The 55,201-nt window shown below is 73.4% G+C and carries 42 protein-coding genes and 1 pseudogene; 21 read left to right on the plus strand and 22 right to left on the minus strand.

The window, feature by feature from the left end; all coding sequences use genetic code 11:
- Positions 1–496: pseudogene (locus tag ACFVVA_RS38565) on the plus strand (hypothetical protein); the annotation flags it as partial.
- 102 nt (positions 497–598) lie between these two features.
- On the opposite strand, the gene obgE reads toward ACFVVA_RS38565, so the two are convergent.
- From obgE to ACFVVA_RS38595, 6 genes are all read right to left on the minus strand, one after another.
- The gene (gene obgE / locus ACFVVA_RS38570; RefSeq protein ID WP_387695370.1) at positions 599–2,080 is read right to left on the minus strand and encodes a GTPase ObgE; all 1,482 of its coding nucleotides are present in this window, start codon (positions 2,078–2,080) and stop codon (positions 599–601) included.
- Positions 2,081–2,219: 139 nt separating this feature from the next.
- Complete coding sequence (gene rpmA / locus ACFVVA_RS38575; protein ID WP_030309712.1) at positions 2,220–2,477, minus strand: 50S ribosomal protein L27; 258 nt, start codon at positions 2,475–2,477, stop codon at positions 2,220–2,222.
- 14 nt (positions 2,478–2,491) lie between these two features.
- Positions 2,492–2,809: a 50S ribosomal protein L21 gene (rplU, locus tag ACFVVA_RS38580; RefSeq protein ID WP_045696828.1), complete on the minus strand. Its 318-nt coding sequence runs from the start codon at positions 2,807–2,809 to the stop codon at positions 2,492–2,494.
- 227 nt (positions 2,810–3,036) lie between these two features.
- Complete coding sequence (locus ACFVVA_RS38585) at positions 3,037–6,690, minus strand: ribonuclease E/G (RefSeq protein WP_387695371.1); 3,654 nt, start codon at positions 6,688–6,690, stop codon at positions 3,037–3,039.
- A 399-nt stretch (positions 6,691–7,089) separates the two neighbouring features.
- Positions 7,090–7,890, minus strand: a complete 801-nt coding sequence (locus ACFVVA_RS38590) for a TIGR03936 family radical SAM-associated protein (protein ID WP_387695373.1) — start codon at positions 7,888–7,890, stop codon at positions 7,090–7,092.
- A 230-nt stretch (positions 7,891–8,120) separates the two neighbouring features.
- Entirely contained in the window at positions 8,121–10,049 is a 1,929-nt protein-coding gene (locus ACFVVA_RS38595; RefSeq protein ID WP_359908081.1) for a TIGR03960 family B12-binding radical SAM protein, read from the minus strand.
- Between the two features lie 548 nt (positions 10,050–10,597).
- Here ACFVVA_RS38595 and ACFVVA_RS38600 point away from each other — a divergent pair.
- From ACFVVA_RS38600 to ACFVVA_RS38625, 6 genes are all read left to right on the plus strand, one after another.
- A complete protein-coding gene (locus tag ACFVVA_RS38600) occupies positions 10,598–11,902 on the plus strand; it encodes a M14 family zinc carboxypeptidase (RefSeq protein WP_387695374.1) in 1,305 nt (434 codons plus the stop codon).
- Between the two features lie 316 nt (positions 11,903–12,218).
- On the plus strand, positions 12,219–13,022 hold the full coding sequence (locus tag ACFVVA_RS38605) for an IclR family transcriptional regulator (RefSeq protein ID WP_387695375.1): 804 nt from the start codon (positions 12,219–12,221) through the stop codon (positions 13,020–13,022).
- A 466-nt stretch (positions 13,023–13,488) separates the two neighbouring features.
- Positions 13,489–15,174, plus strand: coding sequence for an ABC transporter substrate-binding protein (locus tag ACFVVA_RS38610; RefSeq protein WP_387695376.1), 1,686 nt, complete (start codon positions 13,489–13,491; stop codon positions 15,172–15,174).
- Complete coding sequence (locus ACFVVA_RS38615) at positions 15,171–16,130, plus strand: ABC transporter permease (RefSeq protein ID WP_387695377.1); 960 nt, start codon at positions 15,171–15,173, stop codon at positions 16,128–16,130. Before ACFVVA_RS38610 ends, ACFVVA_RS38615 begins: the two co-directional genes overlap by 4 nt.
- On the plus strand, positions 16,127–17,038 hold the full coding sequence (locus ACFVVA_RS38620; RefSeq protein ID WP_387695378.1) for an ABC transporter permease: 912 nt from the start codon (positions 16,127–16,129) through the stop codon (positions 17,036–17,038). Before ACFVVA_RS38615 ends, ACFVVA_RS38620 begins: the two co-directional genes overlap by 4 nt.
- Complete coding sequence (locus ACFVVA_RS38625) at positions 17,035–18,714, plus strand: dipeptide ABC transporter ATP-binding protein (RefSeq protein WP_387695379.1); 1,680 nt, start codon at positions 17,035–17,037, stop codon at positions 18,712–18,714. The genes ACFVVA_RS38620 and ACFVVA_RS38625 overlap by 4 nt, the downstream gene beginning before the upstream one ends.
- A 157-nt stretch (positions 18,715–18,871) precedes the next feature.
- Here ACFVVA_RS38625 and ACFVVA_RS38630 read toward each other — a convergent pair whose 3' ends face one another.
- Both ACFVVA_RS38630 and ACFVVA_RS38635 read right to left on the minus strand, forming a co-directional pair.
- Positions 18,872–19,915, minus strand: a complete 1,044-nt coding sequence (locus ACFVVA_RS38630; RefSeq protein ID WP_387695380.1) for an SGNH/GDSL hydrolase family protein — start codon at positions 19,913–19,915, stop codon at positions 18,872–18,874.
- On the minus strand, positions 19,912–21,384 hold the full coding sequence (locus ACFVVA_RS38635) for an MFS transporter (RefSeq protein ID WP_387695381.1): 1,473 nt from the start codon (positions 21,382–21,384) through the stop codon (positions 19,912–19,914). Before ACFVVA_RS38635 ends, ACFVVA_RS38630 begins: the two co-directional genes overlap by 4 nt.
- 206 nt (positions 21,385–21,590) lie before the next feature.
- Between ACFVVA_RS38635 and ACFVVA_RS38640 the strand changes: the two genes are divergently transcribed.
- The 5 genes from ACFVVA_RS38640 (at position 21,591) to asnB (ending at position 29,262) form a co-directional block, all read left to right on the plus strand.
- Positions 21,591–22,790, plus strand: a complete 1,200-nt coding sequence (locus ACFVVA_RS38640) for an acyltransferase family protein (RefSeq protein ID WP_387695382.1) — start codon at positions 21,591–21,593, stop codon at positions 22,788–22,790.
- An 83-nt stretch (positions 22,791–22,873) separates the two neighbouring features.
- Positions 22,874–24,076 (plus strand): cytochrome P450, encoded by a 1,203-nt coding sequence (locus ACFVVA_RS38645; RefSeq protein ID WP_359908108.1) that lies wholly within the window; start codon positions 22,874–22,876, stop codon positions 24,074–24,076.
- Positions 24,077–24,279: 203 nt separating this feature from the next.
- A complete protein-coding gene (locus ACFVVA_RS38650) occupies positions 24,280–25,899 on the plus strand; it encodes an aromatic amino acid lyase (protein WP_387695383.1) in 1,620 nt (539 codons plus the stop codon).
- A gap of 97 nt (positions 25,900–25,996) precedes the next feature.
- On the plus strand, positions 25,997–27,448 hold the full coding sequence (locus ACFVVA_RS38655) for a phenylacetate--CoA ligase family protein (RefSeq protein ID WP_387695384.1): 1,452 nt from the start codon (positions 25,997–25,999) through the stop codon (positions 27,446–27,448).
- Complete coding sequence (gene asnB, locus ACFVVA_RS38660; RefSeq protein ID WP_387695385.1) at positions 27,445–29,262, plus strand: asparagine synthase (glutamine-hydrolyzing); 1,818 nt, start codon at positions 27,445–27,447, stop codon at positions 29,260–29,262. The genes ACFVVA_RS38655 and asnB overlap by 4 nt, the downstream gene beginning before the upstream one ends.
- 210 nt (positions 29,263–29,472) lie before the next feature.
- On the opposite strand, the gene ACFVVA_RS38665 is transcribed toward asnB, so the two are convergent.
- Positions 29,473–30,312, minus strand: a complete 840-nt coding sequence (locus tag ACFVVA_RS38665) for a class I SAM-dependent methyltransferase (RefSeq protein ID WP_387695386.1) — start codon at positions 30,310–30,312, stop codon at positions 29,473–29,475.
- A gap of 88 nt (positions 30,313–30,400) precedes the next feature.
- Entirely contained in the window at positions 30,401–31,213 is an 813-nt protein-coding gene (locus tag ACFVVA_RS38670; protein ID WP_387695387.1) for a cyclase family protein, read from the minus strand.
- Positions 31,214–31,299: 86 nt separating this feature from the next.
- Here ACFVVA_RS38670 and ACFVVA_RS38675 point away from each other — a divergent pair, with 86 nt between their 5' ends.
- Positions 31,300–31,806, plus strand: coding sequence for a MarR family winged helix-turn-helix transcriptional regulator (locus tag ACFVVA_RS38675; protein WP_387695388.1), 507 nt, complete (start codon positions 31,300–31,302; stop codon positions 31,804–31,806).
- Between the two features lie 26 nt (positions 31,807–31,832).
- On the opposite strand, the gene ACFVVA_RS38680 is transcribed toward ACFVVA_RS38675, so the two are convergent.
- On the minus strand, positions 31,833–33,068 hold the full coding sequence (locus tag ACFVVA_RS38680; RefSeq protein ID WP_387695389.1) for a serine hydrolase domain-containing protein: 1,236 nt from the start codon (positions 33,066–33,068) through the stop codon (positions 31,833–31,835).
- Positions 33,069–33,281: 213 nt separating this feature from the next.
- On the opposite strand from ACFVVA_RS38680, the gene ACFVVA_RS38685 reads away from it, so the two are divergent.
- Both ACFVVA_RS38685 and ACFVVA_RS38690 read left to right on the plus strand, forming a co-directional pair.
- Complete coding sequence (locus ACFVVA_RS38685; RefSeq protein WP_387695390.1) at positions 33,282–33,935, plus strand: nitroreductase family protein; 654 nt, start codon at positions 33,282–33,284, stop codon at positions 33,933–33,935.
- A 315-nt stretch (positions 33,936–34,250) separates the two neighbouring features.
- Positions 34,251–34,973, plus strand: a complete 723-nt coding sequence (locus ACFVVA_RS38690; RefSeq protein ID WP_359908131.1) for a response regulator transcription factor — start codon at positions 34,251–34,253, stop codon at positions 34,971–34,973.
- A 13-nt stretch (positions 34,974–34,986) separates the two neighbouring features.
- Here ACFVVA_RS38690 and ACFVVA_RS38695 read toward each other — a convergent pair whose 3' ends face one another.
- Entirely contained in the window at positions 34,987–35,967 is a 981-nt protein-coding gene (locus ACFVVA_RS38695) for an LLM class F420-dependent oxidoreductase (RefSeq protein ID WP_387695391.1), read from the minus strand.
- A 150-nt stretch (positions 35,968–36,117) separates the two neighbouring features.
- Here ACFVVA_RS38695 and ACFVVA_RS38700 point away from each other — a divergent pair, with 150 nt between their 5' ends.
- Positions 36,118–36,441 (plus strand): ArsR/SmtB family transcription factor, encoded by a 324-nt coding sequence (locus tag ACFVVA_RS38700; protein ID WP_380348070.1) that lies wholly within the window; start codon positions 36,118–36,120, stop codon positions 36,439–36,441.
- Between the two features lie 154 nt (positions 36,442–36,595).
- Positions 36,596–37,033, plus strand: coding sequence for a hypothetical protein (locus tag ACFVVA_RS38705; RefSeq protein ID WP_387695392.1), 438 nt, complete (start codon positions 36,596–36,598; stop codon positions 37,031–37,033).
- Between the two features lie 88 nt (positions 37,034–37,121).
- On the opposite strand, the gene rodA is transcribed toward ACFVVA_RS38705, so the two are convergent.
- The 8 genes from rodA to ACFVVA_RS38745 all read right to left on the minus strand — a co-directional run bounded on the left by rodA (position 37,122) and on the right by ACFVVA_RS38745 (position 46,054).
- Positions 37,122–38,321 carry a rod shape-determining protein RodA gene (gene rodA, locus ACFVVA_RS38710; RefSeq protein ID WP_387695393.1) on the minus strand — a complete coding sequence of 400 codons (1,200 nt, stop codon included), beginning with the start codon at positions 38,319–38,321 and terminating at the stop codon, positions 37,122–37,124.
- Positions 38,318–40,618, minus strand: a complete 2,301-nt coding sequence (gene mrdA / locus ACFVVA_RS38715; RefSeq protein WP_387695394.1) for a penicillin-binding protein 2 — start codon at positions 40,616–40,618, stop codon at positions 38,318–38,320. The genes rodA and mrdA overlap by 4 nt, the downstream gene beginning before the upstream one ends.
- A gap of 51 nt (positions 40,619–40,669) precedes the next feature.
- Positions 40,670–41,308: a rod shape-determining protein MreD gene (mreD, locus tag ACFVVA_RS38720; RefSeq protein ID WP_359908147.1), complete on the minus strand. Its 639-nt coding sequence runs from the start codon at positions 41,306–41,308 to the stop codon at positions 40,670–40,672.
- Between the two features lie 3 nt (positions 41,309–41,311).
- A complete protein-coding gene (gene mreC / locus ACFVVA_RS38725; RefSeq protein WP_359908150.1) occupies positions 41,312–42,283 on the minus strand; it encodes a rod shape-determining protein MreC in 972 nt (323 codons plus the stop codon).
- A gap of 115 nt (positions 42,284–42,398) precedes the next feature.
- Positions 42,399–43,424: a rod shape-determining protein gene (locus tag ACFVVA_RS38730; RefSeq protein ID WP_049648984.1), complete on the minus strand. Its 1,026-nt coding sequence runs from the start codon at positions 43,422–43,424 to the stop codon at positions 42,399–42,401.
- A gap of 364 nt (positions 43,425–43,788) precedes the next feature.
- On the minus strand, positions 43,789–44,202 hold the full coding sequence (ndk, locus tag ACFVVA_RS38735) for a nucleoside-diphosphate kinase (RefSeq protein WP_359908153.1): 414 nt from the start codon (positions 44,200–44,202) through the stop codon (positions 43,789–43,791).
- Between the two features lie 108 nt (positions 44,203–44,310).
- Positions 44,311–44,661, minus strand: a complete 351-nt coding sequence (locus tag ACFVVA_RS38740) for a DUF4233 domain-containing protein (RefSeq protein ID WP_387695396.1) — start codon at positions 44,659–44,661, stop codon at positions 44,311–44,313.
- A 1-nt stretch (position 44,662) separates the two neighbouring features.
- Positions 44,663–46,054, minus strand: coding sequence for a bifunctional folylpolyglutamate synthase/dihydrofolate synthase (locus ACFVVA_RS38745; protein WP_387695397.1), 1,392 nt, complete (start codon positions 46,052–46,054; stop codon positions 44,663–44,665).
- A gap of 184 nt (positions 46,055–46,238) precedes the next feature.
- Between ACFVVA_RS38745 and ACFVVA_RS38750 the strand changes: the two genes are divergently transcribed.
- From ACFVVA_RS38750 to ACFVVA_RS38760, 3 genes are all read left to right on the plus strand, one after another.
- On the plus strand, positions 46,239–47,672 hold the full coding sequence (locus tag ACFVVA_RS38750) for a glycosyltransferase family 2 protein (protein WP_387695398.1): 1,434 nt from the start codon (positions 46,239–46,241) through the stop codon (positions 47,670–47,672).
- A gap of 70 nt (positions 47,673–47,742) precedes the next feature.
- Positions 47,743–48,882, plus strand: a complete 1,140-nt coding sequence (gene wecB / locus ACFVVA_RS38755) for a non-hydrolyzing UDP-N-acetylglucosamine 2-epimerase (protein ID WP_387695402.1) — start codon at positions 47,743–47,745, stop codon at positions 48,880–48,882.
- A gap of 165 nt (positions 48,883–49,047) precedes the next feature.
- The gene (locus tag ACFVVA_RS38760) at positions 49,048–50,586 is read left to right on the plus strand and encodes a chitinase (RefSeq protein WP_387695399.1); all 1,539 of its coding nucleotides are present in this window, start codon (positions 49,048–49,050) and stop codon (positions 50,584–50,586) included.
- A gap of 31 nt (positions 50,587–50,617) precedes the next feature.
- Here ACFVVA_RS38760 and ACFVVA_RS38765 read toward each other — a convergent pair whose 3' ends face one another.
- On the minus strand, positions 50,618–51,142 hold the full coding sequence (locus tag ACFVVA_RS38765; protein WP_387695400.1) for a hypothetical protein: 525 nt from the start codon (positions 51,140–51,142) through the stop codon (positions 50,618–50,620).
- A 312-nt stretch (positions 51,143–51,454) separates the two neighbouring features.
- Entirely contained in the window at positions 51,455–54,094 is a 2,640-nt protein-coding gene (locus ACFVVA_RS38770; RefSeq protein WP_359908171.1) for a valine--tRNA ligase, read from the minus strand.
- Between the two features lie 190 nt (positions 54,095–54,284).
- Between ACFVVA_RS38770 and ACFVVA_RS38775 the strand changes: the two genes are divergently transcribed.
- Complete coding sequence (locus ACFVVA_RS38775; protein WP_387695401.1) at positions 54,285–55,154, plus strand: hypothetical protein; 870 nt, start codon at positions 54,285–54,287, stop codon at positions 55,152–55,154.
- The last annotated feature ends 47 nt before the right edge of the window (positions 55,155–55,201 follow it).

The raw sequence follows: 55,201 nt of genomic DNA on the forward strand, positions 1-55,201 counted from the left end.
CGGTGCGGCGGGCGGCGGGGCCGCCGGCGGAGCCGTCCCGGCGGCCGCCAGCAGCGTGAAGGTCGGCCAGAGCGCCACCGTGGACTTCGCCGACAAGACCTCCAAGGTCGCCACCAAGCTGGAGATCACCGTCACCGGCGTCGAGGTCGGCTCGGTGCAGGACTTCACGGCCGCCAAGATCAGCATCGTCGGCCTGGAAGGCCGCACCCCGGTGTACGTGAGCTACACCATCAAGAACGTCGGGGACGCCAGCCTCTCCTTCACCGCCCCGGACTCGAAGTTCGTCGTCTTCGACACCGCCGGCAAGAAGGGGCTCAACGTCATGACCGCCGCCACCCCGCTGCCCAAGTGCACCGGGGCGAAGTTCCAGGGCGTGACCAAGGGCGCCGAGGCCAAGGGCTGCACCATCATCTCCATCCCCGGGAACACCCCGGCCGCGGTCGGCTACACCGACCTGGCCGACCCGCTGAAGCTCCAGGCCTCCTGGGCCAAGTGACGCCCGGTCACCGCTGAACACGCGGACGGCCCCCGCCACCTTCGACAGGTGACGGGGGCCGTCCGACAGGGGCCCTGGAGACAGGCCTCACGGCTCCAAGGCTCAGTTGTCCTCGTCGTCGTCGCCCTCGATGGCGGCCTGGCGGCCGCTGGAGAGCGCCTCGAAGGCGAGGAACTCGGACTCGGCCGCGTCCCGGCCCTTCTGCTTCTCGCGGCGGCGGTCGACCGCCGGGCGCGGGTTCTCGAAGCGGTGGTCCTCACCGCGGCGGCCGAGCATCTCGGCACCGGCGGCCATGGTCGGCTCCCAGTCGAAGACGACGGCGTTCTCCTCGGGGCCGATGACGACGGTGTCGCCCTCGTGCGCCCCGATCTTCCACAGCTCCTGCTCGATCCCGAGGCGGGCCAGCCGGTCGGCGAGGTAGCCGACGGCCTCGTCGTTGCTGAAGTCGGTCTGGCGGACCCAGCGCTCCGGCTTGACGCCGCGGATGTGGTACGCGCCGTCCTCCTCGGTGATGGTGAAGCCGGCGTCGTCGACGGCCTTGGGCCGCAGCACGATCCGGGTGGACTCCTCGGCCGGCTTGGCGGCGCGCGCCTCGGCGACGATCCCGGCCACGGCGAAGCTCAGCTCGCGCAGGCCCTTGCGGGAGGCGGCGGAGACCTCGAACACCCGGTAGCCGCGCTCCTCCAGGGAGGCGCGGGTCAGGTCGGCGATGTCCTGGCCGTCCGGGACGTCCACCTTGTTGAGCGCGACCAGGCGCGGGCGGTCGTCCAGGCCGCCGTACTCGGCGAGCTCGGCCTCGATGGTCTCCAGGTCGGTCAGCGGGTCGCGGCCGGGCTCCAGGGTGGCGCAGTCCAGCACGTGCACCAGCACCGAACAGCGCTCCACGTGGCGCAGGAACTCCAGGCCCAGGCCGCGGCCCTGGCTGGCGCCCGGGATCAGGCCGGGCACGTCGGCGATGGTGTAGACGGTGTCGCCCGCGGTGACCACCCCGAGGTTGGGGATCAGGGTGGTGAACGGGTAGTCCGCGATCTTCGGCTTGGCGGCGGAGAGCACCGAGATCAGCGAGGACTTGCCCGCGCTCGGGTAGCCCACCAGGGCCACGTCGGCGACGGACTTGAGCTCCATGACGATGTCACGGGCCTCACCGGGCTCGCCGAGCAGCGCGAAGCCGGGCGCCTTGCGGCGGGCCGAGGCCAGCGCGGCGTTGCCGAGGCCGCCGCGGCCGCCCTGGGCGGCGACGAAGCTGGTGCCGTGCCCGACCAGGTCGGCCAGCACGTTGCCCGCGCGGTCCAGCACCACGGTGCCGTCCGGCACCAGCAGGACGAGGTCCTCACCGAGCGCGCCGGTGCGGTTGCCGCCCGCGCCCGGCTTGCCGTTGGTGGCCTTGCGCTTGGGCGAGTGGTGGTACTCCAGCAGGGTGGTGACCTGCGAGTCCACGGTGAGGATGACGCTGCCGCCCTCACCACCGTTGCCGCCGTCCGGGCCGCCGAGCGGCTTGAACTTCTCGCGGTGCACGGAGGCGCAGCCGTGGCCCCCGTTACCCGCGGCGACATGAAGTTCGACGCGGTCCACGAAGGTGGTCATGGGTGTGCCTCCAGTGCGCGAGAGTCTGCTTGCTACCTGCGTAAAGCGTGAAGGGTGGACCGGAGAATTCCGGCCCACCCTTCACTGTGAGTCTTGTCCGACCCGGTGGGTCTTCTCAGACTCGGGAGTCCGCGGGGACTCAGGCCTCGACGGCCACGATGTTGACGACCTTGCGGCCACGACGGGTGCCGAACTGCACCGCACCGGCGGTCAGCGCGAACAGGGTGTCGTCGCCACCGCGACCGACACCGGCACCCGGGTGGAAGTGGGTGCCGCGCTGGCGGACGAGGATCTCGCCGGCGGAGACGACCTGGCCACCGAAGCGCTTCACGCCGAGGCGCTGGGCGTTCGAGTCACGGCCGTTACGAGTAGAGCTTGCGCCCTTCTTGTGTGCCATTTTTCGCTATCCCCTTACTTGCTGACCGAGTCGATGCTCGTGATGCGCACCGCGGTGTGCTGCTGACGGTGACCCTGGCGACGGCGGTAGCCGGTCTTGTTCTTGTAACGCAGGATGACGATCTTGTCACCCTTGGTCTGGTCGACCACCTCGGCGTGAGCCTTCACGCCGGCCAGGACCCACGGGTCGGAGGTGACAGCGTCACCGTCGACGACGAGGATGGTCGAGAGCTCGACCGAGTCACCCGGCTTGGCCTCGATACGGTCGATCTCCAGCACGTCGCCCACGGCGACCTTGTGCTGGCGGCCGCCTGCGCGAACGATCGCGTACATGCGGTACCTGCTTTCCTTGCTCGGTCGGAACCCCCGACGCCAGCCACCTGGGTACGGACACAGGAGCCTCTCCCCGGCCCTCCGCGCGAACGCGGCGACCCGGGAAGGTGATGTGCTCGGGAGCATGGCGTAGACACGCCGATGGTCAAGAATACGGACCGGCCGCCCGGGGGGCAAACCGGCCCGTACGACCCGGGGCGGGATCACTCCCGCCCCGGGCGTGGGCACTACTCGGACGCCGTATCACCGTCGGCGGCCGCGGCCTTCTTGGCCGCCGCGCTCGTCCGCTTGGTGGCGGTCTTGCGGGCGGTGGTCTTCTTGGCCGCCGTGGTGGTCTTCTTGGCGGCGGTCTTCTTCGCGGCGGTCTTGCGGGCGGCCCGCTTCTTCGGCGCCGGCGCCTCCTCGGCCGGAGCCTCGGCGGCCTCCGCGGCCTCGGGAGCCTCCGTGGCCTCGGGGGCCTCGGCGACGACCGCGGCCTCCGCGACCACGACCGGCTCACCCGGCGCCTCGGCGACGGCCTCGGCGGCGGCTTCCGCGACCGCCGGGGCGGCGGCCTCCAGGGCCGCCTCCAGCGCCGCCTCGGCCTTGGCCTGGAGCACCACGATCTCGGCGGTGTCCGGGGAACCCGCCGGAGCGGTCGCCTTGCGCACCGCGCGGCGACGCGGACGGCCCGCCGGAGCGGCGGCCGGGGCCTCGGCCACGGGGGCCTCGACGACCGGCGCGGCCACCTCGGCCGGAGCCTCGACGCCCGGGACCTCCAGGGCCAGCTGGCCCTCGATCTCCTCGCGCACCGGCTCGGCGAGCTCCTCCGCCGACTCGGACAGGATGGTCACCACGGGCTCGACGGCCTGCGGCTCCTCGTGGCCCGCGCCGCCCTTGCCGCGGCGACGGCGCTTGCCGCCGCCCGCACCGGCCTCGCCCGCCGCCACGGGGGCGTGGACGTGGGCGCTCGGCTGCTCCATGTGGACGATCACGCCGCGGCCGTTGCAGTGCACGCACGGCTCGGAGAAGGACTCCAGCAGGCCCTGGCCGACCCGCTTGCGGGTCATCTGGACCAGGCCCAGCGAGGTGACCTCGGCCACCTGGTGCTTGGTCCGGTCCCGGCCCAGGCACTCCAGCAGGCGGCGCAGCACCAGGTCGCGGTTGGACTCCAGCACCATGTCGATGAAGTCGATCACGATGATGCCGCCGAGGTCGCGCAGCCGCAGCTGGCGCACGATCTCCTCGGCCGCCTCGATGTTGTTCCGGGTGACCGTCTCCTCCAGGTTGCCGCCCTGGCCGACGAACTTCCCGGTGTTGACGTCGATGACGACCATCGCCTCGGTGCGGTCGATCACCAGCGAACCGCCGCTGGGCAGCCAGACCTTGCGGTCCAGCGCCTTCATCAGCTGCTCGTCGATCCGGTAGGTGGCGAACACGTCCACCTCGGAGGTCCAGCGCTGGAGCCGCTCGGCGAGGTCCGGGGCCACGTTGGAGACGTACTCGTGGATGGTCTTCCACGCCTCGTCGCCGGAGACGATGACCTTGCTGAAGTCCTCGTTGAAGATGTCGCGGACGACCCGGACGGTCATGTCCGGCTCGCCGTACAGCAGCGCCGGGGCGTTGCCGGTCGCGGCCTTCTTCTGGATGTCCTCCCACTGCTGCTGGAGGCGCTGGACGTCGCGGGTCAGCTCCTCCTCGGAGGCGCCCTCGGCGGCGGTGCGCACGATGACGCCCGCGTCGTCCGGGACGATCTTCTTGAGGATCTGCTTCAGCCGGGCGCGCTCGTTCTCCGGGAGCTTGCGCGAGATGCCCGTCATCGAGCCCTCGGGCACGTACACCAGGTAGCGGCCGGGCAGCGAGATCTGGCTGGTCAGGCGGGCGCCCTTGTGGCCGATCGGGTCCTTGGAGACCTGCACCAGCACGGACTGGCCGGACTTCAGCACCGACTCGATCCGGCGCGGGCCGCCGTGGCCGCCCAACGCGCCGAAGTTGACCTCACCGGCGTACAGCACCGCGTTGCGGCCCTTGCCGATGTCGACGAAGGCGGCCTCCATCGACGGCAGCACGTTCTGGACCTTGCCCAGGTAGACGTTGCCGACGTACGAGGTGGCCTGCTCCTTGTTGACGTAGTGCTCGACCAGCACGCCGTCCTCGAGGACGCCGATCTGCGTGCGCTGGCCGCTCTGGCGCACCACCATGACGCGCTCGACCGACTCACGGCGGGCCAGGAACTCGGCCTCGGTGATGATCGGCACCCGGCGGCGGCCCAGCTCGCGGCCCTCGCGGCGGCGCTGCTTCTTGGCCTCCAGACGGGTCGAGCCCTTGATGGACTGCACCTCGTCCGGGTCGAACGACGGCTCGGTGGAGCGGCGGCGCGGCTCGCGCACCTTCACCACCGTGCGGACGCCGTCCTCGGTGGTCTCGGCGGCCTCGACGGCGCCGGCCTCACCGCTGCGGCGACGGCGGCGACGGCGGCGGCGCGACGAGGACAGGCCGGCGGCCAGGTCGTCGTCCTCGTCGCCCTCGTCCTCGGCGACGGCCTCGGCCGACTCCTCGGCGGCGGGCTGCTCGGTCTCGACGGCCTCGGCGGCCTCGAACTCCTCGGCCTCGCCACGACGGCGGCGGCGGCCACCCCGGCGGCGACGGCGCGACGGACGGCCGTCGTCCTCCCACTCGCCCTCGGTCTCCGGACCGGCGACGGGGGCCTCCACGGCGGGCGCCTCGGCGACCGGGGCCTCGACGACCGGCGCGGCCTCGACCGGGGCCTTCACAGGGGCCTTCGCCGGCGCCGGAGCCTTCGCCTGGGCCTTCGCCTGGGCGGCCGGCTTGCGACGGGTCGGCTCGACCCGGGTACGGACCCGGCGGCGACGGCCGACACCGCTGTACTCGAACTCGTCCTCCTCCTCCGTGCGCTCGGCCACGGCCGGGGCCTCGGCCTGCACCGGGGCGGCGACGGGCTGCTGCGGCGCGGCCGCGGTGGCCGGCGCGGACGGCGTGGACGGCGCGACGAAGGGGGCCGGCTCCTGGAACACGGGCGCCTGGAACACCGCGGTGGCCGGGCGCACGGCGCGGCGGCGCACCCGGTGGTGCGGCTCGGCGGGGGCCTCGGCGACGGGGGCCTCGGGGGCGGCGGCCTCGACGGCCTCCTCCTCGGGCTCCTCCGCGGCGGCGGGCTCCTCGGCCTGCGGCGCCTCGGCGACGGGCTCCGCCACCGGGGCCTCGACGACCGGTGCGGCCTCGACCACGCGACGGCGGCGGGGGCGGCGGGCCGGAGCGGCCGGGGCCTCCTCGGCCACCGGCTCGGCGGCGGCGGGGGCCTCGGGAGCGGCGGCCTCCACGACCGGCGTCTCGACAACCGGCGCCTCGGTCGTGGGAGCACCGGCGGGCGCCTCGGCGCGCTTGCGGGTGCGCCGGGCCCGGGCGGGCTTCTCGGCGACGGGCTCGGCGACCTCGGCGACCTCGGCCTTGTCGGCCTTCTCGGTCTTGCCCGCCTTGGTGGCCCTGGTGGCCCTGGGGGCCTTCGCGGGCTTCTCGGCGACGGGCTCGGCCGCCGGGGCCTGCGCCGTCTCCGGTGCGGTCACCACGATCGGGGTGGCCTCCGGCGCCCCGGCCGGGGCCTCGGCGCGCTTGCGGGTCCGGCGGGCCCGGACCGGCTTCTCGGCGGCGGGCTCGGCCGCCGGCTCCACGGCCGGAGCCGGGGTGGCCGCGGCGGTCGGCGTCTCGGCCGGCAGCACCGTCTCGGCCGCCTCGGCGGCCGCGCCCTGCGGGGTGCCCGCCGGGCGGGACACCGCGCGGCGACGACGGCGCGGCGGCGCGGCGGACGCGCCCTCGCCACCGGTCGCGGCGGTTTCGTTCTGGTCCGTGGCCGCAGTCTGCTGCGGATCGGTGTTATCGAGCATGCGGGTGGATCTCCCGTCAGGCCCCCGGGCTCCACATCCGGGCACGGCACGGCACCGCTGGGCGGCCGGCATCGCGACGATGCCCGGACCGGACCCATTTGACGGTGCCGCCGCGCGGACGCGACGCCGCACAGGGGCTCGTAGTCTCGCTCGGCGCCCCGCGCTCGGCGGGGTGTCGAAAGTCTTCTGGTTCTGACCAGTCTTCTGAGGTTTTCCCAAGCTGCGCCGTCCCCCAACCCCGGGTGGCTCCCGGACGGGGTCCCGGACCGGCCGACCTTCCTGGTCGGCAGGCCCCGGGTGGCAGGCCTGTGCGTGCGACGACGCTCGCTCCCCTGGGGAGCCGCGGGAACCCTGGAGGACCGTCGGGTCCAGTGAGGCACTGGACCCGGCCTCCCCCCGCTAGGCGGACGCGGTAGCGTGCGGCCCCACGGCCGGCTCCGAGCCGACCGGGGCCGCCGCGCGGTCGAGCGCCAGCGGGTCGGTCACCGTGCCGGTCTCCTCGTCGAGCGGCCCCTGCGCCAGCCTGGTCACCTCTGCGGGGACCGGCGGCGCCAGGTCGGCCGTCGCACGGAGACCGGACAATACGTCGTCGGGTCGTACGGCGGGTGTGGCGTGTCGTACTACCAGGCGCAGTATCGCACAGGGTCGGCCGGTCCGAACATCGCGGTCGGTTCCGGGTCCGGCGTCCGCACCGGCCTCGACCTGGGCCGGGACGGCTTCCAGCGCCGCCACCGCGCCCCGCGCGTCGAAGACCCGCAGGCCGTTCTTGGTGCGGCGCTCGACCTCGACCCGCTCGGCGGCGAGGAAGCGCGCGACCGCCTCGGCGGCCACGTCGGGCTCCACGCCGTCCAGTCGGAGCAGCCACTCGGAGGCCTCCAGGCGCTCCACGAAGTTCGGCGTCCGGACCTCGACCGCGTCGATCACGTCCAGGCCGGCCGGCAGCGACTCGTCCAGCTGCGCCCGCAGCTGCTCGGGGTCGCGGACCGCGGCCAGGCCGATCTCCAGGTACTCCGCCTCGCTCGCCACCCCGGTCGGGGCCGCGTTGGCGTAGGAGACCTTCGGGTGCGGGGTGAAGCCGGCCGAGTAGGCCATCGGAACGGCGGACCGGCGCAGGGCGCGCTCGAAGGCGCGCTGGAAGTCGCGGTGGCTGGTGAAGCGGAGCCGGCCGCGCTTGGTGTAGCGGAGACGAATCCGCTGCACCGTCGGCGCGGGCGGCGGACCGTCGGGCGTACGGCGTGCCAGGGTCGCTCAGTCCTTAGTCAGTTGTCCCCGTCCGGTGCGGCGTCTTCCCGCCACTGTCCGGACTCTGTCACCTCAAAGGGTACGCGCCCCGCGCTCCCCCTCGCTCCGCCCCTGGTCAGCCTCCGCTCCACCGCACGCCGCGACCCCCGGCCGGAACGTTCCGGCCGGGGGTCGCGGGAGGGGACGCGCTACTTGTTGACCACCGTCAGGGGGAGCATCTTCTTGCCGGTGGGGCCGATCTGGATCTGCGTGTCCATCTGCGGGCACACGCCGCAGTCGAAGCACGGGGTCCAGCGGCAGTCGTCGACCTCGACCTCCTCGAGGGCGTCCTGCCAGTCCTCCCAGAGCCAGTCCTTGTCGAGGCCGCTGTCCAGGTGGTCCCAGGGCAGCACCTCCTCGTAGGTGCGCTCGCGGGTGGTGTACCAGTCGACGTCGACGCCGGTGCCGGACAGGCCCTTGTCGGCGCAGGCCATCCAGCGGTCGTACGAGAAGTACTCGCGCCAGCCGTCGAAGCGGCCGCCGTCCTCGTAGACCGCGCGGATGATCGCGCCGACCCGGCGGTCGCCGCGGGAGAGCAGGCCCTCGACGATGCCCGGCTTGCCGTCGTGGTAGCGGTAGCCGATGTTCTTGCCGTACTTGCGGTCGCCGCGGATCGAGTCGCGCAGCTTGGCCAGGCGGGCGTCGGTGTCCTCGGCGGACAGCTGCGGGGCCCACTGGAACGGGGTGTGCGGCTTGGGCACGAACCCGCCGATGGAGACGGTGCAGCGGATGTCGTTCTGGCCGGTGACCTCGCGGCCCTTCTGGATGACGTTCTTCGCCATCTCGCCGATCTGGAGCACGTCCTCGTCGGTCTCGGTCGGCAGGCCGCACATGAAGTACAGCTTCACCTGGCGCCAGCCGTTGCCGTACGCGGTGGCGACGGTGCGGATCAGGTCCTCCTCCGACACCATCTTGTTGATCACCTTGCGCATGCGCTCGCTGCCGCCCTCGGGGGCGAAGGTGAGGCCCGAGCGGCGCCCGTTGCGGGACAGCTCGTTGGCGAGGTCGATGTTGAAGGCGTCGACGCGGGTGGACGGCAGCGACAGGCCGATCTTGTCCTCGGTGTAGCGGTCCGCCAGGCCCTTGGCGATGTCGCCGATCTCGGTGTGGTCGGCGCTGGACAGCGACAGCAGGCCGACCTCCTCGAAGCCGGTCGCCTTCAGCCCGCGCTCGACCATCTCGCCGATGCCGGTGATGCTTCGCTCCCGCACGGGGCGCGTGATCATGCCGGCCTGGCAGAAGCGGCAGCCGCGGGTGCAGCCGCGGAAGATCTCCACGGACATCCGCTCGTGCACCGTCTCCGCGAGCGGGACGAGCGGCTGCTTCGGGTACGGCCACTCGTCGAGGTCCATCACGGTGTGCTTGGACACCCGCCACGGCACGCCCGGGGCGTTCGGCACGACGCGGCCGATCCGGCCGTCGGCCAGGTACTCCACGTCGTAGAACTTCGGGACGTACACCCCGCCGGTGCGGGCCAGGCGCAGCAGCAGCTCGTCCCGGCCGCCCGGGCGGCCCTCGGCCTTCCAGGCGCGGATGATCTCCGTGATGTCGAGGACGGCCTGCTCGCCGTCGCCGACCACGGCGCAGTCGATGAAGTCGGCGATCGGCTCCGGGTTGAAGGCCGCGTGGCCGCCGGCCAGGACGATCGGGTCCTCGTCGGTGCGGGCCGCGGCCTCCAGCGGGATGCCGGCCAGGTCGAGCGCCGTGAGCATGTTGGTGTAGCCGAGCTCGGTGGAGAACGACAGCCCGAACACGTCGAAGGCCTTCACCGGGCGGTGGGCGTCCACGGTGAACTGGGGGACGTCGTGCTCGCGCATCAGCGCCTCGAGGTCCGGCCAGACGCTGTAGGTGCGCTCGGCGAGCACGCCCTCGCGCTCGTTCAGCACCTCGTAGAGGATCATGACGCCCTGGTTGGGCAGGCCGACCTCGTAGGCGTCGGGGTACATCAGTGCCCAACGGACGTCGCAGGCGTCCCAGTCCTTGACGGTCGAGTTGAGCTCGCCGCCGACGTACTGGATCGGCTTCTGGACGTGCGGGAGGAGGGCCTCCAGGCGTGGGAAGACCGATTCGACAGTCATGTACTAGGAACCCTTACGACGTGATTCGGTGCCGCTGGCCGGCACGGGAGGGGTGACCCTCAAGGGTAGCCCAATCCGGGGAACGGGCCGTCTGCCCCGGATCACGGGCCCCGCGTGCTCCGGCGCCTCCCGGACGGCCGGTGTCCGCCCGTGCCCGCCGCCGTCCGCCGGCACCCGCCGGTGCCCGCCCCGGCACGCGCAGTGCGCGCCCGCCGGCCGGTGCCGTCCGCCGTTGACACGCCCGGAAGGACCGTGCGGTACTGACAGGGCTCCGCCAAAGAGATCTGCCCCCCTTCCGGACAAGGAAGTTGAGTCGTACGCTCGGCCCTCTCGGTTTTCCGGCCGGCGCGACCCTCCCTCACCACGGGCCGCTCCGGCACGGCCCTGTCCGCCCCCGCCAGGCCCCGCCCCGGCTCCGCTCGGCCCCCGTCCCGGCCCGCGCGGTGCCCCGCCCCGTTCCCGCCCCCGTCCCCCGCCCGCACGCCGTGCCCGGCGGCGCACCCGCACGCCCGCGCCCCGGCGGCCGTACGACCGGCGCTAGGAGAACCATGACCGACACCGGTCGGCGGATCCGCCCCCTCCGGCCCCTCGACAACCGGCCGGCCCGCTACCCCACGCCCGCCCAGGCCGAGTCCGCCGCGCGCCGGCTCGCCCTGCGGCACCCGGACCGCTGCCGGCTGCGCGAGGTGGGCCGCTCCCGGGCCGGACGCCCGCTGATGCTGCTCTCCGTGGACCGCGGGCCGCGCGCGGTACTGGTGGTCGGCGGCCCGCACCCCAACGAGCCGATCGGCACCGCCGGGACCGTCCGGCTCGCCGAGGTGCTGCTGGACCGTCCCGCCTGCCCCGGCGTCTCCTGGCACCTGCTGCTCTGCCTCGACCCGGACGGTGCCGCGCTCAACGCCGGCTGGCTGGACGGCCCGCTCACCATGCGGCGCCACTACGAGCACTTCTTCCGCCCCTCCTTCGAGGAGCAGCCCGAACTGCTGCCCGCCCCCGGCTCCGGCCGCCCGCCGATGCCGGAGAGCCTGGCACTGACCGGCCTGATCGACGAGCTGCGCCCCTTCCTCCAGTGCTCGCTGCACGGGGTGGACTTCGGCGGCGCGTTCGTCCAGCTCACCCGCCCGGTCCGGGGCCTGGCCGGGCGCTTCGCCCGCTCCGCGGAACGGGCCGGCGTCCCGCTCGACGTGGACTCCTACGACGCGATCGGCTGGGCCAGCCCGGACCCGGGCACCTATCTGATGCCGGCCCCGGGCACCGGGGGTTCCCGGGCCCTGCCGGACGAGCCGGAGCTGTCCACCTGGTCGTACGCGGCCCGGTACGGCGCGGTCAGCGCGGTGCTGGAGGTCCCGATGTGGGCCGTCGACGCGGTCGGCGACGCCCGTCCCCACCCGGCCGGGGCGCAGAACCTCGCCGCGGCCGCCCGCGACCTCACCGCGCGCGCCGAGGAGCTCGCCGCCCTGCTCCCGGGCATCGCCGCGCACCAGTACGAGGCCTACGGCCACGAGGCGTTCGGCCCGCTGCTGCGCACCGTCGAGCTCAGCCTGGCGGCCGCCCCGCGGGTGGCCGAGGAGTGGCTGGAGCGCTGGGGCTCCGAGCCGCTCACCGCCTCCCGGGTGACCACCGCCGGCCTGGTCGCGGCCCGGGTGCCGCTGCGGGTCGCGTCGGTCCTGCTGCGGCTGCTCGCCGACGCCCGGGACCCCGCCGCCGAGGCCGCCCGGGACCGCGCCCGCGCCGTCGTCACCGACAGCCTCGACCGGCTGCGCCACCGCTTCGGCGCCCGCTGGGTCCCCGTCCAGGAGCAACTCGCCCACCAGACGCGGGCCGTCCTCACCACGGCCGACTGCCTGCTCTAGGGCGTGTCTGACAATTCCCGCCGGGTGCGCGACGCCGGGGCACGCACCTCGCCGCGTTGTCGTCGGTCGCCAATGCTCCGCAGTGGCTCCCTCCTCCGCCTTGCGATGCACGCACCCCAACGCCGCGCCCTGATCCGACGCGAATTGTCAGACACGCCCTAGGACGCCCGGCCCGGTTGCACCGGCCCGGTTGCGCCGGGCGGCCTCGCGCAGGGCCGCGGTACGCGGAACCCGCGCCGCGGAATCCGCGTGCCCGGCGCGGGTGTTGGGGCGGGTGACGGGATGTGGGCGGCGGTGGCGGTGAAGGGTGGGGCGGGTGGCGGGGAATTCGGGGGAGGCCGGGGGACGCTCGGTGGCCGGGCGGGTGTTCTCGGTGCTGGAGGCGTTCGACGGGGAGCGGGAGTCGCTGCGGCTGGCCGAGATCGCGCGGCAGACCGGGCTGCCGGCGCCGACGGCGCTGCGGATGGTGCGTGAGCTGGTCGCCTGGGGCGCGCTGGAGCGGCAGCGGGACGGCGGGTACCGGCTGGGGCGGCGGCTGTGGGCGCTGGGGGCGCTGGCGCCGTGCCTGCGCCGCATCCGGGAGCTGGCGCAGCCGGCCCTGCGGGAGCTGCACGAGCGGACCGGGCAGACCGCGCTGGTGGCGGCGCTGGACGGCCGTTCGGCGCTGCTGCTGGACCGGCTGCCGGGTGCGGCGGCGCAGTCCTCGCCGTTCCAGGTGCGGGTGGGCGGGCGGATGGACCTGCACGCCACGGCGGTGGGCCGGGTGCTGCTGGCGCACGCGCCGGAGGCGCTGGTGCGGGAGGTGGCGGCGGGTCTGTCGGCGGCGGGCGCGCGGCACACCCGGTACACGGTGGTGGCGCCGGGCCGGCTGGGCCGGGAGCTGGCGGCGGTGCGGCGCGGGGGCGTGGGGTACGCGCGCCGGGAGATGCAGCCGGCGTACGGGGCGGTGGCGGTGCCGGTGTTCCATCCGGACGGTTCGCTGCTGGCCGCTCTGGGGCTGGTGGTGGCCTCGCCGGTGGATCCGGCCCGGTACGAGGGGCGGTTGCGCGAGGCGGGGCGGCTGATGGCGGCCGAGGTCGCGCGTTCGGTGGCCGCGGAGGGGGCGCACCCCGCCGGGTGACACGCCCCCGGAGGGGTCTTCCCCCGGGTGACGCGCCCCGCCGGACGGCGTCTTCCACTGGGTGGAACGCCGCGGTGGCCAGGAACCGCCGGTAGCGGGCACCCTGGTGCGCGAAACGGGCGAACGCGCAGGCATCGGAGGCCGCAGTGCACAGCAGCGGTGGCAGGACACCGGTCGCGCGGGGCCTCGCCCCGTCGGCGGGTGGTCCGGGCAGCCGTGGCCGATGTCGCGCCCTCGACCGCGCCCGTGGCACCGGTGTGCCCGGCGCCCCCTGCCGCTCCTCGGCCTGCCGCACCTCGGCCTGACGCCCGGGCGAGGCCCGGCAGCGGATCCGACGCGGGATCCGATGTGGGATCCGACGCAGGATCCGCCCCTCCTCTCTCTCCTCTCCCCTTCCCCCGCCGTGCGCGCCCGCGCCCGGCGGCGGTCCCGTACGCCCTCCACCGGCACCACCAAGGAGTCACCCATGCCCAGCAGACCCGTGCCCGCCGCCCGGCGCGTCCGCCGTCCGTTCGCCGTCCCCTCGTCCGTGCCCGCCGCCGGCCTGGCGGCCGTCCTGCTCGCCGGCTGCTCCTCGGCGGGCCCGGCCGGGCCGGGGGCGGGCGCCGAGGGGGCCCCGGTGCGCGGCGGCACCCTGAAGTACGCGGTGGCGGTCGGCACGTCCTGCCTGGACCCGCACGTCAGCCCCGGCGACGTGACGGCGGTGATCCAGCGCAACGTCTTCGACTCGCTGGTGTACCTGGACGACAAGGGCGCCTTCCACCCCTGGCTGGCGAAGTCCTGGCAGATCTCGCCGGACGCCCGGACGTACACCTTCCAGCTGCGCGAGGGCGTCACCTTCCACGACGGCACGGTCTTCGACGCGGCCGCGGTGAAGGCCAACCTGGACCACGTCAAGGACCCGAGGACCAAGTCGCTGTACGCGGCCAGCCTGCTCGGCCCGTACACCGGGACGGAGGTGGTGGACCCGCACACCGTCCGGGTGTCCTTCGCCGAGCCGTACGTGCCGTTCCTGCAGGCGGTCGCCACCCCCTACCTGGGCATCGCCTCGCCGAAGTCGCTGGCGGAGAAGGCGGACCAGCTGTGCGCGGGCGGCGAGAACTCGGTGGGCACCGGGCCGTTCAAGGAGACCGAGTACGTCAAGAACGACCACGTCGAGTTCAAGCGCAACGACGCCTACGCCTGGGCCCCGGAGGGCGCCGCGAACCAGGGCGCGCCGTACCTGGACGGGCTGACGATCCGCTTCCTGCCCGAGGACTCGGTCCGCAGCGGCGCGCTGACCAGCCGCCAGGTGGACGCGGCCACGCTGCCGGTCACCGCGGTGCGCACGGTGCGGGCGGCCACCGGCATCGAGGTGAACCGCACGCAGAACCCCGGCGTGGTCTACTCGCTGTTCCTGAACACCACCCGGGGGCCGCTGCAGGACGAGCGGGTGCGCCGGGCCGTCCAGCGGTCGGTGGACGTGGACGCGCTGGTCAAGAGCATCTACTTCGGCGAGTACGAGCGCGCCTGGAGCCCGCTGAGCCCGACCACCCCGGCGGCGTACGAGGCCGGGCTGAAGGACGCGCTGCCGCACGACCCGGCGGCGGCGGGCCGGCTGCTGGACGAGGCCGGCTGGAGCGCCAGGGACGCGGACGGCTACCGGGTGAAGGACGGCAAGCGGCTGACCCTGCACTGGCCGTACATCGCCTCGCTGGTGCGCGACCAGCGCGACACCCTGGCGGCGGGCATCCAGGCGGACCTGAAGAAGGCCGGGGTCGAGCTGGTCCGCGACTCGATCGACAACGGCACCTACTTCAAGATCTACGCGAGCGGCGACTACGACCTGTGGGACAACTCCTGGGTGCGGGCCGACCCGGCGATCCTGGCGGGCTTCTACCTCTCCTCCAGCACCCCGGCGGCCGGCGGCCAGAACGTGTCGCTCAGCAAGGACCCGGAGCTCGACGGCTGGCTGACGGCGGGCGCGGCGACCACCGATCCGGCCGCCCGCAAGGCCGACTACACCAAGGCCGAGCGGTGGGCGGTGGAGCACGGCACGGTGCTGCCGCTGTACGTGACCACCAATCTGATCGGGCACACCCAGCTCGTCCGGGGCCTGGCGTTCGACGCGAACGCGTGGCCGCAGTTCGCCGGCGTCTGGAAGAGCAAGTGACACGGGTCGCGCGCGCGGTGCTGCACCGGCTGGGCGGTGCGGTCCTGGTGCTCTGGGGCGCGGCCACCCTGGGGTTCCTGGCGCTGCACCTGGTGCCCGGCGACCCGGTGTCGACCCTGCTCGGCGGCTCGGTGACCACCGGTTCGGCGGCCGTCCGGGCCGAGATCACCCGGGAGTTCGGGCTGGACCGCCCGCTGTTCGAGCAGTACCTGACCTTCCTGGGCCGGCTGCTGGGCGGCGACCTCGGCCGCTCCTACCAGCAGCAGCAGCCGGTGAGCCGGATCATCGGCGAGCAGCTCGGCCCGACCGCGGGGCTCGCACTGACGGCGTTCGGGCTGATCCTGGTGTTCGCCCTGGTGTCCGCGGTGACCACGGCCGGGCGGCGGCGGGCGGTGCGCGGCGCGGCCTCCGGGGCGGAGCTGCTGGCGATCTCCACCCCGCCGTTCTGGCTGGGGGTCCTGCTGCTCACGCTGTTCTCCTTCCACCTGCGGCTGTTCCCGGTCGCCGGGGCGGAGGGCTGGCAGTCGCTGGTGCTGCCGGCGGTGACCCTGGCGGTGCCGTTCGGCTCACTGCTCTCGCAGGTGCTGCGGGAGGGGCTGGAGTCGGCGCTGCACGAGCCGTTCGCACTGACCGCCCGTTCGCGCGGGATCGGCCCGCTGGCGCTGCGCGGCCGGCACGCGCTGCGGCACGCGCTGGTGCCGGCGATCACGCTGGGCGGCTGGCTGGTGGGCGGGCTGCTGGGCGGGACGGTCCTGGTGGAGACGGTGTTCGCCCGGCCGGGTCTGGGCCGGGTGGCGCTGGACGCGGTCACCGGGCACGACCTGCCGGTGGTGATCGGGCTGATCCTGCTGTCCGCCGCGGTCTACCTGGTGGTGAACACCGCGGTGGACGCGCTCTACCTGCTGATCGACCCCCGGCTGCGCGGCGCCGGCCGGGTGCGGGAGGTGGCGGCATGACCGGCCCCCTCGCCCCCGCCCCCGCTCCCGTCCCCGACGCCGACGCCGCGCCGGCCGCCGGGCCCGCCGCCCGGGCGGTCCGCTCGGGCGGCGGGCGGGCGGCCCGGGTGCGGCCCGGGGTGCTGCTCGCCGCGCTGGTCCTGGCGGCGGCGGTGGTGGCCTGCGCCTGGCCCGCCCTGCTCGCGCACGCCGACCCGACGGCGGCCGACCCGGTCGCCGCGCTCACCCCGCCGGGGGCCGAACACTGGCTGGGCACCGACCAGTTGGGCCGGGACGTGTACGCCCGGGTGGTGCACGGCGCCCGGTACTCGCTGCTGATCGGGCTCGGCGCGACGGCGCTGTCGGTCCTGGCGGGTCTGCTGGTCGGCCTGCCGGCCGCGCTGTCCGGCCGGATCGGCGACCAGGTGGCGATGCGCGCGGTGGACGTCCTCCTGGCGCTGCCCGAACTGCTGCTCGCGCTGCTGGTGATCGCGGTGGTGGGTCCGGGCACCGGCAACGCGCTGCTGGCCATCGCGATCGCGGCCACTCCCGGGTTCGCCCGGCTGGTGCGCGGGCAGGCGATGGTGGTGCGCGGCTCGGAGTACGTGCGTGCCGCGACGGCCCTGGGGGTGCCCCGGGCGGCCGTGGTGCTGCGGCACGTGCTGCCGAACACCCTGGGGCCGCTGACGGTGCCCGCCACGCTGGCCGTCGGCACCGCCGTGGTCTCGGGTTCGGCGCTCAGCTTCCTCGGGCTCGGGCCCAAGGCGCCCGCCCCGGAGTGGGGGGCGATGCTCTCCCAGGGGCGCGACTTCCTGTCCACCGCCTGGTGGATCGCGGTGTTCCCGGGGGCCGCCATCACCGCCGTGGTGGTCGCGATCACCGTGCTCGGCCGTCAGTTGCACCGCCGCCTGGAAGGACGGACGCCATGAGCCCGATCGTCGAACTGGAGGGCCTGAGCGTCGAGTTCGGCCACGGCAGGCAGCGGACCGCGGCGGTGGCCGGGGTGTCGCTGTCGCTGTCGGCGGGCGAGTGCCTGGCGCTGGTCGGGGAGTCCGGCTCGGGCAAGAGCGTCACGGCCCGGACGCTGGTCGGACTGACCGCGCCCGGTGCCGCCGTCCGGGCCGAGCGCTTCCTGGTCGAGGGCCGGGACGCCGCCGCCTTCGGCGAGCGGGAGTGGCGCCGGGTGCGCGGGCGCACCGTCGCGCTGGTGCTCCAGGACGCGCTGTCCGCGCTGGACCCGCTGCGCCGGGTGGGCACCGAGGTGGGCGAGCCCCTGCTCGCCCACCGGGTGCTGCCGAAGGCCGAGGTGCCGCGCCGGGTCGAGGAGCTGCTGCGCGACGTCGGGGTTCCGGAGCCGGCCGAACGGGCCCGGCAGTACCCCCACCAGCTCTCCGGCGGGCTGCGCCAGCGGGCGCTGATCGCCTCCGCGCTGGCGGCGGGGCCGCGGGTGCTGGTCGCGGACGAGCCGACCACCGCGCTGGACGTCACGGTGCAGGCCCAAGTGCTCGATCTGCTCGGCGAGTTGAAGACCGAGGGGACGGCCCTGCTGCTGATCAGCCACGACCTGGCGGTGGTGGCCCGGCTGGCGGACCGGATCGCGGTGATGAAGGACGGCCGGATCGTGGAGAGCGGGCCGGCCGACCGGGTGCTGGGTGCGCCCGAGCACCCGTACACCCGGATGCTGCTGGCGGCCGCGCCCGATCCGGACCGACCGGGGCCGGCCCCGGCGGCCGGCGAGCAGGAACAGGGGCAAGGGCAAGGGCAGGCGCAGAAGCAAAAGCAGGACCAGGACCAGGACCAGGACCAGGGGCGGGGGCAGGACCGACTCCTCACCGCCAGGGGCCTGGTGAAGCGCTACCGCACCCCGGACGGCGGCCTGCGGGACGCGGTCGCCGACGTGTCGTTCGCGCTCGCGCCCGGCGAGACCCTGGGCATCGTCGGCGAGTCCGGCTCCGGCAAGAGCACCACCGCCCAGCTGGTGATGGGCATGCTGACCCCGGACGCCGGGGAGGTGCTGCTGGACGGCCGCCCGTGGAGCGCGCTGCCCGAGCGCGAGCGCCGTCCGGCCCGGGCCGCCGTGCAACTGGTCCACCAGGACCCGCTGGCCTCCTTCGATCCGCGCTTCACCGTCCGGCGGATCCTGGCCGAGGCACTGGCGGTCGCCGGGGTGGCCCGCGGAGCGGCCCGGCGGGAGCGGGCGGTCGGGCTGCTGACCCAGGTGGGCCTCGGCGAGCAGCACCTGGAACGGCGGCCGCGCTCGCTGTCCGGCGGGCAGCGCCAGCGGGTGGCGATCGCCCGGGCGCTGGCCACCGGGCCGCGGCTGCTGGTCTGCGACGAGCCGGTGTCGGCACTGGACGTCTCGGTGCAGGCGCAGGTGCTGGAGCTGCTGGCCCGGCTGCGGGCCGAGCTGGGCCTGGCGATGCTGTTCATCTCGCACGACCTCGCGGTGGTGCGCCAGGTGAGCGACCGGGTGCTGGTGATGAAGGACGGCCGGGCGGTCGAGTACGGCCCGGCCGAGCGGGTGTTCCGCTCCCCCGAGCACCCGTACACCCGGCAGCTGCTGGCGGCGGTGCCCCGGCTGCCCGCACGGACCGCGGCGGTCTGACGGGCCCCGGCACACGGCGGTGCCCCGGCGGGAACGTCCCGTCGGGGCACCGTCGTTCGGAGCCGGGCGCCGACCCGGCAGGGTGCGGCCGTCGACCCGGCAGGATGCGGCCGCCGGCCCGGCAGGATCCGGGCGCCGGGCGGGCAGGAGCCGGCCGTCAGCCCGGCAGGAGCCGCCGGAGGATCGGCGCGGCCCGGTCGGCGAGGTCGTGCTCGCCGTCCGGGGTCGGGTGCAGCCCGTCCGCGTAGACCCGGTCGGCCTCGGCGACGGGCAGCACCTCGCGGCCGTCGACCAGGTGCAGCCGCCGGTCGCCGAGCCGCTGGAGCACCCGGACCGCCTCACCGGTCAGCTCCCGGATTCCCTCCAGGGTGAGCCCGGCGGCGTTGACCGCCTTCTCCCGCTCCACCGAGGGCAGCGCGGCGATCACCGCGATCGGGGTGTCGGGGTGGCCGTCGCGGACGGTCTCGACGAAGCCGCACACCGCCGAGCCCCAGCTGCGCGCGGTGAACACGCTGCGGATGTAGGCGTTGGTGCCGATCTCCAGGGTGATCAGCTCGGCCGGGGTGTCCCGCAGGACGCGGGCGACCAGCGGGTCCAGGTACGCCTCCCCGGCGAAGCCGAGGTTGCGCAGCCGCCAGCCGTGCCGGACGGCCACCAGGGAGACCCAGCTCTCGGACGGGCCGTGCGGGAACATCGCGTGGGTGAGCGAGCTGCCGTACGCGATCCAGCGCGGGCCGGTGCGTTCGAACGGCTCCAGCACCCGGTGGCCGTGCAGCGAGAGCCGGCCGATCCAGGTGCGGCTGAGGTGCGGCAGCCAGATCTCCACCTCGGCCGGGCCGTTCGCGCCGGCGGGCAGCGGCAGGGTGAGCCGGTGGCGGCCGGGCACCGGGTGCCACCGGTGGGCGACGACGCCGTCCACCACCACGTCCAGCGGCGCGCTGCCGGGTTCGGCGTCCAGTTCCAGGACCAGTTCGACGGCGTCGGTGCGCAGGCCGAAGCGGGCACCGGCCGGGAGTCGGGCGAGGCGGGCGAAGTCGGCGGAGAGGGTGGTCGCCACCCGGTCCAGCGGCAGGCGCAGCGGGATCCAGCGGTCCTCGTGCCGGGCCAGGCCGCTGATGCCGTCCCAGGAGAGCCGGGGGTCGTCCGGGGTGAGGTGTTCGACGGCGGTGGCGGCGGTGGCGGCGGGCCGGGTGGCGGTCACGCCCGGCCCTCCTGGAGGTCGGCGGCCAGCGCCTGCGCCTCGGCGGGCGCGGCCTCGGCGGGCGGCGTCTGCGCGGCGTCCCCGCCCTTCGGCGCGCCCAGCCCGAGAGCGGCGGCGACCAGCCCGACGGCCGAGAAGAGCGCGGCGACCAGGAAGGCCCAGTGGTACGCGGAGAGCGAGGGCGAGGCGCCGCCGACGCCGGTGAGCACCGCCGCGCCGACGGCGACGCCGATGCCGCCGCCGAGTTGGAGGGCGGCGGTGACCAGCGCGGTGGCCAGCCCCTGGTCCTCGTTCTTCACGCCGCCGACCGCGGCGATGTTGAAGGCGAGGAAGCTGGTGCCGTTGCCGAGCCCGTGCACGATCAGCGCGGGCAGCAGGACGCTCAGGTAGTTGCTGTCGGTGCCGGTGCGCAGGAACAGCAGGATGCCGCCGCCCTGGAGGAGCAGGCCGAGGACGGCCGCCGGGCGCAGCCCGGAGCGGTTGATCAGCTTGGGCGCGAGGTTGACGGCGAGCAGGATCGCGGCGGCCATCGGGACGATCGCCAGGCCCGCCTGGAGGGCGCTGTAGCCGAGCACCTGCTGGAGGTAGAGCAGGGCGATGAACTGCCAGCCGATGGTGGCGCAGGCCCAGACCAGGCCGATGGTGTTGGCGGTGGACAGGGTGCGCGAGCGGAAGATCCGCAGCGGCAGCAGCGGGTCGGTGCGGCGCTGCTGGATGACCACGAAGACGACCAGCAGGACGACGGCGGCGATCAGCGAGCCGAGGGTGGCGGCGGAGCCCCAGCCGGCTTCGGGGGCGCGGACGAGTCCGAGGACGAGCAGCAGGACGCCTGCGGTGGCGGTGAGCGCGCCGGCCGCGTCGAAGCCGGGCCGTTCGCCGGTGCGCGCCTGGTCGGGGGCGACGGCGTAGTTGGTGACGGCGAGGACGAGCGAGGCGACGACGAAGGGGACGAAGAAGATGAGCCGCCAGTGCACTTCGGTCAGGACGCCGGAGAACACCAGGCCGGCCGCGTAGCCGCTGGCGCCGGTGAGGGAGAAGATGCCCATCGCGCGGGTGCGCTCGGGGCCCTCCTTGAACGTGGTGGTGATGATCGACATCGCCGCGGGGGCGATGAAGGCGGCGGCGACGCCCTTGATGACGCGGCTGACGACCAGCAGGGTGCCGTCGGAGACGAGCCCGCCGGCGAGGCTGACCAGGGCGAACACGGCGGTGGCCCAGAAGAACAGCCGGCGCCGACCGAAGAGGTCGGCGGCTCGGCCGCCGAGCAGCAGGAAGCCGCCGTAGGCGACGGCGTAGCCGGAGATGATCCACTGCAGCGTCTCCGGCCCGAGGCCGAGGTCCTGCTTGATCTCCGGCAGGGCGACACCCATCAGGGAGACGTCCATCGAGTCGAGGAAGAGCTGGGCGCAGAGCACCAGGAGTGCCAACCCCTTGTGCGCGCCGAGGGTGCGGGGCGCCGTGTCCGGCATCGGCCCTCTCCCAATCCATCTGGCAGACAATCGTCTGCATCTCAATCAAGTGGGCTGAACGTAGCAGTCAAATCATCTAGCGTCAAACAATCTCTGCGCCACGCGACCTCCAACACCCCTTGCATCTCCGCGAGTTGACTTCCTATTGTTTGATAATTGCCGAACCTTAGAAATATCGGCCCTACCCACGGGGGAGTTGCCCACCCATGCCCGAATCCGTCAGACGTCCCCGCCTGCCCTCGCTCACCGGCGTCAGATTCCTGATCGTGGTCCCGGTCTTCGCCTTCCACGCGGACATGGAGAAACCGTTCGGCGACGCGGGGGTCGCCGACGCCTACGCCTGGCTCGTCGCCAACGGCGCCTGGACCGCGATCAGCTGCTTCTTCGTCCTCAGCGGCTTCGTGATCACCTGGGGCTCGCGTCCCGACCACAGTGCCCGCGGCTTCTGGCGCCGCCGGGCCGCCAAGATCTACCCGCTGCACGTGCTCACCTGGGCCGCCGCGCTGGTGCTGCTCGCCGTGGCCGGCCACGCCGCGACCGCCCGCCAGGCCGTTCCCAACCTGTTCCTGGTGCACACCTGGAACCCGGACCGCGAGGTCTTCTCCAGCCTCAACGACGTCAGCTGGTCGATCTCCTGCGAGATCTTCTTCTACGCCGCCTTCCCGCTGCTGGTGCACTGGATCCGGAAGATCCGCCCCGAGCGGCTCTGGGCCTGGACCGCCGGGGTGATCGCCGCGGTCCTGCTCGTCCCGGCCGCCTCCGCCCTGCTGCCGGACCGTCCCCCGCTGCCCTTCGGCTCCGGCTCGGTGTGGCAGTTCTGGTTCGTCTACGTGTTCCCGCCGGTGCGGCTGCTGGAGTTCGTGCTGGGCATCCTGCTCGCCCGGATCGTCCTCACCGGCCGCCGGCTGCCGATCGGCGCCCTGCCCGCCGCCCTGCTCCTGATCCCGGCCCAACTCCTGGCCAAGCAGCTGCCGTTCCTGTGGGGACTGACCACCCCCGCGATCGTCCCGATCGCCCTGCTGCTGCCCGCGCTCGCCGCCCGGGACGTGGCCGGCCGGCGCACCTTCCTCACCTCCCGGCCGCTGGTCACCCTCGGCAGCTGGACCTTCGCCTTCTACCTGGTCCACCGGCTGATCCTGGACCACGGCCACCGCGCCCTCGGCGCCGGACGGACCTTCACCACCCCGGTCGCCGCCGCGCTGCTGCTCGGCGCGTTCGCCGCCGCCTGGCTGCTCGCCGGACTCCTGCACCGGTACGTCGAGCTCCCGGCCGTACGGCTGCTCGCCGCACCCCGCCGGCGCCCCACCGACGCCACGCCCCCGAGCCCCCCGGCCGGTCCCCCGGCCGGCCCGGCGCCCGCCCCCGACCCGGACACCGGCCGCCTGACCGAAGCCCCGACCACCTGATCCCGCACCCGCACCCGTACCACCCCGACCGGAACCACGACCGCCCGACCACGACCCCAGCGATCCCACCGAGAGGCAGACCGATGACCGACCAGGACCTCACCGCCTACCCCCTTCCGCTCTCCCCCTACGGCGAGCCGCCCGCCGAGTTCGCCGAACTGCGCGCCAAGTGCCCGGTCAGCCGGGTCCGGCTGCCCAGCGGCGACCAGGCCTGGCTGGTCACCGGCTACGACGAGGTCGTCTCCGCGCTCTCCGACCAGCGGCTGTCCCGGGCCGCGCTGCGCGAGCCGGGCGCCGTGCGCACCGTCTCCGGCGAGGACTTCTCCGACAACCCGTACAACCTGCTCAACCAGGAGGGCCCCGACCACGCCCGGCTGCGCCGGCTGATCTCCCCCGCCTTCACCCCGCGCAAGGCCGAGCGCTGGCGCTCCCGGGTGGTCGAGATCGCCGACGAGCTCATCGACCGCCTGGTCGAAGGTCCCCGGCCGGCCGACCTGCACCACGACTTCGCCGCCGTGCTGCCGGTCTGGGTGATCTGCGAGATGGTCGGCGCCCCGGTCGAGGACCGCCCGCTGCTCCAGCAGTGGACCGACCGGCTGGTCTCCATCACCGCCCACACCCCCGAGGAGCGGCTCGCCGCCCGCCAGGAGTCCGCCGCGTACGTCGCCGGGCTGGTCGCCGAACGCCGCGCGAACCCGGGCGAGGACCTGCTCTCCACCCTCATCTCGGCCCGCGACGACGAGGACCGCCTCGACGAGCGCGAACTGGTCTGGCTCGGCATCAACCTGCTGGTCGCCGGCCACGACACCACCGTCAGCGCGGTCTCCCGGGCGCTGTACCAGCTGCTGCGCCACCCCGACCAGTGGCGGCTGCTCACCGAACGCCCCGACCTGCTGGACAACGCGACCGAGGAACTGCTGCGCTACGCCCCGCCGTCCGAGATCGGCTTCATGCGGGTCGCCACCGAGGACCTGGAGCTGGCCGGCACCCCGGTCGCCAAGGGCGAGGGCGTCATCCCGGTGATGCACGCGGCCGGCCGCGACATCCGCCGGGTGGACGACCCCGAGCGGCTCGACCTCACCCGCGCCGACCCCAAGCACGTCGCCTTCGGCCACGGCGCCCACTACTGCCCCGGCGCGGGCGTCGCCCGGATGGAGCTCCAGGTCGCCTTCGGCACCCTGGCCCGCCGGCTGCCCTCGCTGCGGCTCGCGGTGCCCGCCGAGGAGGTCGAGTGGCTCGGCGGCCTGCTGACACTGCGTCCGAAGGCGCTGCCCGTCGAGTGGTGACGGGGCTCTGCGGACGCCCCGGCGACCCGGTCCGACGGCCCGTCCGTTGGGCCGGGTCGCCGCCCGCCGCCCGGCCATTGGGACGGGATCCGGTCCGTACCGACGCCCGAAGACGGAACACCTGTCCGATCCCGAGACTTGGGGCCAGCCGGTACCCCGCCCCCTCCGACCGGACCGCCCGCTCCGCCCAGGAACGAGGACCCATGCCCACCACGCCTCCCCTGGCCCTGACCGGCCACGACCTGACCCTCGCCGACATCGTCTCCGTCGCCCGGGCCCGCCCCGGCACCGCCGGACCGGTCCTCGCCCCCGCCGCCACCGGGAGGATGGCCGCCTCCGTCGCCCTCAAGGAGGACTGGCTGGCGCGCGGCATCCCGCTGTACGGCATCACCACCGGCTTCGGCGACTCCGTCGGGCGGCAGATCTCCGCCGACCGCGCCGCCGTGCTCCAGCGGAACCTGATCACCTACCACCTCAACGGCACCGGCCCGACCGCCGCGCCCGAGGTCGCCCGCGCCGTCCAGCTGATCCGCGCCAACTGCCTGGGGCGCGGCCCCTCCGCGATCCGGCCCGTCGTGGTCGACACCCTGCTGCGCCACCTGGCCGCCGACATCCTGCCGCTCATCCCCGAACGGGGCTCGCTCGGCGCCAGCGGCGACCTGGTCCCGCTCTGCTACCTGGCGCACGCCCTGCTCGGCGAGGGCGAGGTGCTGCACCGCGGCCGGATCCGCCCGGCCGCCGAGGCGCTCGCCGAGGAGGGCATCGAACCGGTGGTGCTCGCCGCCAAGGAGGGCCTGGCGCTGATCAACGGCACCTCCTTCACCTCCGCCTTCGCCGTCCTCGCCGCCCACGACGCAGCCGAACTCGCCGCCGCCGCCGACATCGCCACCGCCCTCGCCGTGGAGGCGCTGCACGGCAACGCCTCGCACTTCCACCCGTTCCTGCACCGCCAGAAGCCGCACCCCGGCCAGCTCGCCTCCGCCGCCGCGATCCGCGCCCTGCTCGACGGCTCCGAACTCGCCACCGACTACCGGGGCATCCTCGACCGCCAGGAACGCCTGGGCGACCGCGGATTCCTCACCCACGAGCACCGCATCCAGGACCCGTACTCGCTGCGCTGCGCCCCGCACGTCACCGGCGTGCTGCGGGACACCCTGGACTGGGTGCGGCCCTGGCTGGAGACCGAGGTCAACTCCTCCACCGACAACCCGCTGTTCGACACCGAGGAGGGCCTGCTGCACCACGGCGGCAACTTCTACGCCGGCCACGTCGGCCAGGCCATGGACGGCCTCAAGACCGCCGTCGCCAACACCGCCGACCTGCTCGACCGCCAGCTCGCCCTGCTGGTCGACCCCAAGTTCAGCCGCGGCCTGCCGCCCAACCTGATCGCCCCCGCCGCCGACACCGACGCCCACGCCGGGCTCCACCACGGCTTCAAGGGCATGCAGATCGCCGCCTCCGCGATCACCGCCGAGGCGCTCAAGACCGCCGCACCCGCCTCGCTGTTCTCCCGCTCCACCGAGGCGCACAACCAGGACAAGGTGAGCATGGGCACGATCGCCGCCCGCGACGCCCGTACGGTCGTCGAGCTCGCCCGCGAGGTCACCGCGATCCACCTGCTCGCCGTCGCCCAGGCGGTCGAGCTGCGCGGCCTGCGCAAGGCCTCGCCCACCCTCCAGAAGGTGCACGGACTGATCCGCGAGCAGGCCCCGTTCACCGACCGCGACCGGCGGATGGACGGCGACATCGCCGCCGTGGCGGGCCTGGTCCGGGACGGTTCGCTGCGCCGCGCCGCCGGGCTCCCGGAGCCCTTCGCCGCCTGAACCCCCGCCCTTCGCCGCCCGAACCCCCGCCGTTCGCCGTTCCCCCGCACCGGCACGTCCCCGACCGTGACTCCCACAGCTCGAGGAGCTATCGAAGATGCTGCTACTGCGCGACCCCGCCCAACGCCAGGACGCCGCCGAGCGCCTGGACTCCCACACCGCCCTGATCCACCGCACCTGGCAGGGCCAGGACCCGGCCGAACGCTACGGCGCCGAGCTGGCCACCACGCTGGCCGCCGCCGTGCGCTCCCCGATGTACGCCGGCACCCTCGCCGGGGAGCTCGCCGAGCGGCTGCGCTCGGACACCCCGCTGACCCCGGCCGAGGCCCTGGACGCCTTCGCCGCGCTGCCCTTCCTCGGCAAGAAGGAACTCGGCGGCCACGGCGCCGGCGCGTTCACCCGCCCGCTGTCGGAGTTCCTGCACTACTACGAGTCCTCCGGCACCACCGGCGACCCGGCCCCCGCCCCCAAGGCGGTGGACGACCTGCTGGTCAACACCCTCAACATCGGCGAGATGTGGGGCCGGCTGCTGCGGCCCGCCGACGTCGCCCTGATCCTCATCAACGCCCCCTTCGCGCCCGCCGCCTACCAGTTCGAGAAGGTGCTGGAGTACCTCGGGGTGATGTCCTTCCGCCCCTGGGTGGACAACATCACCGGCGACTACACCCGGGTGCTGCGCCTGATCTCCGAACTGAACGCCAACGTCTACGTCGGGCCGCCGTCCCGGCTGCTGGAGCTGGCCCAGTTCTCCCAACGGAACGGCCTGCCGCTGCCCCGCTTCGACCGGCTGCTGCTGATGGCCGAACAGACCGGCCCCAGCTTCGTGCGCCACCTCGAACGCCTCACCGGCGGCACCGCCTACGTCGGCTCGTACGGCTCCTCGGAGACCGGCACCCTCGCCGTCACCTGCGAACACCGCCGGCTGCACCTGCAGTTGCAGAGCTACCTGCTGGAGATCGACGACGGCGACCGCACCACCGTGCTCGGCCCGGACACCGACCCGGTGCAGGGCGAGCTGATCGTCACCACCCTGGACATCCCCTCCCGCCCGCTGCTGCGCTACCGCACCGGCGACCTGGTCCGGATCGAGACCGATCCCTGCGAGTGCGGCATCCGGCTGCCCGTCCTGCGCACCCTCGGCCGGGCCCAGGACGTCCTGCTGCTCGCCGAGAACAACATCCGCCAGGACGACCTGGAGGAGGCGCTGTGGGCCGAGGCCCTGCCCGGCGCCTCGGTGTTCAACTACATGCTGGTGCTGCGCGGGAAGTCCCTCGTCTGCCTGGTCACCACCGACGGCACCCCGGACGGCTCCTGGTCGAAGGTGCTGGAGCAGCGCCTCGCCCCGCTGTTCGAGGAGTACACGGTGACCGTCCACCCGGTGGAGAAGCTGCCCCCGCTGGCCTCGCTCGGCCAGTACCTGGGCTGGAAGCTCTCCCGGGTCCTGGACCTCAACGAGGAGGCCAACTGGGGCCGGCTGCCCGCGCCGCTCACCTCACTGGTGCGCGAGTCGCTGGCCCAGGTCGCCCAGGCCACGGGGGTGGAGGCATGAGCGGCCTCGCCGGGCTGGTGTCGCGCAGCGGGGATGTGCGCGAACAGGCCCGACTCGTCCAGGAGTTCACCGACACCCTGACCCACCGCGGCCCGCGCCGCGGCGGCACCTGGCTGGCCCGGCACGCGGGCCTCGGCCACCGCCAGTTCCACACCGGGCCCCGCAACGACGTGCCCCAGCCCTGGTTCCCGCCCGAGCTGGACCCGGCCCCGGCCGTCATCGCCTTCTCCGGCGAACTGCTCAACCCCGGCCCGCTGCACACCGCGCTGACCGCCCGCGGCCACCGCATCCGCAACGGCTCGGACGCCGAACTCGTCCTGCGCGCCTACCTGGAGTGGGGCGCCGACGCCGCCGACCGGCTGGTCGGCGGCTACGCGGCGGCGATCTGGGACGCCCGCACCGAGGAGCTGGTGCTGATCCGCGACCGGCTCGGCGTCGAGCCGCTCTACTGGGCCGAACTCCCGGACGGTTCGCTGGCGTTCGGCTCCGAACCGAAGGCCCTGCTGGCCGCCGGGCTGCCCGCCGAGGTGGACGCGAACGGTCTGGTGGACGTCCTCACCGTCGCGCTCAAGCGCCCCGGCGACGCCGTCTACCGCGGCCTGCACGAGGTCCGTCCCGGGTGGCTGCTGGTCGCCGGTCCGAACGGCGTGCGCCACCGGCGCTACTGGGCCCCGGAGGCCGCCGAGCACACCGACGACGAGGCGACCACCGTCCGGCGGGTGCGCGCCCTGCTCGCCGACACGGTGCGCCGGCAGTCCGCCGACACCGGGGTCAAGCCCGGCGCCCTGCTCTCCGGCGGCCTGGACTCCAGCGCCATCGTCGGCCTGGCCGCGGCCGGCGGCGACAAGATCGCCACCTACTCGGTCGACTTCGCGGGCAGCGAGACCGACTTCAAGGCGGACGCCCTGCACGTCAGCCGGGACGCCCCGTACGTCCGGGCGGTGGTCGACCACGTAGGCACCAGGCACACCGAGATCCTGCTGGACGCCCCCTCGCTGCTCGACCACCTGGGCGCCACCCTGCGCGCCCGCGACCTGCCCGGCGTCGGCGACCTCGACGTCTCGCTGCACCTGCTCTTCCGCGAGGTGCGCGGCCACGCCGAGGTGGTGCTCTCCGGTGAGGGCGCGGACGACGTCTTCGGCGGCTTCCCCTGGTTCACCGCCGAGGCCGACCGCCCGACCGCCAACTTCCCGTGGTCGGCCGGGATCACCGACCGCAGCGGGATGCTCTCCGCCGAGCTGCGCCGACACCTGGACGTGGACGCGGAGGTGGCCGCCCGCTACGGCGAGGCGCTCGCCGAGGTCCCGCGGCTGGCGGGCGAGTCGGGCGCGGACCGCCGGCTGCGCGAGGCCTTCCACCTCCAGCTCACCCGTTTCCTGCCCTTCCTGCTGGACCGCAAGGACCGGATGAGCTTCGCGGCGGGCCTGCTGGTCCGGCTGCCGTTCACCGACCACCGGCTGGTCGAGTACGTGTGGAACACCCCGTGGGCGCTCAAGCGGCTCGGCGGCCAGGAGAAGGGCCTGCTGCGCGAGGCGGTCGCCGATCTGCTGCCCGCCGAGGTGGTGCGGCGGCAGAAGAGCGGTTTCCCGTTCGGGCAGAGTCCGGAGTACCTGGAGGCGGTCCGCGAGGCCGTCCGCGCCCTGCTCGCCGACCGCGACTCGCCCGCCCTTCCGCTGCTGAACGCCGACGCGCTGCGCGCCCAGGTGGACGGCGGCGGCTGGCACACCGGCACCTTCACCCCGCCGCCCTGGCTGCCGCGCGCCCTGCTGCTGGACGCCTGGCTGCGGACGTACGGCGTCCGCGTGGTGCTCTGACCCTCCGACCGCACCGCACGCGCCGCCCGTACCCCCCGCTCCACCGGGGTACGGGCGGCGCCGCGTTCGCCCCGGACACGACCCCCGGGCGCGACCCTGCCACGCCCCGGACACAACCCCCGGGCACGACCCCGGACACGCCCCGGGCGGAACGCCGACGGGCCGGCCGCCCCCGCAGGGGTGACCGGCCCGTCGGCGTGCGCGGGTGCGTCAGGCCCGCTTCCCCCAGGCAGTGAAGACCGCGAGGGAGAGGTCCCGGAACTGCGGGTCGGCGAGCTCCCGGTACGCCGCCTCGAAGTCCTCCTCGGTGGCGAGCCCGGCGGCCACCACGGCCGGCCGGGTCTGCTCCAGGGTGAGCCGCCACCACTCGGCCTCGTCGTCCCCGCCGGCGATCAGCTGGAAGCGCGCGTCGTGGCCGAGGCCGCTCAGCCCCTTGCCCTCCAGCGGCACCGGCAGGCTGCGCGCCCATTCGGTGTCGGTGCCCACCGCGGTCTCCAGGTGGCGGCGGAAGGCCCGCAGCACGGTCCGGTAGCCGGGGTGCGGCGAGTCCTTGATCGGGAAGAAGGCCGGCTCCTCCAGCACCAGCGTCCCGCCCGGGGCCAGCCACTGGACCAGCCGCTCCACCGCCTTCTCCGGGTCGGGCAGGTGGATCACCACGTACCGGGCGTGGATGAAGTCGAAGGAGGCGGGCGGGAAGTCGTCGGTGTAGACGTCGTGGCGCAGCACCCGCACACCGTCGGCGGCGAGTTCGTCCAGGAAGGTGGTGTCGAGGTCGGTCACGGTGACCTCGGCGCCCTGCTCGGCCAGCCAGCGGGCGACCGAGCCGCCGCCTCCGCCGACCTCCAGCACCCGGTGCCCGGCCCGCAGGCCGAGCCCCCGGAAGCGGCTGCGGGTGTGCTCGTCCAGGACGGACTCCAGCAGTCGCAGCCGGTGCAGTTCGGTGTCCACGGCGTGGCTGAAGACCCCGTCGCGGTAGCGCTCCTCCTTCCACTCCCAGCGTTCGCCGGTGGCCCCGGCGAAGACGGACTCCGAGTCGGTCTGTACGGTCATGGGCTTCTCCTGTGATCGCGGTCGAGCGTGTGGACGGACGTGCGGACGGACGTGCGGACGGACGTGCGGACGGACGTGCGGACGGGGGTCAGACGAAGGCGAGGACGCGGACCGGGCCGCCGGTCCCGCCGAGGTGCTTGGGCGCGCCGACCACGGCGACCGCGCCGAGGTCGGGCACGGTGTCGAGCCCGGCGAGGCACTCGATGGCGTACTTGCCGGCCGGCAGCAGCACCCGGTGGGTGTCCGGGTCGGCCGGGCGGGTGCCGGGGTCGAGGCTGATCGAGTCGGTGCCGACGCCCACCACCGTGCGCTCGGTGACCAGGAAGTGCGCGGCCTCCACCGAGATCCCGGGGAAGCGGTAGAGCCCTTCCGCGGGGTCGAGGTTGAGGAAGGCGCCGGGGGTGTCGATCCGGTGCGCCCAGTCGTTGTCGACGGCGAGCAGCGCGCCGTCGGGGATGCGGCCGTTGCGGCTCTCCCACGCCAGCAGGTCGTCGACGGTCAGTTCGGTGACGTGGTCGCGGGCGGCACGCTCGCCGATCCGGACCACGGCCAGCGGTGCGACCAGGGTGTCGGCCGGGATCTGGTGGGTGGCCAGGCCGTCGTCGTCGAAGTGCGAGGGCGCGTCGAGGTGGGTGCCGATGTGCTCGTTGTAGGTGAGCTCGAAGGCGTTGTACTCGTGCTCGGCGAGGTTGGCGAGCCGCTTGATCTCCATCGGCTTGACGTACAGCTCGAACACCGGCCAGTCCGGGCCGACCACGTGGGTGAGGTCCCGGACGGCCCCGCGCGGCAGGCTGATCGGGGCTCTGGCCCGGAGCGGTGCCGAGACCTCGGCGGGCCCGGCGGCGACGGGCCCGGTGGCGGTGTGGCCGGTGGCGCCGGCCACCGTTTCCGGTGAGCACATGGGATTCCCCTTCCTTGAGAACGTCTACAGAAAAACAATCTCCTGAACGCGTTATGCTGATGGCCCCGCCCGCAGAAGGAGTTCCGATGGCCACCGCCCCGCGGACGCCCCGCCTCGCCTCGCCCAGCCGGACGGACGACGGGGGCGAGCGTCGGCAGTACTTCGCGACGCTCACCCGGGAGCGCCCGGACATCGCGCTCTGCCGGGCCACCACCGTGGTCGCCCGGGCCATCGACGAGGAGCTGACCGGCGCCCGGCTGACGGTGGCCCAGCACCTGGTGCTGAAGATGCTGGACGCGGTCGGGGCCTGCTCCCAGCAGGAGTTGAGCGAGCAGCTGCGGATCGACCGCAGCGTGATGGTCGGCTGCATCGACGGCCTGGAGAGCTCCGGACTCGTCGTCCGCGAGCGTCACCCGCGCGACCGCCGCGCCTACGCCGTCACCATGACCGAGGTCGGTTCGCGGGCCCTGGCCGAGGCGGAGGCGGGAATCGCCCCGATGATGGACCGGGTGTTCGCCGCGCTCACCGCGGAGGAGCGGGACACGCTGATCCGGCTGACCCGCAAGCTCCTCGACGTCCAGCCGGGCGGGTGAGCCCCGGAGCGGGGCGGGCGGACCCGTTATCCGATCAGCGCCTGGTTGACCAACTGCCGCAGGCGTCCGTGCAGTTGGTGCGCACTGGAGGGCATCAGCTGGGTCAGGAACAGCACCGTCAGCCGCTCCGCCGGGTCCACCCAGAAGATGGTGGACGCGGCGCTGTGCCAGCCGTACTCCCCGGCACTGGCCGGCACCCCGGCGGCGGCCGGGTCCTGCACCACCGCGAAGCCGAGCCCGAAGCCGACCCCGGCGGTGGGCATCTCGGAGAACACCGGCCGCCCGACGCTCTTCAGGTCCCCGCCGCCGGGCAGGTGGTTGCGCAGCGCGTGCCGCAGGGTGTGCCGGCCGAGCACCCGTACGCCCTGGTACTCGCCCTCACCGAGCAGCATCTGGCTGAACCGGTGGTAGTCGGCGAGCGTGGTGACCAGTCCGGAGCTGCCGGAGAGGCAGTGCGGCTCGCGCAGCACGTCACCGCCGAAGGCGTCGTTGCGGACGGCCTTCCCGCTCGCCGGGTCGACGACGTAGAAGCCGGCCAGCCGGTCGGCCTTGTCGGCGGGGACGTGGAAGCCGGTGTCCGCCATGCCGAGCGGGCCGAGCACCCGCTCGGCCAGGAACTCGTCCAGCCGCCTGCCGGAGGCGACCTCGATCACCCGCCCGAGCACGTCGCTGGAGGCGCCGTAGTTCCAGGCGGTGCCGGGCTCGAAGAGCAGCGGGAAGGAGGCCCACTTGGTGACGCACTGGGCGAGGTCGAGGCCGGGCGCAGTGGTCCACTCGAAGCCGTTGGCGGTGTAGATCTCGTCCACCGGGTGCGCCCGGTGGAAGCCGTAGGTCAGGCCGGAGGTATGGGTGAGCAGGTGCACGATCCGGATCGGCTCGGCGGCGGGAACGGTGACCGGCCGGGAGGCCGGCCCGCGCTGGTAGACCCGGACGTCGGCGAACTCCGGCAGGTAGCGGGAGACCGGGTCCTGGAGACCGATCGCGCCCTCCTCCAGCAGCACCAGCGCGGCCACCGAGGTGACCGGCTTGGTCATCGACCAGGACCGGTAGATGGTGTCCGGGGTCTGCGGCAGGCCCTTCTCGACGTCGCGGTGCCCGTATCCGGCGAGGTGGGCGACCTTCCCGCCGCGGGTCACGGCGAGCTGCCAGCCGGGCAGCCGGCCGTCGTCCACGTAGGCCCGGAGGTAGGAGTCGATCCGGCGCAGCCGCTCGGGGTCCAGCCCGACCTCGGCCGGTTCGACTTCGACTTTGATCTGCGACATGGCGTCCTCTCGCGGTCGAGCACTCTCGTCATGTTTCGAATGTTCGAAGATAGTGGAAGCATAGAAAGAATCAACTCGGCACACAAGAGCGGAACTTGAGATCCCGTCCGGTCCACCCACTGGACTTCGAATGTTGCGCAAGCTTCGAACCATTAATAGGATCCGGAAGGATCCGCACCCCCTTCCGACCCGACCGGAGCTGGAGCCCCGCCCATGCCGCCCCTCACGCTTTCCATCGACGAACTCCTCACCACCACCCGGGCGGTGCGCAAGCGGCTCGACCTCACCCGCCCGGTCGAACGCGAGCTGATCGAGGAGTGCCTGGCCCTGGCCACCCAGGCCCCCACCGGCCGCAACCGCCAGCGCTGGGACTTCATGATCGTCACCGATCCCGCCAAGCGCTCCGCGATCGCCGACCTCTACCGGCTCGGCCTGGTCCGCCCCCGCCAGCAGGTGGTCGGCACCGGCGTGGACCGCACCGTCGGCGACCAGCTGCGCCGGCTCCGGCTCGCCGAGAGCGCCCAGCACCTCTTCGACCACCTGCACGAGGTCCCGGTCCTGGTGATCCCCTGCGTCCGGATCGAGGGCCGGCACGAGGTCGACTCCTTCGTCGGCCAGGCCAACACCTGGGGCTCGATCATCCCGGCCACCTGGCAGTTCATGCTCGCCGCCCGCTCCCGCGGCCTCGGCACCGCCTGGACCACCCCGCACCTGCACTACGAGCGCGAGGCCGCCGAGATCCTCGGCATCCCCTACGAGACCGTCCTGCAGGCCGCGCTGATCCCGCTGGCCCACACCATCGGCACCGACTTCCGCCCCGGCCCCCGGGTCGGCACCGAGCAGATCGCCCACTGGGACGCCTGGTAGTCCCCCTGGTGGCACCGCGCCCACCGGGAAGTTCTTGACCATCGATCAGGCCGATCTTTAGGATGGCTTCCATGTTCCGGGAATGTCGAGTCAACGGCCTTGCTGCCGCAGCGACTTCCGACTGCGCGACGCACCGCTGCCGCTGTCGCCCCTGAACTCTCCTCCCGCGTCCGCGCACCGACCGCGCACCGAATCGACGCCGGAAAAGAAATCTCCTCTCATCATCACGATTCCGCCCCCGCGGTGGTGCCCCCACGCACCCCGCCGATTCCGGCTGCCCGGAGTCCCGGAATCTCGACGGCAAGGAGAACGAACATGAGCCTGTCCCTCTACCGCCCCGCCGACCCCGCCGATCCCACCGGCCCCACCGTCCGCGTACTCATCTGCGCCGCCTCACCACTGCTGCGCACCGGGCTGCGCACCATCCTGCAGCGCTCACCCGGGCTGCAGCCCCTGACCGAGCTGTCCACCACCGCCAGGATCGCCCAGGCCTGCGCCGCCAAACGCCCGGACGTGGTCGTCATCGACGCCGACATGCCCGGCATGGAGGCCTGCGAGGTCAAGAAACTCACCTCCGACCGGGGCACCACAGCCCAGGGCGCTGGGCAGCCCGGCGTCATCCTGCTGGTCCGCCCCGGCGACCCGGAGCGGATGCTCGACTACCTCAGAGCCGGCGCCCGCGGCCTGGTCCTGCGCGACGGGCCCGAGTCCGACATGGTGCACGCGGTCCGCGCGGTCGCCGCCGGGAACGCGCTGATCTCCCCGCCGATCACCGCCGAGGTGGTCACCGAGATGGCCCGCCGACTGCCCGGGCCTCCGCTGCACACCCCACCGCTGCTCCATCTGCTCACCCCGCGCGAACAGGAGGTGCTCACCCTGATCGCGGGCGGGCTGTCCAACGCCGAGATGGCCGCCGAGCTCCACCTCAGCGAGAAGACCGTCAAGTTCCACGTCTCCAACGTGCTCGGCAAGCTGCGCGTGCGCAGCCGGGCCCAGGCCATGGTCTACGCCCGGTCGGGACACCGGGCGGCCGGATAGGGGGCGCGCGGCGTCACGTCTGCGGGGCCAGGGCCCGCAGCGTGTCGCGCATCCCCTCAGGCCCGGGGCCGAACTCCGGCACCGGCAGCACCGCCAGCAGCGGCGTGTCTACCCCCGCCGCCGCGAACTGCGCGACCCGCTCCCGGCACTCCCCCGGGGAGCCGTGGATCAGCAGCGCGTCGATCAGGTGCTCGGGCACCGCCTCGCACGCGCCGTGGAAGTCGCCCGCCGCCCACGCGGCGTGCGAGGCGGCCAGCTCCTCGCCGCGCCCCAGCCAGTCGTGGAAGCCGCCGTACGTCCGGGCGTTGAGGATCGGCCCGAGCAACTGCCGCCCCTGCCACCGGGCGTGGTCGCGGTCCTTGGTCGGGCAGACGAACAGCCGGGCCACCACCTCCTTGGTGCGGCCCTCCTCGCCCATCGCCTCCCGTACCCGCGGTACGTCCGCGACCGCCAGGAAGTTGGTCACCAGCCCGTCCGCCTCCCGGCCGGCCAGCCGCAGCATCTGCGGGCCGAGCGCGCCCATCATCACCGGCGGCACCGGGTCGGGCCGCAGCGCCGGGGTGTACCCCTCGATGGTGAAGGAGTCGAACGCGCCCCGTACCGTCCGCCCGGCCAGCGCGTGCTTCAGGAACCGCACGGTGTCGCGGACCTGACGGTACGGATGCTCGAAAGGGATGCCGTTGATCCGGGTGACGAACGGCGGGCCGGAGGAGCCGACGCCCACCACCACCCGGCCGGGAGCGGCCTCGGCCAGCGAGGCGACCGTCATGGCGAGCAGCGCCGGTCCTCGGGTCTGCACCGGCACCACCCCCGTGCCCAGCCGCAGCGCGGGTGCCCAGGCCGCGGCGAGCGCCAGCGGGGTGAAGCCGTCGTAGCCCGCCGCCTCCCCGGTCCACACGTCGGTGTAGCCCAGGTCGGGCAGTTCCTCGACCAGTGCGCGGTGGCGGTGCAGCGGGACGCCGCGCAACGGGAGCGTCAGACCGTAGCGGCCCACGGGCACCTCCCGGCGGTTCGCTCGCGGCGTTCACTCATCGGGTGTCCTTCCGCGGGAACGGCGGTGCGGGCCGGCCCCATTGCCTAAGATTGGATAGTACGCCAAAGTTCGAACAATCCATCGCACGACCAGGACGACCAAGGAGCCGCCATGCGGACCCCGAGCCACCCGGCCACCGACTCCATCCAGCTCGCCGGCATCTTCCACGCCCTCAGCGACCCGGCCCGACTCTCCATCGTGACGGGCCTGTCCGAGGTCGACGAGCAATGTTGCAGCGACCTGGACGTCCCCCTGTCCAAGTCGACCCTCTCGCACCACCTCAAGGTGCTGCGCGAGGCCGGCGTCACCACCACCCGGGTCGAGGGCACCCGCCGGCTGATGTCACTGCGCCGGGACGACCTCGACCTGCGCTTCCCCGGCCTGCTGGACGCCGTTCTGGACGCCGCGACCCGTGAGCCCGCCGGCGCCCACTGATTCTCCCCGACACTCCCGGGGCGGCTCTTCGGCCGTACGACCGGTCTGTGCCCCGGCCTTTGGACCTGAATCGGCCCCGCCCGGCCCCACCGGGCGCGCCGGTGGACCAGGCTTGCCGCGTCCCTGCCGTCCGCAGCCCGCCCTGGAGGCCGCCGTGCCCGCCGACACCCGCGCCCACGAGAGCGCCGCCCACGCTCACGACGCCCCCGCTCACGAGGCCGCCGCCCGCGCCGCCCTCGACGCCTTCCTCGACGCCCTCAACAGCCGCGACCTGACGGCCTGGGCGCGGACCCTGCACTACCCGCACGTCCGGGTGCACGAGGGCGAGGTGACGGTCTGGGAGGACGAGGCCGGCTACGTCGAGCGGTCCGCCCCCGAGCTGGCCCTGCTGGTCGCCTCCGGCTGGTCCCGCAGCGGCTGGGAGAGCGTCGAGCTGAGCCAGTCCTCCCCCGACCAGGTGCACGCCCTGGTCCGCTTCGCCCGCTACGACGCGGCCGGGGAGCGCACCGGCTCCTTCGACTCGGTCTACGTGCTCACCCGGCGCTCCGAGCGCTGGGGCGTGCTGGCCCGGATCGGCTTCCCGGCCGCCTGACCGCGGCACCCCCGGCCGCGGGAACGCCCCGGACACGACGACGGGGCCGGCCCGGGAAGTCCCCGGCCGGCCCCGCCGCGACGCGCGCTCAGGCCGCTATCGGCCGCTGGCTGCGCACCGCCTGGAGCAGCCCGATGGCCATCCAGTTCGCGAACATCGAGGAGCCGCCGTACGAGACGAACGGCAGCGGGATGCCCGCGACCGGCATGATGCCCAGGCACATCCCTATGTTCTCGAAGGCCTGGAAGGACAGCCAGGCGATGACCCCGGCCGCCACGATCGTCCCGTACAGGTCGGTCGCCTGCCGGGCGATCCGGCAGGCCCGCCAGAGGATGACGCCGACCAGCGCGATGATCGCCAGCGCCCCGACGAAGCCCAGCTCCTCGCCGGCCACGGTGAACACGAAGTCGGTCTGCTGCTCCGGCACGAACTGCCCGACGGTCTGGGTGCCGTGGAACAGCCCCTTGCCGGTCAGCCCGCCCGAGCCGATCGCGATCCGGGCCTGCGCGGTGTTGTAGCCGACGCCGTTCGGGTCCAGCTGCGGGTTCGCGAAGGCGGCGAAGCGGTCGATCTGGTACTGGCTCAGCAGTCCGAACTTCCAGATCGCCACGCACCCGGCGGTGCCCGCCACCAGCAGGCCGAGCACCCAGCGGTTCGCCGCGCCCGAGCCGAGCAGGATGCCCAGCACGATCGCGGCCATCACCATCACCGAGCCGGCGTCCGGCATCAGCAGCACTATGCCCATCGGCAGCCCGGCCCAGAGCAGTCCCCGGAACACCGCCCGGTGCGAGGGGAACTCCCGCTCCCCCGCGTCCACCTGGTCCGACAGCACGACCGCCATCGCCAGCACGATGCCGAGCTTCGCGAACTCGGCCGGCTGGATCGAGAAGCCGCCGCCGAGCTGGATCCACGAGTGCGCGCCGTTGATGGTCGAGCCCAGCGGGCTGAGCGTCGCCAGCAGCATCAGGAGCACGCCGACGTACAGGAACGGCACGATCGTGCGGAAGCGCCGACTCCCTATCGCTATCACCACGGAGCACAGCACCAGCCCGACCACGAAGTTGGTCAGGTGCCGGTACAGGAAGTACTGCGGGTCCCCGTGGGTGAGCGAGTCGCGCCCGCGGGTGGCCGACCAGACCAGCAGCGAACTGCCGGCCGAGAGGGCCAGCGCGGCCAGCAGCAGTATCCAGTCCAGCCGCCAGAGCGGGGAGTCCTTGGCCAGGGCCTTGGAGACCCCGCTGCGCTGCGGCGCCAGCCGCAGCTGCCGGTACGAGCCGTAGGAGGTCATGCCCGTCCCCTTCCCGGTCCGCGCGTGGGTTCGAGCGCGGCGTTGGCCGCGGTGTACGACGCCGGACGGTCGGCCGGCGGCGCCTGGTCGAGGAAGGCCGTCGCCGGGGCCGGCTGCGCGGCGGCCGCGTCGAGCAGCGCCGGAGCCGGTGCGGCGGCCGGCGCCTGGGCGCCCGGCGCCGCGTCGGCGCCGTAGGAGACCGGCTTGATGATCGCGGTGCCGTCCGGGTTGAACTTCGGCAGCTCGGCCTGCGGCGCGGGAAGCAGCGCCTTGCCGGTGTCGATGCCGCCCTTGTCGTCCACGCCGTACAGCGCCTGGTAGATCCGGCGGATGGCGTCGCCGGAACCGCCGGAGCCGGTGCCGCCCTGGCTTATCGTCATGACGACGGCGTAGTCCTTGCTGTACGTGGTCAGCCAGGAGGTGGTCTGCTTGCCCTCGACCTCGGCGGTGCCGGTCTTGGCGTGCAGCGTGATCTTGTCCTGCGGCCAGCCGTTGAACTTCCAGGCGGCGGTGCCGCTCTTGATGACGCTCTCGGTGGCCTGGTTGATGTAGCTGAGCAGCTTCTCGTCGCCGGGGAACCTGGCGTCCTCGTGCGGGGCGATCTCGCGGACGAGGTCCCCGCCCGGGCTTATCACCGCCTTGGCGATGGTCGGCCGGTAGAAGGTGCCGCCGTTGGCCAGCGCCGAGTAGATCCGGGCCATCTGGACCGGGGTGACGAGGGTGTCGCCCTGGCCGATCGCGAAGTTGACGGCGTCACCGGCGCGCATCTGGTAGCCGTCGACGCAGTTCTCCCGGGCGATCTGGTCGGAGTAGCTGTTGCCGCCCTTCTGCCCCTGGGCGCACCAGGCGTCCTTGTTGTTGTCGTAGAAGGACTGCTTCCACTGCCGGTCCGGCACCCGGCCGGTGACCTCGGACGGCAGGTCGATGCCGGTCTTGGCGCCGAGGCCGAACTCGTGGGCGGTCTTGAAGAACCAGTCGCCCGGCTCCTTCTTGGGCTTGATGCCGCCGTCCTTCAGCCACTGGTCGTACGCCAGGCCGTAGAAGACGGTGTCGCAGGAGACCTCCAGCGCCTTCTCCAGGGAGATCTGGCCGAAGTTCTCGCTCTCGAAGTTCTTGAACTCGCGGCCGCCGATGGTCATGCTCTTCGGGCAGTCGTAGTGGCCGTCCAGCGAGTAGCCGGCCTGCACGGCGGCGGTGGTGGAGATGACCTTGAAGGTCGAGCCGGGGGCGGACTGACCCTGTATGGCCCGGTTCAGCAGCGGGAAGTTGGAGTCCTTGCTGGTCAGCGACTGGTAGTCCTTGCCGCTGATGCCACCCACCCAGAGGTTCGGGTCGTAGGTCGGGGCGCTCGCCATCGCGACGATCCGCCCGGTGTGCACGTCCATCACCACGGCGGCGCCGGAGTCGGCCTCGTAGTTGCGGTTGGTGACCTTGTCGAAGGTGTTCCGGGCGTCGTTCATGGCCTGCGCCAGGTTGTCCTCGACGACCTTCTGCACCCGGGCGTCGATGCTGGTGACCAGGTTGTCGCCGGTCTGCGGGGCGACGGTGCCGGCGTTGCCGATCACCCGGCCGAGGTTGTCCACCTCCAGCTTGGTGATGCCCGCGGTGCCGCGCAGGTCGCGGTCGTACACCGACTCCAGGCCGGCCCGCCCGATCTGGTCGGCCGGCAGGTAGCGGTCCAGGCCGCTCCTGCCGGCGGTCTTGCTGACCTCCTCGTCGGTGACCGGCGAGAGGTAGCCGAGCACCTGGGCCATGTTGGCGCCCTCGGCGCCGGTGTAGCGGCGCACGGCGGTGGGCTGCGCGGTGACCCCGGGGAAGTCCTCGCGGCGCTCCATTATCTGCATCGCCTGCTGGGTGGTCGCCTCCTTGGTGACCGGGATCGGCTGGTACGGCGAACCGTTCCAGCACGGCTGCGGGGTCTTGGCGTCGCAGAGCCGGACCTTCTCCTGCACGTCCTTGGCGGGCATCCCCAGCACCTCGGCCAGCCGGGACAGCACCGCCTTGCCGCCGTCCTTCTGCTGGAGCAGCGAGGTGCGGCTGACCGAGACCACCAGCCGGGTCTCGTTGCCGGCCAGCACCCGCCCGGAGGCGTCCAGGATCTCGCCGCGGACGGCCGGCTCGACCACCTCGCGGATGTGGTTGCCGGTCGCCTTCGCGGTGTATTCCTTGGCGTTGCGGATCTGCAGGTACCACAGCCGCCCGCCGAGGGTGGCGAGCAGCGACAGCACCAGGATCTGCAGCACCACCAGACGGATCGTCACCCGTCGGGTGCGGCCGGTCTCGGGGATGTTGCTCACGTCTCGTGCGCTCCAGGATGCGGGGAGGTCGGGTGGTCGGGGCCGGGCCGGTTACGGGCGGCGGACGAAGCCGGGCACGCGCCGCTTCTTGTACGACGGGCCCGTCGAGGCCTCGCGGGTGGTGCGGTAACGGGCCAGGGTGCCGAGGCCGGAGCTGCCCTCGTCGTCGTCCGCCGCGGCCACCGGGTCGCGCCCGAAGCGGCGGCCGAGGTACATCACCAGCGGCACCACGAAGGGCGCCAGCAGCAGGTCGTAGAGCAGGGCGCTGATCACCAGTCCGCCGAGGCCGACGTGCCGGGCCGCGGTGTCGCCGACCAGGGCGCCCACCATCGCGTAGAGCAGCGTGGAGGCGACCGCCGCGGCACCGACCACCAGCAGCGAGCCGGCCACGGAGCGCTGGCGGCCGTGGTCCGGGCGCAGCAGTCCGGCGGCGTAGCCCATCAGGCAGAGCACCAGCGCGTAGCGGCCGATCGCGTGGTCGGAGGGCGGTGCGAGGTCGGCCAGCAGGCCGCCCGCGAAGCCGACCAGGCAGCCGCCGGTGGGCCCGTAGACCATGGCCAGGCCGACCACGACGAGCAGCAGTATGTCCGGGGTGGCTCCCGGGAGCTGGAGCCGGCCGAAGACGCTGACCTGGAGGATCAGGCCGAACAGCACGAGGCCGGCGGAGACGGGGATGCGGGCGAGGCGCATGGCTCAGTTCCCCCCAGTGGGCTTGGCGGGCGGGGCGGCGGGCGCGGAGGCCGGGACCTGTCCGGGCACGGAGGCCGGGACCTGGCCCGGCGCGGCGGCCGGCTGGCCCGCGGCGGGCGCCGGCGGCAGGACGGCGTCGCGCGGGTCGGCGCGCGGCGGCACGACCACCACGCCGACCAGGTCCAGCCGGGTGAACTGGACGAAGGGCTCGACCATGACGGTCTTGGTCAGCTGGCCGGCGTTGGCCTGGACCTCGACGACCTTGCCGACCGGGACGCCGGGCACGAACGGGCGGCCGCTCTGCGAGCCGAAGGTGACCAGCCGGTCGCCGGCCTTGACCTGGGCCTTGCCGTTGAGCAGCGAGACCTTCATCGGGCTGTCGCCGCCGCCGGAGGCGAAGCCGATCTCGCCGGTGCCCTCCAGCCGGGTGCCGGCCGAGAAGCCGGGGTCGGAGGCGAGCAGCACGGTGGCGGTGGTCGGGGCGACGGTGGTGATCCGGCCGACCAGGCCCTGACCGTTGATCACCGTCATGTCGCGGGTGAGGCCGTCGTCGCTGCCGGCGTCGATGGTGATGGTCCAGGAGAAGCCCTGGGCCGGGCCGATCGCGATGACCTGGGCCGCCTTGACGGTGTAGCCGCCGGCGCCGGCGGTGCGCAGCAGGTCGTCCAGCTGCTTGGTGCGCCCGGTGGCCATGTCGGAGGAGGCGAGCTTCTGCCGCAGTTCGGTGTTCTCGCGGGCGAGCTGGTCGGTGCGGCCGCTGTCGGTGGCCGCGTCCCGGAAGGCGCGGACGGTGTCGGCGACCGGGTCCACGACGGTGGCGGCTCCGCGCTCGACCGGTCCGAGGACACTGGCGGCGGCGTGCCGGGCCGGGCCGAGCGGGGAGTCCTCACCGCCCTTGATGTCCACGGTGATCAGCGCGAAGGCGACGGCCACCAGCAGGATGAGCAGCAGCCGGCTCTCTCGTGTGTCCCTCACGGTGCTGGTACTGCCCCTTCGTACCTGGCCGCCGCCCGGGGCTGTGGGGCCCGGGCGGCGACCCGTTCAGTCGAGTGTCGGATGTGACGCGTGGTACCGGTGGTGCGGCGACGTGTCAACGACGCGGCGAGGCGTCGAGTACCTGCTGGAGGGCCTCGAACTCCTCGACGCACTTGCCGGAGCCGAGTGCGACGGAGTCGAGCGGGTTCTCCGCGATGTGGATCGGCATGCCGGTCTCGCGGCGCAGCCGCTCGTCCAGGCCGCGCAGCAGGGCGCCGCCGCCGGTGAGCACGATGCCCCGGTCCATGACGTCGCCGGCCAGCTCGGGCGGGCACTGGTCGAGGGTGGTCTTGACCGCGTCGATGATCGCGTTGACCGGCTCGTCGATGGCCTCGCGGACCTCGGCGGCGGAGATCACCACGGTCTTGGGCAGACCGCTGACCAGGTCGCGGCCGCGGATCTCGGCGTGCTCGTCCTTCTCGCCCTCCAGGCCGAAGGCGCTGCCGATGCTCATCTTGATCTGCTCGGCGCTGCGCTCGCCCAGGAGCAGCGAGTACTCCTTCTTGATGTGCTGGACGATCGCGTTGTCCAGCTCGTCGCCGGCCACCCGGATGGACTGGGCGGTGACGATGCCGCCGAGCGAGATCACGGCGACCTCGGTGGTGCCGCCGCCGATGTCGACGACCATGTTGCCGGTGGCCTCGTGGACGGGCAGGCCGGCGCCGATCGCGGCGGCCATCGGCTCCTCGATGATGTGCACCTGGCGGGCGCCGGCCTGCGAGGAGGCCTCGATGACGGCGCGGCGCTCGACGCCGGTGATGCCGGAGGGCACGCAGACGACGACGCGGGGGCGGGCGAGGTAGCGACGGCGGTGGATCTTGAGGATGAAGTACCGCAGCATCCGCTCGGTGATCTCGAAGTCGGCGATCACGCCGTCCTTGAGCGGGCGGATGGCGACGATGTTGCCCGGGGTGCGGCCGATCATCTTCTTGGCCTCGGCGCCGACCGCGAGAATCCCACCGGTGTTGGTGTTCACCGCGACGACGGACGGCTCGTTCAGGACGATGCCCTTGCCCCTGACGTACACCAGCGTATTGGCTGTTCCGAGGTCGATCGCCAAGTCGCGGCCGATGAACGACAGGTTGCTCGCCATGGGGTGTGGGTGCCTTCCCGGGCTCGGAGTTCATGGGGGGTGGACGAATGCGCGCCCACGCTTGGGCGGAGACCAGCTGAGCTGCCTTACCGGGCCCTTGAGTCGCGTCCATCGTAGTCACGCCGCGCGGCACGGACGTAGACGTGGGGCATACCGTCCATTGTCCGGGGCGTGATCGCATCTCCGAGGATTGGGACGCCGTGTCGGCGCCTCCAGTTCCCTATTTCACGATAAGAATGCCCCGGCCGGGCCAATGGTCCCGACCGGGGCGGACGAAGGTCCTGCGGGTGCGTCACCCGCTTCCCCGGGGTGTGTCACCCCCGCTCCCGCCGGGCGTGTCGCCCGGTCCGGGTCAGGCGTGCGCGGGGAAGAAGATCTTGATCTCGCGCTCGGCGGACTCCGGGGAGTCGGAGGCGTGGATCAGGTTCTCGCGGGTGATCGTCGCGTAGTCGCCGCGGATGGTGCCGGCACCGGCCTCCAGCGGGTTGGTGGCGCCGGCCAGCATGCGGATGCCCTTGACGACCTCCTCGCCCTCGACGATCAGCGCGATCGACGGGCCGGAGGTCATGAACTCCAGCAGCGGCTCGTAGAACGGGCGGCCCACGTGCTCCGCGTAGTGCTGCTCCAGCGTCGCCCGCTCGAAGGTGCGCAGCTCGACGGCGGCGAACCGCCAGCCGGCCTTGCGCTCGATGCGGCTGATGATCTCGCCGGCCAGGCCGCGGCGGACGGCGTCGGGCTTGAGCAGGACGAGAGTGCGCTGGGACACGGTGCGTCTCCTGGGGATTCGGTTCGGCGGGCAGTCGGGTCGACAAGAGGCGCCGACAGGGCAGAGATTACCTTGCGTACACGGCGTGTCGGTCCGCCGGTCCGGGCCTCAGACCTGTACTGCGGCGGCCTCCGCGGCGGCCCGGGCGGCCTTGAACGCGTCGACCTTGCGGCCGTAGTGCACCGAGCACCACCACAGGCCGGCGAAGACCACGCCGAGACCGAACATGGTCGGCAGGATGAAGCCGCCGGCGATCAGCCCGATCTGCAGCGCCCAGCCGATCTGCACCGCGCCGGGGCGGTCGATCATGCCGCAGAGCAGGACGCACAGCGCCATCGCGATGCCGCTGACCGTCCACACCTCCACGCCGGAGACGTCGGTGAGCCGCACCGCGACCAGCGCCGCGAAGAGGATCAGCAGCGCTTCGCCGATCAAGGTCGAGGAGCAGAGCGTCCTCATGTCACTTCCTCCCGAGCAGCAGGCGGGCCTCGCCCACCGTGATGACCGAACCGGTGACCAGCACCCCGGAGCCGCCGAGGTCGCCCTCCTCCTCGGCGAGGGTGACGGCGGCGGCGATGGCGTCGTCGAGCCGGGGCTCGACCTGGACGCGGTCCGGGCCGAAGACCTCCACGGCCAGCGCCGCGAGCGCGTCGACGTCCATCGCGCGGTGGGTGGAGTTCTGGGTGATGACGACCTCGGCCAGGATCGGCTCGAAGGCCTCCAGCACACCGGCCACGTCCTTGTCCCCGGAGGTGCCGATCACGCCGACGAGCCGGGTGAAGCCGAAGGACTCGGTGAGCGCGGCCACGGTGGCGCGGGCGCCGTGCGGGTTGTGGGCGGCGTCCAGGACGATCGTGGGGCTGCGGCGGACGACCTCCAGGCGGCCCGGCGAGGAGACGCCGGAGAAGGCCTGGCGGATCTTGTCCACGTCCAGCTGCCCGCCGCGCGCGCCGCCGACGCCGAAGAAGGCCTCGACCGCGGCCAGGGCGAGGGCCGCGTTGTGCGCCTGGTACTCGCCGTGCAGCGGGATGAAGACGTCCTCGTACTCCTCGCCGCCGAGTCCGCGCAGCGTCACCAGCTGTCCGCCGACGGCGAGTTCGCGGCGGATCACGCCGAACTCCATGCCCTCGCGGGCGACCGTGGCGTCCACCTCGACGGCGCGGCGCAGGATGATCTGGGCGGCGTCCAGCTGCTGCTGGGCGACGACGGCGACGGCGCCGGACTTGATGATCCCGGACTTCTCGACCGCGATCTCGCCGGTGGTCCCGCCGAGCTTGTCGGTGTGGTCCAGCCCGATCGGGGTGATCACCGCGACGGCGGCGTCGATGACGTTGGTGGCGTCCCAGGAGCCGCCCATGCCGACCTCGACCACGGCGACGTCCACCGGGGCGTCGGCGAAGGCCGCGTAGGCCATGCCGGTCAGCACCTCGAAGAACGACATCGGCACCGGCTGCGCCGCGTCGACCATCCGCACATAGGGCTCGATGTCGCGGTAGACCTCGACGAAGCGCTCGGGGCTGATCGGGGCGCCGTCCAGGCAGATCCGCTCGGTGACGGACTCCACGTGCGGGCTGGTGTAGCGGCCGGTGCGCAGCTCGAAGGCGTTGAGCAGCTGCTCGACCATCCGGGCGGTGGAGGTCTTGCCGTTGGTGCCGGTGATGTGGATGGAGGGGAAGGACCGCTGGGGCTGGCCCAGGATGTCCATCAGCGCCTCGATCCGGTCGAGCGAGGGCTCCAGCTTGTTCTCCGGCCAGCGTTCGGAGAGCTCCACCTCGACGTCTCGCAGGGCGTCGCCGGTGCCGCCGTCGGCGGGGCGGATGGTGTACGGGTTCGGGTCGGCCTTGTCGCTCACGACCACAGTCTACGGAGCGCCGACGGGTCCTCCTCACGGGGTGAGAACCACCACTTTGCCCACCCTTTGCCGTGATCGCCCATTTTTCTCCCTTTACTATCGATTTGGCGATTTGAACCGCAACGAAGCATCGATTCGCAACCAATGGGAGCCCACGGCCTTTGATCACGAGGAGCACTTCGCCATGCCCGACGCCCTGCACGCATGGATCGTGCTTCGCCAGGACTCCGTCGTCCGGATCGCCGGACTGATCTCCCTGGCCCTCGTCGGCTACATGCTGCTGGTCTTCGGCCGCTTCCTCGTGTACTGGGCGGGCTCCCGGCACGCCTTCCGGCACGGCCGCCCCGCCGAGCCCGGCGACCCCGCCGCCTTCCAGTGGCACCTGGTGATCCCCTGCCGCGACGAGGAGGCCGTGGTCACCCAGACCCTGGACGGCCTGCGGGCCGGCGCGCCCGAGGCCCACCTGTGGGTGATCGACGACGACAGCGAGGACGCCACCCGCGAGCTGGTGCTCGCCGCCGCGGCCCGCGACCCGCGGGTCCACCTCGTCCAGCGCCGCCGCCCGCACGCCCGGATCGGCAAGGGCGCCGCCCTCAACGCCGCCTACCGGGAGATCTCCGCCTGGCTGCCCGAGGGCACCGACCGCTCCCGGGTGGTGATCGGCGTGGTCGACGCCGACGGACAGCTCGGCCCGGACACCCTCGCCCGCGTCTGCAACGCCAAGGCGCTCGGCCGCCCCGACACCGGCGCCGTCCAGATCGGCGTCCGGATGCGCAACGCCGACGACGAACTCCCGCTGCCCGGCCGCGGCCGGGCCGCCAACGCCCTGGCCCGCGCACTGGTGCGGATGCAGGACGTCGAGTTCCAGGCCACCAACACCGGCATGCAGCTGCTGCGCCGCCGCACCGGCAGCGTCGGCCTCGGCGGCAACGGCCAGTTCGTCCGGCTCACCGCCCTCGACTCACTGACCGCCGAGGAGGGCCGGGCCGGCCGCCCCTGGCCGGAGCGCGCCCTGCTGGAGGACTACGAGTCCGGCCTCGACCTGCGGCTGGCCGGCTGGCGGCTCACCCACGTCACCGAGGCCCAGGTCTCCCAGGAGGGCCTGATCTCGCTGCGCCGCTTCCTCACCCAGCGCACCCGCTGGGCCCAGGGCAACATGCAGTGCCTGCGCTACACCGGCCGGGTGCTGCGCTCCCCGCACTACACCCCGTCCGGCAAGGCCGAGGTGCTGTACACCTTCCTCCAGCCGGTGGTCTGCGTCCTGCTGGTGCTGCTCTTCCCGCTCTCGCTCGGGATCACCGGCGCCGGGGTGGTGCTCTTCCCGGAGGAGACCGCCGAGTTCCAGCTCAGGTTCGGCCCGTGGATGCTGCTCGCCTTCGTGCTCGCCGCCCTGCCGATGGTGTTCTGGGGCTTCGCCTACCGCAGGGCCGTCCACCCCGACCGGAGCCGGCTCACCGCCCTGCTCTGGGGCGTCCTGGTCTGGCTCTACGCCTACCACCTGTTCGTGGTCGCCACCCGGGCCGCGGTCCGGATGCTGCTCGGCCGCAACGGCTGGGCCAAGACCCGCCGCAACGCCGAGAAGGTCGCCGTCGGCGCCCCCACCGCGCTCGAGTCCTGACCCGCGTCCCGAGCCGCCCGCCCCCACGCCTCCTCCCCGCACCACGTTCCGACCGGAGTCCCGCATGAGCATGTGCCTGCCCCCGTCCAGTGTCGCCGTCGTCCTCGGCACCCGCCCCGAGTTGGTCAAGCTCGCCCCGCTGATCCACGAGCTCGGCGACGCCACCCGGCTGGTGCACACCGGCCAGCACTGGGACGAGGCGATGTCCGGCCGCTTTCTGCGCGACCTCGACCTGCCCGAGCCCGAGCTGCTCACCGGTGTCGGCGGCCGCCCCCGGGCCGGCCAGATCGCCCGGTCGCTGGGCCAGCTGGACACCGCCTTCGCCGAGGACCGCCCGGCGGCCGTGGTCGTCCAGGGCGACACCAACGCCACCCTGGCCGGGGCGCTGGCCGCCAACGCCCGGGGGATCCCGCTGGTCCACGTCGAGGCCGGGCTGCGCAGCTTCGACCGGGCGATGCCCGAGGAGCACAACCGGGTGATGGTCGACCACGTCTCCGACCTGCTCTGCGCCGCCACCGGGGAGAACGTCGCCAACCTGCGCGCCGAGTCGCTGGCCGAGGAGCGGATCGAGCTCACCGGCAACACCGTCGTCGAGGTGGTCCGCCGCCAGCTGCCGGACGGGGCCGCCCGCGCCGCCCTGCTCGCCGCGCACGGGCTGCGCCCGGACGGGTACGTGCTGGCCACCGTGCACCGCCCGGAGAACACCGACACCGCCGAGGCGCTCGGCGCGGTGCTCGCCGAGCTGGACCGGATCGCCCGGGCCGGCACCCCGGTGCTGTTCCCGATGCACCCGCGCACCCGGGCCGCCGTCGAGCGCTTCGGCCTGGACGGCCTGCTGGAGCGGCTGGCCGTCACCGGCCCGGTCGGCTACGGCGACTTCCTGGGCCTGGCGGGCCACGCGGCCCTGCTGGTCTCCGACTCCGGCGGCGTGCAGGAGGAGTGCACCGTGCTCGGCCGCCCGCTGCTGGTGGTGCGCCGCTCCACCGAGCGTCCGGAGGCGGTGGCGGCCGGCTTCGCCGCGCTGGTGCCGCCCGGCGAGGAGCTGGGCGCCCTGGCCCGCGCCTGGCTCTCCGACACCCCCGAGCGGCTCGCCCGGCTGGCGGCCACCCCGAGCCCGTACGGCGACGGCCTGGCCTCGGCCCGGATCGCCGCGCTGACCGCGGCGATCGCCGGGCCGACCGGGGCCGGGTCCGCACCACTGGCCGCGTAACGCCCCCTTGACAGCAGAATTGGTCTACTCCACCTTGTGAGGCAAGTCTCCGTTCCCGACCGGGACTTGAGTTGTCGGTAGCTCCCGCACGCGCACCATCGACACCCCGGACGGCGTTCCTCCCCCACGAGGCGCCGCCGGGCCTCCCCCACTGGAGACGGAGTCATGCCACCTGCCCGACACCGGCGCCCGCGCGCCGTCCGTTCGCTGCTCGCCGGAGCGAGCGCCCTGGTCATCGGCCTGGGCGCACTCGCCCTGGCCGACGGCACCGGCGCCCACGCCGCCGACACCGATCTGATCACCAACGGCGGCTTCGAGACCGGGAACCTGTCCGGCTGGACCTGTTCGAGCGCCACGGTCCGGAGCACCGCCGCGCACTCCGGCACGTACGCCCTGCAGTCCAGCCCGAGCGGGAGCGACACCGGCGAGTGCACCCAGACCGTCGCGGTGAAGCCCTCCTCCTCGTACACCCTGAGCTCCTGGGTCCAGGGCTCGTACGTCTACCTGGGCGCCCGCGGTACCGGCGGCACCGATCCGAGCACCTGGACCCCCGGCGGCACTGACTGGACCCGGCTGAGCACGGGCTTCAGCACCGGCCCGAACACCACCAGCGTCACCGTCTACCTGCACGGCTGGTACGGGCAGCCGGCCTTCGCCGCCGACGACGTCTCGCTGCTCGGGCCCGGCGGACCGCAACCGTCCCCGAGCCCGACCGCCACCACCACCGCCTCGCCGAGCCCGACGGCCACCGCCACGGGCACCGGCAGCCCCACCCCCACCGGGACGTCGACCCCGACCAGGCCCCCGGGCCTGCCCAAGCACATCCTCACCGGCTACTGGCAGAACTTCGACAACGGCGCCACCGTCCAGCGGATCAGTGACGTCCCGGCCGCCTACGACATCATCGCGGTCTCCTTCGCGGACGCCACCGCCACCCGCGGCGGCCTGGGCTTCACCCTCGACCCCGCGCTCTCCTCCCGCCTCGGCGGCTACACCGACGCCCAGTTCAAGGCCGACATCGCGGCCAAGCGGGCGGCCGGAAAACGGGTGGTGCTCTCCATCGGCGGCCAGAACGGCACGGTCTGGGTGGGCGATTCCGCCTCCGCCACGAACTTCACCGACTCCGCCTGGGCACTGATGCAGGGTTACGGCTTCGACGGGATCGACATCGACCTGGAGAACGGCATCAGCTCCACCTACATGGGCCAGGCGCTGCACGCCCTGGCGGCGAAGGCCGGGAGCGGATTCGTCCTCACCATGGCGCCGCAGACGATCGACATGCAGTCGACCGGCATGGAGTACTTCAAACTGGCGCTGAACGTGAAGGACATCCTCACCATCGTCAACATGCAGTACTACAACTCCGGCGCGATGAACGGCTGCGACGGGAACGTCTACTCGCAGGGCACCGAGAACTTCCTCACCGCGCTGGCCTGCATCCAGCTCAAGGGCGGGCTGCGCCCCGACCAGGTGGGGCTCGGGGTGCCGGCCTCCACCAGCGCCGCCGGCGGCGGGTACCTCGCCGCCGGCACGGTCAACAACGCGCTGGACTGCCTGGCCTCCGGAACCAACTGCGGCAGCTACAAGCCGGACACCAAGTGGCCGGGCATCGGCGGCGCGATGACCTGGTCGACCAACTGGGACGCCAAGGCGGGCAACCCGGTCGCGAGCACCATCGGTTCGCATCTGCACGCCATGCCGTAGCCGGACCGGCCGGCCTGCCGGCGGCCCGGGTTCAGACCCCGGCCCGGGCCTCCGGCACATGCGCGGCGCCACCGTGCCGACGGCGCAACTCGGCCGTGATCTCGGCCAGTTCACCGTCGGGCAGCAGCGGCAGCATCATCGCGACGCCCTGCAGCAGGCCGCCGAGCAGGAAGGTGGTGTCCGGCGTCGCCGCCACCAGGCCGCGGACCTCGGCCACCTCGCCGGCCGCCACCGCCTCGATCAGCCCGGCGGCGCTCGCGGTCTCCTCGTCCACGTCGACCGCGCCGGTGTCCTCCGGGGCCCGCCGGGCCATCGCCCGCAGCACCCTGTCGCCGACCTCGGGGGCGTACGCCTTGCGGACGGCCTCGGCGGCGATCCAGGCGAGCAGGGTGGTCACCTCGCGCTCGGCGTGCTCGGCGAACAGCAGGTCCAGCTCGTGGTCGAACGCGATCTGGTTGCCGTGCCGGAACGCGAGCAGCAGGGTCGCCGCCCTGGCCTTGGCCTCCTCGACCGCCTCCACAGGCAGTTCGTCGGCCAACTCCTCGGTCACCACCACGCCATGCCCTCCCGTCCGTCGCTCAGCAGGAACGCTCAGCGGAAACGCCCATTCGGAAACTCCGTGCACACGGTACACAGCGGACCTGCAAACTTCCGAGAACCCGCGCGGGCAAGACCGGAATCAATTCGCTCGGAATAGGACCTCACCCGGTCGCAGGATGATAATTCGCCGGAAGGGAGCAATGTTTCTGGGCTATTTGGTGTAGTGAAAGCACCCGGGTAGCCGTTCCGGAAGCGAACGCCGGAAAAACGCCCGAGGGGCCGCACCCCGCGTGTCGCGGTGTGCGGCCCCTCGGGGACCGGTCCGGGCTCAGCCCTGCGGCAGCGCCGCGAGCTGGGCGGTGATCCGGGCGATGTCGGCCTCGGCGGCCTCCTGGCGGCCCCGGATCTTGGCGACCACCTCGTCCGGCGCCTTGGCGAGGAACGCCTCGTTGCCGAGCTTGGCGGTGGTCTGGGCCTTCTCCTTCTCGGCGGCCGCGAGGTCCTTGGCCAGGCGCTTGCGCTCGGCCGCGACGTCGATGGTGCCGGAGAGGTCCAGCGCGACGGTGGCACCGGCGACCGGCAGCGAGGCGGTGGCCGCGAAGCCCTCCTCGGGAACGGTCAGCCGCAGCAGCGAGCGGATCGCGTCCTCGTGGACGGACAGCACGGTGCCGGCCAGCTCCAGCTGGGCCGGGACGCGCTGCGCGGGCTGGAGGCCCTGGTCCGAACGGAACCGGCGGACCTCGGTGACCACCTGCTGGAGGGTGGCGATCTCCGACTCGGCGGCCGCGTCACGGTAGCCGCTGTCCTTCGGCCACGCGGCCACGACCAGCGACTCGGCGCCGGTGAGCGTCGTCCACAGCGCCTCGGTGACGAACGGGACGACCGGGTGCAGCAGCCGCAGCGTGACGTCCAGGACCTCGCCGAGCACCCGGCGCGAGGCGTCCGCCTGCGGGCCGCCCTTGGCCAGGGTGGTCTTGGAGAGCTCGACGTACCAGTCGAAGACCTCGTCCCAGGCGAAGTGGTACAGCGCGTCCGTCGCCTTGGCGAACTGGAAGTCGTCGTACAGCGCGTCCACCTTGGCGACGGTGGCGTTCAGCCGCGACAGGATCCAGCGGTCGACCGCGGTCATGTCCTCGGGCGCGGGCAGCGCGCCCTCGGTGGTGGCGCCGTTCATCAGCGCGAAGCGGGTCGCGTTCCAGATCTTGTTGCAGAAGTTGCGCGAGCCCTTGACCCAGTCCTCGCCGATCGGCACGTCGGCGCCCGGGTTGGCGCCGCCGGCCAGGGTGAAGCGGACGGCGTCGGCGCCGTAGGCGTCCATCCAGTCCAGCGGGTCCACGGCCGTGCCGGAGGACTTCGACATCTTCTTGCCGAACTCGTCGCGCACCAGACCGGTCAGGGCGACGGTCTTGAACGGCGCCTCGCCGTCCATCGCGTACAGGCCGAACATCATCATCCGGGCGACCCAGAAGAAGATGATGTCGTGGCCAGTCACCAGGACGTCGGTCGGGTAGAACTTCTCCAGGTCCGCGGTCCGCTCCGGCCAGCCGAGCGTGGAGAACGGCCACAGGCCGGAGGAGAACCAGGTGTCCAGCACGTCCGGGTCCTGGACCCAGCCCTCGCCGGTCGGCGGCTGCTCGTCCGGACCGACGCAGACGACCTCGCCCTCGGGGCCGTACCAGACCGGGATCCGGTGGCCCCACCAGAGCTGGCGCGAGATGCACCAGTCGTACATGTTGTCGACCCAGTCGAAGTAGCGGCGCTCCAGCTCCTTCGGGTGGATCTCCACCTTGCCGTCGCGGACGGCGTCGCCGGCGGCCTTGGCCAGCGGCTCGACCTTGACCCACCACTGCAGCGACAGCCGCGGCTCGACCACGGTGTGGCAGCGCGAGCAGTGGCCCACGGCGTGCATGTACGGGCGCTTCTCGGCGACGATCCGGCCCTGCTCGCGCAGCGCGCCGACGACGGCCGAGCGGGCCTCCAGCCGGTCCATGCCGAGGAAGGGGCCGTGCACGGTGATCGCACCGCGGTCGTCCATGACCGTCAGGTTGGGCAGGCCGTGGCGCTGGCCGATGGCGAAGTCGTTCGGGTCGTGCGCGGGCGTCACCTTGACGGCGCCGGTGCCGAACTCCGGGTCGACGTGCTCGTCCGCGACGACCGGGATCTCACGGTCGGTCAGCGGCAGCTTGATGGTCCGGCCGACCAGGTGCCGGTAGCGCTCGTCCTCGGGGTGGACGGCCACCGCGGTGTCGCCCAGCATCGTCTCGGCCCGGGTGGTGGCGACGACGATCGAGTCCTCGCCCTCGCCGTAGCGGATCGAGACCAGCTCGCCCGGCGTGTCCTCGTGCTCCACCTCGATGTCGGACAGCGCGGTGAGGCAGCGCGGGCACCAGTTGATGATGCGCTCGGCGCGGTAGATCAGGCCGTCGTCGAAGAGCCGCTTGAAGATGGTCTGGACGGACTGGGACAGGCCCTCGTCCATGGTGAAGCGCTCGCGCGACCAGTCCACGCCGTCGCCGAGGCGGCGCATCTGGCCGAGGATGCGACCGCCGTAGCTCTTCTTCCACTCCCAGACCTTCTCGACGAAGGCCTCCCGGCCCAGGTCGTGGCGGGAGAGGCCGGACTCGGCGAGCTGCTGCTCGACCTTGTTCTGCGTGGCGATGCCGGCGTGGTCCATGCCCGGCAGCCAGAGCGTCTCGTAGCCCTGCATGCGCTTGCGGCGGGTCAGCGCGTCCATCAGCGTGTGCTGGAAGGCGTGGCCCAGGTGCAGGGCGCCGGTGACGTTCGGCGGCGGGATGACGATGGTGTAGGCGGGCTTGTCACTCTTCGCGTCCGCGGTGAAGTAGCCACGCTCCACCCAGCGCTCGTACAGCTCGCCCTCTACGTCCGCGGGGGTGTAGGTCGTCGGGAGGGTCGCTGCTTCGTCCCCGGCAAAGGTGCTCACGGGGCGCTGGTTCGTCGTGTCGGTCACGACGCACAGTTTACGTAACCGGGGGGAGGGTCACGAACCGCTTTCGGTGCCCGGACCCGCCGCGCCCGGGCGGGCCCCGGTCCGCCACCGTGCGGTAGCGTGCCCGGGCACTCGTCCGGCGGACCGGACGGGCACGGAACGACTGGACACCACGACAGGCCGCGGGTGCGGCGGGGGAGCACGAACGCAGATGTACGGCCAGGGACAGCAGTACCCGCAGGGACAGCCGCAGCCCTACGGCGGCCAGCCGCCGCAGTACGGGGGGCAGCCGCCGCAGTACGGCCAGCCGCCGCAGCAGCCCTACGGCGCACCCCAGCCCCCGTACGGCCAGCCGCAGTACGGGCAGCCGCCGCAGCAGCCCTACGGCGCTCCCCCGCAGCCGTACGGCGCGCCGCCGCAGGCGCCGTACGGCCAGCCGGGCTACCCGCCGCCCCAGCAGCCCAAGGGCAAGGGCGGCCTGGTGATCGGGCTGGTGGTCGGCGCGCTGGTGCTGGGCGGCGGCGGCTACGCCGCCTGGTCGTTCCTCGGCGGCAAGGACGCGGGCGGCCAGTACAAGCTCACCGCCCCGCAGACGCTGCTGGACGGCTACGTCCAGAAGTCGGCGAAGGAGGAGGCCGCCGACATGAGCAAGCCCGAGGTCTCCAAGGTCGGCAAGGACCTGCACGCGGTGGTGGCCAGCTACGGCAAGGGCACCGACGTCAAGAACGTGGACTCGCTCTCGGTGATCGGGATCTACGGCGACCTCAACGACCCGGACCAGATCATCGCGGACTCGAAGAAGGACGGCGGCGGGGTCAGCTGGACCACGCCGATGGCCGACTACCCCGCGAAGGACAGCCACGCCTCCGCCGGCAAGCTCAGCTGCGGCGTGATCAGCGTGATCGCCGGCAAGGCCGGGCCGACGGTCTGCGTGTGGGCGGACAAGTCCACCTACGGCCGGGTCACCTTCACGAAGATGAGCCTGGGCGGCACCGGCGGCGACAGCGGCCAGGGCGTCACCCCGGACCAGGCCGCGGAGAAGACCCGGGCGATCCGCGACGCCATGAAGGTCGCCAAGTAGCGCGCACGTGACACGGGAGGGGCCCCGCACCGGATCCGGTGCGGGGC

This window comes from Kitasatospora sp. NPDC058048, from assembly GCF_042885555.1.
Taxonomy (GTDB): domain Bacteria; phylum Actinomycetota; class Actinomycetes; order Streptomycetales; family Streptomycetaceae; genus Kitasatospora; species Kitasatospora lactacystinica.

Excerpts from the sequence above, each read along its gene's own strand:
- obgE (WP_387695370.1), bottom strand. The coding sequence starts at position 2,080 with ATGACCACCTTCGTGGACCGCGTCGAACTTCATGTCGCCGCGGGTAAC.
- rpmA (WP_030309712.1), bottom strand. The coding sequence starts at position 2,477 with ATGGCACACAAGAAGGGCGCAAGCTCTACTCGTAACGGCCGTGACTCG.
- rplU (WP_045696828.1), bottom strand. The coding sequence starts at position 2,809 with ATGTACGCGATCGTTCGCGCAGGCGGCCGCCAGCACAAGGTCGCCGTG.
- ACFVVA_RS38585 (WP_387695371.1), bottom strand. The coding sequence starts at position 6,690 with ATGCTCGATAACACCGATCCGCAGCAGACTGCGGCCACGGACCAGAAC.
- ACFVVA_RS38595 (WP_359908081.1), bottom strand. The coding sequence starts at position 10,049 with ATGACTGTCGAATCGGTCTTCCCACGCCTGGAGGCCCTCCTCCCGCAC.
- ACFVVA_RS38600 (WP_387695374.1), top strand. The coding sequence starts at position 10,598 with ATGACCGACACCGGTCGGCGGATCCGCCCCCTCCGGCCCCTCGACAAC.
- ACFVVA_RS38610 (WP_387695376.1), top strand. The coding sequence starts at position 13,489 with ATGCCCAGCAGACCCGTGCCCGCCGCCCGGCGCGTCCGCCGTCCGTTC.
- ACFVVA_RS38620 (WP_387695378.1), top strand. The coding sequence starts at position 16,127 with ATGACCGGCCCCCTCGCCCCCGCCCCCGCTCCCGTCCCCGACGCCGAC.
- ACFVVA_RS38625 (WP_387695379.1), top strand. The coding sequence starts at position 17,035 with ATGAGCCCGATCGTCGAACTGGAGGGCCTGAGCGTCGAGTTCGGCCAC.
- ACFVVA_RS38635 (WP_387695381.1), bottom strand. The coding sequence starts at position 21,384 with ATGCCGGACACGGCGCCCCGCACCCTCGGCGCGCACAAGGGGTTGGCA.
- ACFVVA_RS38640 (WP_387695382.1), top strand. The coding sequence starts at position 21,591 with ATGCCCGAATCCGTCAGACGTCCCCGCCTGCCCTCGCTCACCGGCGTC.
- ACFVVA_RS38645 (WP_359908108.1), top strand. The coding sequence starts at position 22,874 with ATGACCGACCAGGACCTCACCGCCTACCCCCTTCCGCTCTCCCCCTAC.
- ACFVVA_RS38650 (WP_387695383.1), top strand. The coding sequence starts at position 24,280 with ATGCCCACCACGCCTCCCCTGGCCCTGACCGGCCACGACCTGACCCTC.
- ACFVVA_RS38655 (WP_387695384.1), top strand. The coding sequence starts at position 25,997 with ATGCTGCTACTGCGCGACCCCGCCCAACGCCAGGACGCCGCCGAGCGC.
- asnB (WP_387695385.1), top strand. The coding sequence starts at position 27,445 with ATGAGCGGCCTCGCCGGGCTGGTGTCGCGCAGCGGGGATGTGCGCGAA.
- ACFVVA_RS38665 (WP_387695386.1), bottom strand. The coding sequence starts at position 30,312 with ATGACCGTACAGACCGACTCGGAGTCCGTCTTCGCCGGGGCCACCGGC.
- ACFVVA_RS38670 (WP_387695387.1), bottom strand. The coding sequence starts at position 31,213 with ATGTGCTCACCGGAAACGGTGGCCGGCGCCACCGGCCACACCGCCACC.
- ACFVVA_RS38675 (WP_387695388.1), top strand. The coding sequence starts at position 31,300 with ATGGCCACCGCCCCGCGGACGCCCCGCCTCGCCTCGCCCAGCCGGACG.
- ACFVVA_RS38680 (WP_387695389.1), bottom strand. The coding sequence starts at position 33,068 with ATGTCGCAGATCAAAGTCGAAGTCGAACCGGCCGAGGTCGGGCTGGAC.
- ACFVVA_RS38685 (WP_387695390.1), top strand. The coding sequence starts at position 33,282 with ATGCCGCCCCTCACGCTTTCCATCGACGAACTCCTCACCACCACCCGG.
- ACFVVA_RS38690 (WP_359908131.1), top strand. The coding sequence starts at position 34,251 with ATGAGCCTGTCCCTCTACCGCCCCGCCGACCCCGCCGATCCCACCGGC.
- ACFVVA_RS38700 (WP_380348070.1), top strand. The coding sequence starts at position 36,118 with ATGCGGACCCCGAGCCACCCGGCCACCGACTCCATCCAGCTCGCCGGC.
- rodA (WP_387695393.1), bottom strand. The coding sequence starts at position 38,321 with ATGACCTCCTACGGCTCGTACCGGCAGCTGCGGCTGGCGCCGCAGCGC.
- mreD (WP_359908147.1), bottom strand. The coding sequence starts at position 41,308 with ATGCGCCTCGCCCGCATCCCCGTCTCCGCCGGCCTCGTGCTGTTCGGC.
- ACFVVA_RS38740 (WP_387695396.1), bottom strand. The coding sequence starts at position 44,661 with ATGAGGACGCTCTGCTCCTCGACCTTGATCGGCGAAGCGCTGCTGATC.
- ACFVVA_RS38750 (WP_387695398.1), top strand. The coding sequence starts at position 46,239 with ATGCCCGACGCCCTGCACGCATGGATCGTGCTTCGCCAGGACTCCGTC.
- wecB (WP_387695402.1), top strand. The coding sequence starts at position 47,743 with ATGTGCCTGCCCCCGTCCAGTGTCGCCGTCGTCCTCGGCACCCGCCCC.
- ACFVVA_RS38760 (WP_387695399.1), top strand. The coding sequence starts at position 49,048 with ATGCCACCTGCCCGACACCGGCGCCCGCGCGCCGTCCGTTCGCTGCTC.
- ACFVVA_RS38775 (WP_387695401.1), top strand. The coding sequence starts at position 54,285 with ATGTACGGCCAGGGACAGCAGTACCCGCAGGGACAGCCGCAGCCCTAC.